This window comes from Staphylococcus auricularis (assembly GCF_001500315.1).
GTDB lineage: Bacteria > Bacillota > Bacilli > Staphylococcales > Staphylococcaceae > Staphylococcus > Staphylococcus auricularis.
Window position 1 is genome coordinate 1 of the sequence record NZ_LLER01000005.1, and the last position, 57671, is coordinate 57671.

General features: G+C 38.6%; 49 protein-coding genes. 34 read left to right on the top strand and 15 right to left on the bottom strand.

Annotated features, from left to right (window positions below):
* The coding region (locus tag APS80_RS03185; RefSeq protein ID WP_059106842.1) for a 5-oxoprolinase subunit C family protein at positions 1–819 on the top strand (819 nt) is incomplete at its 5' end.
* 915 nt (positions 820–1734) lie between these two features.
* The gene (ltaS, locus tag APS80_RS03190) at positions 1735–3675 is read left to right on the top strand and encodes a polyglycerol-phosphate lipoteichoic acid synthase LtaS (protein ID WP_059106843.1); all 1941 of its coding nucleotides are present in this window, start codon (positions 1735–1737) and stop codon (positions 3673–3675) included.
* A 60-nt stretch (positions 3676–3735) separates the two neighbouring features.
* Here ltaS and APS80_RS03195 read toward each other — a convergent pair whose 3' ends face one another.
* On the bottom strand, positions 3736–4554 hold the full coding sequence (locus tag APS80_RS03195; protein ID WP_059106844.1) for a ZIP family metal transporter: 819 nt from the start codon (positions 4552–4554) through the stop codon (positions 3736–3738).
* Between the two features lie 111 nt (positions 4555–4665).
* Between APS80_RS03195 and APS80_RS03200 the strand changes: the two genes are divergently transcribed.
* The 6 genes from APS80_RS03200 (at position 4666) to APS80_RS03225 (ending at position 12861) form a co-directional block, all read left to right on the top strand.
* Positions 4666–6549 (top strand): ABC-F family ATP-binding cassette domain-containing protein, encoded by a 1884-nt coding sequence (locus APS80_RS03200; RefSeq protein WP_059106845.1) that lies wholly within the window; start codon positions 4666–4668, stop codon positions 6547–6549.
* A 10-nt stretch (positions 6550–6559) separates the two neighbouring features.
* Positions 6560–8341, top strand: a complete 1782-nt coding sequence (gene recQ, locus APS80_RS03205) for a DNA helicase RecQ (protein ID WP_103170771.1) — start codon at positions 6560–6562, stop codon at positions 8339–8341.
* A gap of 219 nt (positions 8342–8560) precedes the next feature.
* A complete protein-coding gene (locus APS80_RS03210; protein WP_059106846.1) occupies positions 8561–9514 on the top strand; it encodes an ABC transporter ATP-binding protein in 954 nt (317 codons plus the stop codon).
* On the top strand, positions 9511–11025 hold the full coding sequence (locus tag APS80_RS03215) for an ABC transporter permease/substrate-binding protein (protein ID WP_059106847.1): 1515 nt from the start codon (positions 9511–9513) through the stop codon (positions 11023–11025). Before APS80_RS03210 ends, APS80_RS03215 begins: the two co-directional genes overlap by 4 nt.
* An 84-nt stretch (positions 11026–11109) precedes the next feature.
* On the top strand, positions 11110–12165 hold the full coding sequence (hisC, locus tag APS80_RS03220; RefSeq protein ID WP_059106848.1) for a histidinol-phosphate transaminase: 1056 nt from the start codon (positions 11110–11112) through the stop codon (positions 12163–12165).
* Between the two features lie 159 nt (positions 12166–12324).
* Complete coding sequence (locus APS80_RS03225) at positions 12325–12861, top strand: 5' nucleotidase, NT5C type (protein ID WP_059106849.1); 537 nt, start codon at positions 12325–12327, stop codon at positions 12859–12861.
* A gap of 78 nt (positions 12862–12939) precedes the next feature.
* On the opposite strand, the gene APS80_RS03230 is transcribed toward APS80_RS03225, so the two are convergent.
* The 5 genes from APS80_RS03230 to APS80_RS03250 all read right to left on the bottom strand — a co-directional run bounded on the left by APS80_RS03230 (position 12940) and on the right by APS80_RS03250 (position 18975).
* The gene (locus tag APS80_RS03230; RefSeq protein WP_059106850.1) at positions 12940–13869 is read right to left on the bottom strand and encodes a diacylglycerol/lipid kinase family protein; all 930 of its coding nucleotides are present in this window, start codon (positions 13867–13869) and stop codon (positions 12940–12942) included.
* A 113-nt stretch (positions 13870–13982) separates the two neighbouring features.
* A complete protein-coding gene (locus APS80_RS03235) occupies positions 13983–15485 on the bottom strand; it encodes a peptide MFS transporter (protein WP_059106851.1) in 1503 nt (500 codons plus the stop codon).
* 311 nt (positions 15486–15796) lie between these two features.
* On the bottom strand, positions 15797–17311 hold the full coding sequence (locus tag APS80_RS03240) for a peptide MFS transporter (protein ID WP_059106896.1): 1515 nt from the start codon (positions 17309–17311) through the stop codon (positions 15797–15799).
* Positions 17312–17577: 266 nt separating this feature from the next.
* Positions 17578–18078: a preQ(1) synthase gene (gene queF / locus APS80_RS03245; RefSeq protein ID WP_059106852.1), complete on the bottom strand. Its 501-nt coding sequence runs from the start codon at positions 18076–18078 to the stop codon at positions 17578–17580.
* A 27-nt stretch (positions 18079–18105) separates the two neighbouring features.
* Entirely contained in the window at positions 18106–18975 is an 870-nt protein-coding gene (locus tag APS80_RS03250; RefSeq protein WP_059106853.1) for a DMT family transporter, read from the bottom strand.
* A 773-nt stretch (positions 18976–19748) separates the two neighbouring features.
* Here APS80_RS03250 and nrdI point away from each other — a divergent pair.
* From nrdI to nrdF, 3 genes are all read left to right on the top strand, one after another.
* Positions 19749–20147 carry a class Ib ribonucleoside-diphosphate reductase assembly flavoprotein NrdI gene (nrdI, locus tag APS80_RS03255; protein ID WP_059106854.1) on the top strand — a complete coding sequence of 133 codons (399 nt, stop codon included), beginning with the start codon at positions 19749–19751 and terminating at the stop codon, positions 20145–20147.
* Complete coding sequence (nrdE, locus tag APS80_RS03260; protein ID WP_059106855.1) at positions 20110–22215, top strand: class 1b ribonucleoside-diphosphate reductase subunit alpha; 2106 nt, start codon at positions 20110–20112, stop codon at positions 22213–22215. Before nrdI ends, nrdE begins: the two co-directional genes overlap by 38 nt.
* Before the next feature lie 115 nt (positions 22216–22330).
* Positions 22331–23299 carry a class 1b ribonucleoside-diphosphate reductase subunit beta gene (gene nrdF, locus APS80_RS03265; RefSeq protein ID WP_059106856.1) on the top strand — a complete coding sequence of 323 codons (969 nt, stop codon included), beginning with the start codon at positions 22331–22333 and terminating at the stop codon, positions 23297–23299.
* Positions 23300–23428: 129 nt separating this feature from the next.
* Here the strand turns inward: nrdF and APS80_RS03270 are convergent, their stop codons facing one another.
* From APS80_RS03270 to APS80_RS03285, 4 genes are all read right to left on the bottom strand, one after another.
* A complete protein-coding gene (locus APS80_RS03270; RefSeq protein ID WP_059106857.1) occupies positions 23429–23677 on the bottom strand; it encodes a hypothetical protein in 249 nt (82 codons plus the stop codon).
* 74 nt (positions 23678–23751) lie between these two features.
* Positions 23752–24078 carry a CHY zinc finger protein gene (locus APS80_RS03275; protein WP_059106858.1) on the bottom strand — a complete coding sequence of 109 codons (327 nt, stop codon included), beginning with the start codon at positions 24076–24078 and terminating at the stop codon, positions 23752–23754.
* A gap of 12 nt (positions 24079–24090) precedes the next feature.
* Entirely contained in the window at positions 24091–25014 is a 924-nt protein-coding gene (gene murB, locus APS80_RS03280; protein WP_059106859.1) for a UDP-N-acetylmuramate dehydrogenase, read from the bottom strand.
* A gap of 123 nt (positions 25015–25137) precedes the next feature.
* Positions 25138–25671 carry a GrpB family protein gene (locus APS80_RS03285; RefSeq protein WP_059106860.1) on the bottom strand — a complete coding sequence of 178 codons (534 nt, stop codon included), beginning with the start codon at positions 25669–25671 and terminating at the stop codon, positions 25138–25140.
* A gap of 122 nt (positions 25672–25793) precedes the next feature.
* On the opposite strand from APS80_RS03285, the gene APS80_RS03290 reads away from it, so the two are divergent.
* The 3 genes from APS80_RS03290 (at position 25794) to APS80_RS03300 (ending at position 28577) form a co-directional block, all read left to right on the top strand.
* On the top strand, positions 25794–26687 hold the full coding sequence (locus tag APS80_RS03290) for an EMYY motif lipoprotein (protein WP_059106861.1): 894 nt from the start codon (positions 25794–25796) through the stop codon (positions 26685–26687).
* A gap of 150 nt (positions 26688–26837) precedes the next feature.
* Positions 26838–27158, top strand: a complete 321-nt coding sequence (ytxJ, locus tag APS80_RS03295; RefSeq protein ID WP_059106862.1) for a bacillithiol system redox-active protein YtxJ — start codon at positions 26838–26840, stop codon at positions 27156–27158.
* 300 nt (positions 27159–27458) lie between these two features.
* Positions 27459–28577: a glycerate kinase gene (locus APS80_RS03300; RefSeq protein WP_059106863.1), complete on the top strand. Its 1119-nt coding sequence runs from the start codon at positions 27459–27461 to the stop codon at positions 28575–28577.
* A gap of 74 nt (positions 28578–28651) precedes the next feature.
* Here the strand turns inward: APS80_RS03300 and pepT are convergent, their stop codons facing one another.
* The 4 genes from pepT to gdpS form a co-directional block, all read right to left on the bottom strand.
* Positions 28652–29881 (bottom strand): peptidase T, encoded by a 1230-nt coding sequence (gene pepT, locus APS80_RS03305; protein ID WP_059106864.1) that lies wholly within the window; start codon positions 29879–29881, stop codon positions 28652–28654.
* Positions 29882–29894: 13 nt separating this feature from the next.
* Complete coding sequence (locus APS80_RS03310) at positions 29895–30389, bottom strand: threonine/serine exporter family protein (RefSeq protein ID WP_225309990.1); 495 nt, start codon at positions 30387–30389, stop codon at positions 29895–29897.
* A 33-nt stretch (positions 30390–30422) separates the two neighbouring features.
* On the bottom strand, positions 30423–31184 hold the full coding sequence (locus tag APS80_RS03315; RefSeq protein WP_059106866.1) for a threonine/serine exporter family protein: 762 nt from the start codon (positions 31182–31184) through the stop codon (positions 30423–30425).
* A 330-nt stretch (positions 31185–31514) separates the two neighbouring features.
* Complete coding sequence (gene gdpS / locus APS80_RS03320; RefSeq protein WP_059106867.1) at positions 31515–32585, bottom strand: GGDEF domain-containing protein GdpS; 1071 nt, start codon at positions 32583–32585, stop codon at positions 31515–31517.
* A 311-nt stretch (positions 32586–32896) separates the two neighbouring features.
* Here gdpS and APS80_RS03325 point away from each other — a divergent pair, with 311 nt between their 5' ends.
* Positions 32897–33955, top strand: a complete 1059-nt coding sequence (locus APS80_RS03325) for a glycosyltransferase family 4 protein (RefSeq protein WP_059106868.1) — start codon at positions 32897–32899, stop codon at positions 33953–33955.
* Between the two features lie 142 nt (positions 33956–34097).
* Here APS80_RS03325 and APS80_RS03330 read toward each other — a convergent pair whose 3' ends face one another.
* Positions 34098–34736, bottom strand: coding sequence for a YigZ family protein (locus APS80_RS03330; protein ID WP_059106869.1), 639 nt, complete (start codon positions 34734–34736; stop codon positions 34098–34100).
* A gap of 137 nt (positions 34737–34873) precedes the next feature.
* On the opposite strand from APS80_RS03330, the gene fakB1 reads away from it, so the two are divergent.
* The 19 genes from fakB1 (at position 34874) to APS80_RS03425 (ending at position 57659) form a co-directional block, all read left to right on the top strand.
* Positions 34874–35740, top strand: a complete 867-nt coding sequence (gene fakB1 / locus APS80_RS03335; protein WP_059106870.1) for a fatty acid kinase binding subunit FakB1 — start codon at positions 34874–34876, stop codon at positions 35738–35740.
* A 182-nt stretch (positions 35741–35922) separates the two neighbouring features.
* Entirely contained in the window at positions 35923–37212 is a 1290-nt protein-coding gene (locus APS80_RS03340) for a DEAD/DEAH box helicase family protein (protein ID WP_346172384.1), read from the top strand.
* Positions 37205–37876, top strand: a complete 672-nt coding sequence (locus APS80_RS03345; RefSeq protein ID WP_059106872.1) for a ComF family protein — start codon at positions 37205–37207, stop codon at positions 37874–37876. Before APS80_RS03340 ends, APS80_RS03345 begins: the two co-directional genes overlap by 8 nt.
* A gap of 64 nt (positions 37877–37940) precedes the next feature.
* On the top strand, positions 37941–38531 hold the full coding sequence (gene hpf, locus APS80_RS03350; protein ID WP_059106873.1) for a ribosome hibernation-promoting factor, HPF/YfiA family: 591 nt from the start codon (positions 37941–37943) through the stop codon (positions 38529–38531).
* Positions 38532–38970: 439 nt separating this feature from the next.
* Positions 38971–41508 carry a preprotein translocase subunit SecA gene (gene secA, locus APS80_RS03355; protein WP_059106874.1) on the top strand — a complete coding sequence of 846 codons (2538 nt, stop codon included), beginning with the start codon at positions 38971–38973 and terminating at the stop codon, positions 41506–41508.
* A gap of 197 nt (positions 41509–41705) precedes the next feature.
* Positions 41706–42822, top strand: a protein-coding gene (prfB, locus tag APS80_RS03360; protein ID WP_103170772.1) for a peptide chain release factor 2 whose coding sequence is annotated in 2 segments (ribosomal slippage) — positions 41706–41777 and positions 41779–42822 — 1116 coding nt in all. Because the reading frame shifts where the segments join, the coding sequence is not laid out codon by codon here.
* A 198-nt stretch (positions 42823–43020) separates the two neighbouring features.
* Positions 43021–43662, top strand: coding sequence for a YfbR-like 5'-deoxynucleotidase (locus APS80_RS03365; protein ID WP_059106876.1), 642 nt, complete (start codon positions 43021–43023; stop codon positions 43660–43662).
* Positions 43663–43667: 5 nt separating this feature from the next.
* Positions 43668–43904, top strand: coding sequence for a CsbA family protein (locus tag APS80_RS03370; protein ID WP_059106877.1), 237 nt, complete (start codon positions 43668–43670; stop codon positions 43902–43904).
* A gap of 357 nt (positions 43905–44261) precedes the next feature.
* Positions 44262–46244: an excinuclease ABC subunit UvrB gene (gene uvrB, locus APS80_RS03375; protein WP_059106878.1), complete on the top strand. Its 1983-nt coding sequence runs from the start codon at positions 44262–44264 to the stop codon at positions 46242–46244.
* Between the two features lie 6 nt (positions 46245–46250).
* Positions 46251–49079 carry an excinuclease ABC subunit UvrA gene (gene uvrA / locus APS80_RS03380; RefSeq protein WP_059106879.1) on the top strand — a complete coding sequence of 943 codons (2829 nt, stop codon included), beginning with the start codon at positions 46251–46253 and terminating at the stop codon, positions 49077–49079.
* A 157-nt stretch (positions 49080–49236) separates the two neighbouring features.
* Positions 49237–50169 carry an HPr(Ser) kinase/phosphatase gene (hprK, locus tag APS80_RS03385; RefSeq protein ID WP_059106880.1) on the top strand — a complete coding sequence of 311 codons (933 nt, stop codon included), beginning with the start codon at positions 49237–49239 and terminating at the stop codon, positions 50167–50169.
* A gap of 5 nt (positions 50170–50174) precedes the next feature.
* Positions 50175–51017, top strand: coding sequence for a prolipoprotein diacylglyceryl transferase (lgt, locus tag APS80_RS03390; protein ID WP_059106881.1), 843 nt, complete (start codon positions 50175–50177; stop codon positions 51015–51017).
* 6 nt (positions 51018–51023) lie between these two features.
* Positions 51024–51503 (top strand): acyltransferase, encoded by a 480-nt coding sequence (locus tag APS80_RS03395; protein ID WP_059106882.1) that lies wholly within the window; start codon positions 51024–51026, stop codon positions 51501–51503.
* Between the two features lie 13 nt (positions 51504–51516).
* Positions 51517–52956, top strand: a complete 1440-nt coding sequence (locus APS80_RS03400; protein WP_059106883.1) for a tetratricopeptide repeat protein — start codon at positions 51517–51519, stop codon at positions 52954–52956.
* Between the two features lie 66 nt (positions 52957–53022).
* Positions 53023–53970 carry a thioredoxin-disulfide reductase gene (gene trxB, locus APS80_RS03405; protein ID WP_059106884.1) on the top strand — a complete coding sequence of 316 codons (948 nt, stop codon included), beginning with the start codon at positions 53023–53025 and terminating at the stop codon, positions 53968–53970.
* Between the two features lie 385 nt (positions 53971–54355).
* Complete coding sequence (gene rapZ / locus APS80_RS03410) at positions 54356–55276, top strand: RNase adapter RapZ (RefSeq protein WP_059106897.1); 921 nt, start codon at positions 54356–54358, stop codon at positions 55274–55276.
* Positions 55263–56267, top strand: coding sequence for a gluconeogenesis factor YvcK family protein (locus tag APS80_RS03415; RefSeq protein WP_059106885.1), 1005 nt, complete (start codon positions 55263–55265; stop codon positions 56265–56267). The genes rapZ and APS80_RS03415 overlap by 14 nt, the downstream gene beginning before the upstream one ends.
* A 30-nt stretch (positions 56268–56297) precedes the next feature.
* Positions 56298–57242: a DNA-binding protein WhiA gene (gene whiA / locus APS80_RS03420; RefSeq protein WP_059106886.1), complete on the top strand. Its 945-nt coding sequence runs from the start codon at positions 56298–56300 to the stop codon at positions 57240–57242.
* A gap of 171 nt (positions 57243–57413) precedes the next feature.
* Positions 57414–57659 (top strand): hypothetical protein, encoded by a 246-nt coding sequence (locus APS80_RS03425; protein WP_059106887.1) that lies wholly within the window; start codon positions 57414–57416, stop codon positions 57657–57659.
* Positions 57660–57671 lie beyond the last annotated feature (12 nt).

The window sequence follows — 57671 nt, forward strand, 5'->3', positions numbered from 1 at the left end:
ATTCGCTTTACAGAACCGACATTGATCGCGTTGAGTGGCGGTAGTTTTAAAGCCCGTACACAAACGATGACAATTCTACCAAACAAGCTTTATTTAATGGAAAAAGGGGATGTACTCCGCTTTACTGAAACAAGCCGTACGGGTCGCGTTTATCTCGCAGTGGCTGGTGGATTTGAATTAGAAGAATGGTTAGGTTCTAATTCAACGGATTTCAAAGCAAAAATTGGTGGATTTCACGGTCGCAAATTGCGTAAAGGCGACGAGGTAAATATGAAACGTGATTATAACGAACGTCATGAAAAACTGTTTGAGAATCTAGAAGAGACACATCAAACTGACTGGGGCATCGATGGTTATGCACTGTCATTTAATTACATGTCAGACGTCATTCATGTGATAAAAAGTAAAGGAACGGAAGACTTTGATAGTGAAGCGTTAGAACAGTTTACGCTCAATGAATATAAAGTGACGAGCAAGGCGAATCGTATCGGTATGCTTGTGGAAGGCACCCTTGTTAAAGCGTATTACGATGATATGCCAGCCCATCAATCTGTTAAATGGGGTACGATTCAAGTGAAGCGTGATGGGACGCCCATCATTTTACTCAACGATCATTACACGTTAGGTAGTTATCCGCAAATAGGCACAATCGCTAGCTATCACTTAACGAAACTGGGACAAAAAGCGCAAGGTTCTAAACTTAAATTCCAATTTATTGATATAGAACGTGCTGAAAATAACCTCGTAAAATACAGTAATTGGATGAACCAATTATTCCATGGTATTGAATATCGCATGCAGTTAGAAATGTTAAAATAAAGTAAAGGCAATTGATGTGGTAAAATAAGTTTTAAAGCTATAAAAGGCATAGTGTCATATTGAAGAACAAAAATAGAGAAATAGTGATAATTGCTGTGGCGACGCGATTCTTCAGTCGTGAAATGCATTCGAACACAGCACATACATATAAAAGTTGACGATAAAGAGACATAAAAAAAGAAAATGAATACGTAAGTCTCAAGGCTGATTAGCTTTAAGCTATCTTTCTATATAATTGATCATATTGGAAATAAAATTATCATGTTTATGATGATGTTTAGAAATCGCATAGCTAAGCGGTTTATAGTAGATAAATAAACAATATTAGAGTTATATATATTGAAAAAAGTGTCTTTTTACTTGATATTTAATTCGAATTGCTCTATATTTGTTTATTGAAATATGCGCATTTTGTTACATTTAGATTACAAATATAGTGTGATTGTAAAGAAAGTGTGACGAAATCATTCTATCATTCATTTAATTTTTACAAACAGAGAACATAAACAGAGTGAGAGTGAATGAACCGATAAAAGTAAATGGATAATAAATATTGACGATACGCTTGATGGACGAAAGCGTAAATGTCGTTATATAGCAGGAAAGTAAAGTAATAAGCGATAAGAAATTTCCCCAGTAGAAGATGTAGACAAAGGTGCATTTTAACCGTTTCATAGACTAAACGCTCGGCACATTTGTCTAGGGGAGATTAAAGGAAAGATAAAAACAAAGCGATAGCATACGCGAGACACGCAAAAGTATAGAAATCAATGATTGCAATAAACGAATGTTTCGTCTGTTGTAACGCGATAAATCTATTTTTGTAACGCATCGAATGACGCACAAAATGATGAATACTGACATACTATGCTGAGTGAGACTGCTCCATAGTAAATAAAAACGGAGGAAACAAACATGAGTATACACAAAAAGAAACTGTCTCTTTTTGCTTTTTTTATTTTAACAGTCCTGACTGTTACGCTGAAAACATACTTTTCGTACTATGTTGATTTTTCATTAGGCGTTAAGGGTTTAACTCAAAACTTAATACTCTTACTTAACCCATACAGCTTAATCGCCTTAGTACTAAGTGTGTTCTTATTCTTTAAAGGGAAAAAAGCATTTTGGTTCATCTTTACTGGCGGTTTCTTACTTACTGTTCTATTGTATGCGAACGTCGTATACTTTAGATTCTTCTCTGACTTCTTAACGTTCAGTACGTTAAATCAGGTAAGTAATGTTGATTCAATGGGTGGTGCTGTGGGCGCATCATTCAAATGGTATGACTTTATTTATTTTGCTGATACAGCTGTATACCTATTCATACTCATTTTTAAACAAAAATGGTTAAGTAAACGCGTATTTAGTAAAAAATTCGTACCTGTTGTGATGGCTGCTTCCGTGGCATTGTTCTTCTTGAACTTAGCATTTGCAGAAGCAGATCGACCAGAACTACTCACACGTACATTCGACCATAAATACTTAGTTAAGTACTTAGGACCATATAACTTCACGGTCTATGATGGTGTCAAAACCATTCAAAGTAATCAACAGAAAGCGTTAGCCAATGAAGATGACTTGACGAGAGTATTAAATTATACAAAACAAAAACATTCAGAACCGAATCCGGAATATTACGGCGCAGCTAAAAAGAAAAACATTATTAAAATACACTTAGAAAGTTTCCAAACGTTCTTAATCAATAAAAAAGTAAACGGTGAAGAAGTGACACCATTCTTAAACAAACTTTCTTCAGGTAACGAAGATTTCACTTACTTCCCTAACTTTTTCCATCAAACAGGACAAGGTAAAACATCTGACGCAGAGTTAACGATGGATAATAGTTTATATGGTTTACCTCAAGGATCTGCGTTCTCATTAAAAGGTGATAATTCATATCAATCACTCCCAGCGATCCTAGAACAAAAACGAGGTTATACAACGAACGTGATGCACGGGGACTACAAAACATTCTGGAACCGAGATCAAATTTATAAACACTTTGGTTTAGATAAATTCTATGATGCGACGTACTTCGATATGTCAGATGAAAATATCGAAAACTTAGGTCTGAAAGATAAAGAGTTCTTTAAAGAATCTGTGAATTACTTAGATAAAGAAAAAGAACCATTCTATTCACACTTAATTACGTTAACGAACCATTATCCATTCACATTATCTGAAGAAGATGCTTCAATTGATCAACCTGATACAGGGGACTCAACCGTAGATGGATATATTCAAACGGCACATTATTTAGACCAAGCTTTAGAACAATTTGTGAAAGACTTGAAAGATAAAGGTCTTTACGATGATTCAGTCATCTTACTTTATGGTGACCACTACGGTATTTCTGAAAACCATAACAAAGCAATGGAAAAATTATTAGATGAAGATATCACACCAGCGAAATTTACTGACTTAAACCGTACAGGCTTATGGATGAAAATACCTGGTAAAGACGGTGGCGTAAACGAAACTTACGGTGGTCAAGTCGACATCATGCCTACATTACTCCACTTAGAAGGTATCGACACGAAAAATTATGCGATGATGGGTACAGATCTCTTCTCTAAAGATCACGATGATACGATTGCTTTCAGAAATGGTGACTTTATCACAAAAGACTACAAATACGTGAATGGTCGTATCTATGATAATGAGGATAATCAACCAGTCACAGAAAAACCAAAAGACTTTGATAAACGTAAACAACAAACTGAAAAAGACTTGGAAACAAGTGATAAGATCTTGAATGGTGACTTATTCAGATTCTACGACAACCCTGATTTCGACAAAGTGAAACCATCAGATTATAATTATCCACCAGGTCCAAAAGGTTCAGAAAAACAATAACAGGAAAAACCCCTTACTCAACTGCGAGTAAGGGGTTTGTTTTGCAAAAAATGCCTTTTACTATCCAAGCGCAACGTCTAAAATCATCATAATTGTAAATCCAACCATTAAACTTAACGTCGCTAAATCCGTGTTGTTACCAGATTGTGACTCTGGAATGAGTTCTTCCACACAAACGAAAATCATCGCACCAGCTGCAAAAGCGAGTGCGTAAGGTAACATCGGTGTGACGATTAATACGGCTGCTGCACCGACTGTCGCGAAGATCGGTTCGACAATGGCCGATAATTGACCATAGTTGAACGCTTTCCACTGTGACGCACCTTCTGCACGAATCGGCATAGAAACAGCTGCACCTTCAGGTATGTTCTGAATACCGATCCCGATCGCGAGACCGAGTGCGCCGAGTAAGGTCGCTTGTCCGTTCCCTGAGACAACGCCTCCAAATGCGACACCGATGGATAAACCTTCAGGAATATTGTGCAATGTGATGGCTAAGACAAGTAAGGTGCTTTTATTTAAACTTTTCGTTTTGACACCTTCACGTTGTTGGTGCTCATCTGTCGCATTCCGATGAATATGTGGAATGACGAAATCTAAACCACGAATAAAGATTCCACCTAATAAGAAACCGATTGCTGCAGGTAACCAAGGAATAGCACCATCTTCATTGTATTCAATGGCAGGTTGTAATAAAGACCAAAAACTGGCTGCAATCATGATCCCAGCTGCGAAACCTTGCATCGTATTTAAGATTTTGTCGTTCGTCGTTTTAAACACAAAGACAGCCGCTGCACCAAGTGCTGTCAGTAACCAAGTGACGATACCAGCACTTAATGCTTGGATAGCAGGAGGTAGATTTTGAAATAATTCGGCCATACCCATGCCTCCTTTGTATCATTTGCGCTGAAAAAGATGTATAATATATAGAACTGAAATTTATTTTAACAGATTTATATTGAGATTACGATGTTAAAAGGGTGTTGGAGAATGGAATCATACAAGATTGAGCATTTAAATAAATCATATGCAGATAAAGTGATATTTGATGATTTACATTTATCAATATCTGAAGGAGAAAAAATAGGGCTCGTCGGAATCAATGGGACCGGCAAGAGTTCTTTATTGAAAGTGATTGCTGATCTAGACGAGGATTACGAGGGTGAGGTGACGCATCCAAATGGCTATCGGATACGTTATTCCTCTCAAAAACAAACCTTTGATGAAAATCAAACGGTATTTGATGGTGTGTTAGCTTCGGATTCGAAAGTCGCACAATTGATTAAAGATTATGAGCATGCGATGAACCGTTATCTTGAAACGCAAAGCGATGCGGATCTAGAACGCATGATGCAAGCACAGACGAAGATGGATGAAAATGATGCTTGGGATTACAGTGCTGAGGTAAAAACCATTTTATCTAAACTGGGTATTACGGAAACCGCGAAGCAAGTACACGAACTTTCTGGGGGACAACAAAAGCGTGTCGGCTTAGCGAAAACATTAATCGAACAACCGGATTTATTGTTGTTAGATGAACCGACAAACCATCTTGATTTTGAATCGATAAGCTGGTTAATCAACTATGTGAAACAATACCCACACACGGTTCTCTTCGTCACGCACGATCGGTATTTTCTTAACGAAGTTGCGACACGTATTGTGGAACTAGACAGAGGGAAGCTCACTTCTTATCCAGGTAATTATGAAGATTACATCGCCATGCGCGCAGAAAATGAACAGATTGAACAGAAACAACAAGAAAAACAAAAAGCATTATACAAACAAGAACTCGCCTGGATGCGTGCAGGTGCAAAAGCGAGATCTACAAAACAACAAGCGCGGATTAATCGCTTTAAAGATTTAGAACAAAATGTTAAAAATCAACACCAACAAGATAAAGGATCGCTAAACTTAGCTTATTCTAGGTTAGGTAAGCAAGTGTTCGAGCTCGAACATCTGACTAAACGAATGAACGACAAGACACTTTTTTCAGATATCACTCAAATCATTCAAAATGGTCAACAAATTGGTATTGTAGGACCGAATGGTGTAGGGAAAACGACACTACTTAATATTTTAAGTGGTGAAGATGAGGATTATGAAGGTGTCCTTAAAATCGGTCAAACTGTTAAAATTGCTTACTTTAGACAAACAGAAGAACGATTAGATCGTGATGTTCGCGTGATTGATTATCTACGTGAAGAAAGTGAGGTCGCTGAAGAACAAGATGGCACTTCAGTGTCTGTCACACAATTGCTTGAGCGCTTCCTTTTCCCAAGTGAAACGCATGGTAAGAAGTTATTTAAACTCTCGGGTGGCGAACAGAAAAGGTTATACCTACTCAAACTGTTAGTTCATCAACCGAATGTGTTGATGTTAGACGAGCCGACCAACGATTTAGATACTGAAACACTGACCATCTTAGAAGATTACATCAATACATTTGGCGGGTCAGTCATCACAGTCAGCCACGACCGTTACTTCTTAAATAAGGTCGCTCAAGAATATTGGTACATCCACGATGGGGTGATGGATCGTATCATAGGGGATTTTGATGATTATCTCGCTTTTCAAAAGGAACAGCAAAAAGAAGCTCAGCAAGTCGCTGCAGCCTCGACACCCAAACAAACCCAACCACCTAAGAAGCGCAAAAAAGGATTGTCCTACAAAGAAAAACGAGAGTACGAAACATTGTTAGAACGGATTGAACAAACTGAACAGAGATTAACTGAAATTGACGATGAAATGGTAGCAGCAAGTTCAGATTATGCGAAAGTTAAAGACTTAAGTGATGAGCAACAACAACTCAATGAACGCTATGAAGCGGATATGTTGAGATGGAGCGAATTAGAAGAATTAAAAGAACAATGAGGGAATACGAATGATGGAGCAAACTTTATCGCACTATTTTGGATATGAAACCTTTCGTCCAGGTCAGAAAGAAATAATAACTAAAATTATGGATCATCGTAACGTATTAGGGGTGCTACCGACTGGCGGAGGTAAATCCATATGCTATCAAGTGCCGGGGCTGATGCTTGGCGGCATTACGATCGTCATCAGTCCATTAATTTCTTTAATGAAAGACCAGGTTGATCAACTGACTGCAGCAGGCATTTCAGCGATTTATTTAAACAGCAGTTTATCTCAAGCAAAACAGCGTGAGATTGAACGTGGGTTAACTGAAGGCAAATACCAATTTCTTTATGTTGCACCAGAGCGCTTTGACAATCCTGACTTTATTGCATTATTACGTCAATTACCAATACGTTTAGTCGCTTTTGACGAAGCACATTGTATTTCAAAATGGGGGCATGATTTTAGACCAAGTTATCAAGCGGTGATTTCGAAAGTCCTTAGCTTACCACAGGATTTTGCGATTGTCGCATTAACAGCGACTGCAACGGCAGAGGTTCAAAAAGACATTATGTCACGCTTGCACATCGCGGATGAGGATGAAATTAAGACAAGCACGAAACGACCGAATTTAATATTTCAAGTGAATCCGACCTTCCAACGCCAAAACTTTGTCATTGACTATGTAAAAGATCATCCTAAACAGGCTGGCATTATTTATTGTGCGACACGTAAGCAAGTCGAAGAACTGGATGAGGCGTTACAAAATAATCACGTCAACAGTACGTATTATCATGCTGGGTTAACGAATAAAGAACGCGAACAGGCTCAAAATGATTTTATCTATGATCGTGTACGGGTCGTTGTAGCGACTAATGCATTTGGTATGGGGATAGATAAATCCAATGTACGCTTTGTCATTCATTACAATATGCCTGGCGATTTGGAATCTTATTATCAAGAGGCAGGTCGTGCGGGACGTGACGGTTTACCAAGTGACTGTATCTTGCTGTTTTCTGAACGTGATATCGGATTACATCAATATTTTATAACATCGTCTAAAGCAGACGATGATTATAAAGATAAAATGGGTGAAAAACTGACCAAAATGATTCAGTATACAAAAACGAAGAAATGCCTCGAAGCAACAGTAGTGCACTATTTTGAACCTAATGAGCGTTTAGAAGAATGCGGTCAGTGTAGCAACTGTAAACACACAGATAAAACGTATAACATGACAGAAGAAGCGAAGATGATTTTGAGCTGTGTGATTCGAATGCAACAACAAGAAAGTTATAGTGTGCTCATCCAAGTCTTGCGTGGAGAAGCATCTGACTATATTCAACATCGTCAATATAATCAGCTCTCTACCCATGGCATTATGAAAGAATATACGACGTCTGAATTAAGCCATCTCATCGATGAATTGCGGTTTAAAGGCTTCCTCAATGAGTACAATAGTATTTTGACGTGTGATAATTCGGTTAAATCCGTATTGAATGGTGATATTGAAATCTTTACGACGCCATTTAAACATAAGACGAAAGAAAAAGTGCATATCAATACGGTGGAAGGCGTGGATCGCGACTTATTCGATCAGCTTGTCGATGTGCGTCAACAACTCAGTCAGCAACTTGATATTGCACCGGTCAGTATTTTCTCAGATTACACGTTAGAAGAATTTGCGAAACGCAAGCCAGAATCTAAACAAGATATGATTGCGATAGAAGGGGTCGGCAGCTACAAATTGAAACATTACTGTCCGAAATTCCTTGAAACGATTCAAACGTATAAAGCAGGAGTTTAACAGTGCTTTTCAATGACTTAAGCATAGCATTATGCGTAGGTTGATTATAGAAAATATGGAGCTTATCTCACACTAGAGATTAGCTCCATTTTTTGTGCCTAAGATTAAATTCATAGCAATCATTTCCAGGCGTAAAATAACTGAGATAGATGTTTGATTTGCGTTTGAACCTCATGAGGTAGGGAAAAGACAGGACAAAAGGAGAATGAAGGTGACAACGTGATTGAATTTAAAAATGTAACGAAACGCTACGGGGATAAAGTGGCCGTAGATGATGTCAGTTTCCGAATCAAAGAAGGCGAATTTTTCGTGTTGATCGGGCCATCAGGATGCGGAAAAACCACTACACTAAAAATGATTAATCGGCTTGTATCGCTAACGACAGGCTATATTTATTTTAAGGATAAACCGATTAGTAATTATCCGGTATATGAAATGCGTTGGGACATTGGGTATGTCTTACAACAAATCGCATTATTTCCGCATATGACGGTGCGTGACAACATTGCGCAAGTACCCCAAATGAAAAAGTGGAAAGATAAAGACATCGACGCTCGAATCGATGAATTATTAAATATGGTAGGCATGGATCCCGAATATTATAAAAAGCGCAAACCTGACGAATTATCTGGTGGACAGTGTCAGAGAATCGGCGTGGCACGCGCGTTAGCGGCAGATCCTCCTGTCATTTTGATGGATGAGCCCTTTAGTGCACTAGATCCATTGAGTCGAGAAAAATTACAAAATGATTTATTAGAATTACAAGCACAAATTAAAAAGACGATTGTGTTTGTAACCCATGATATTCAAGAAGCAGTTAAATTAGGAGATCGCATCTGCTTATTAAATGAAGGTCATATTGAACAAATCGATACGGTAGAAAACTTTGCGAAGCATCCTAAAAATGACTTCGTCAAAACATTTATGGGAGAAGCAATCCATTCTGATCAAGATCAACGACAACTCGCAACAGTCCTCGACGACACACTTCGTGTAGAGAAGAATGACGAACAGTATCCAGAGGTTGAGAGTACAGACTCACTACAAAAGGCTTATCAATTATTAGCTGAACATGAAGCGGTTATTGTGCGTAAAAGTGATCAACTCTATCAAGTGTCACGCGCGGCGCTTCTCCGTTTTTTAGCAGACAATGAAGCAGGTGATGTGACATGAATGCATTTTTCCAAACGTTTGATTCAAAGAAAGATGAACTCGTCACAACGATTATCGAACATATTCAGTTGTCGTTTATTGCACTCATCATCGCCGTGTTAATCGGTGTACCTTTAAGGATACTATTAACCAAGACAAAAAAGTTATCTGAAATTGTGATGAATATTGCTGCGGTACTCCAAACGATACCATCACTTGCTTTACTTGGACTCATGATTCCATTGTTTGGTATTGGGAAAGTGCCAGCAGTGATTGCACTCGTCGTTTATGCCTTACTACCTATTTTGAGAAATACATATACAGGGATCTCTGAGGTGAATCCATCTTTAGTTGAAGCGGCTAGAGGTATTGGGATGAAACCAGGTAGACGACTCACAAAGGTTGAACTTCCAATCGCGATGCCAGTGATCATGGCAGGGATTCGTACAGCGATGGTACTGATCGTCGGCACAGCGACATTAGCTGCATTAATTGGAGCAGGCGGTTTAGGTGATTTGATCTTACTCGGTATCGATCGAAACGATACGTCACTCATCGTGCTTGGTGCGATACCTGCTGCATTACTCGCAATCATTTTCGACCTCGTGTTGCGCTTCATGCAACGCTTATCTTATAAAAAACTATTATTATCATTAGGTGCAATCCTTATCATTACTGTGATTGTCATTGTCGCACCGTTATTGAGTCAGAAAAATGATAACATCACATTAGCGGGTAAACTGGGTTCAGAACCATCAGTGATCACAAATATGTATAAAATACTCATTGAAGAAGAGACTGAACATACTGTGACGGTCAAAGATGGAATGGGCAAAACCTCATTCTTATTTAACGCGTTAAAATCAGACAATATCGATGGCTACCTAGAGTTTACAGGAACCGTGTTAGGGGAATTGACGAAAGAAGACTTAAAATCTAAAGAAGAGCAACAAGTTTATCAACAAGCGAAATCAAGTTTAGAACAAAAATTTGATATGACGATGTTGAAACCGATGAAATTTAATAACACATACACTCTCGCAGTGAAGAAAGATTTTGCTGAGGAACATCAACTTAAAACGATCAGTGATTTAAATAAAGTCTCAGATGAAATCAAACCTGGTTTCACGTTAGAATTTAATGATCGTAATGACGGTTACCCAGCAGTGAAAAAGGCATATGATTTGGACTTTAAAGACATTACAACGATGGAACCGAAATTGCGTTACCAAGCCGTTGAAAATGGTGACATTAACTTAGTAGATGCCTATTCTACGGATGCAGAGTTAAAACAATATGATATGGTGGCATTAGAAGATGATAAGCATGTCTTCCCACCTTATCAAGGCGCACCAGTCTTTAAGGAAAAATATTTGTCTTCACACCCTGAAATCAAAGCACCATTGAACAAGTTAGAAGGGCAGATTACAGATGATGAAATGCAGGAAATGAATTATCAAGTCACTGAAAAGGATGCAGATCCTTATGAGGTCGCACGTCAGCATCTTAAAAAACATCACTTAATTCAATAAACTGCATTGCTTTTTAAAACGCACAAAGGATATAATAGACAGTAAGTTTCGAAGTTTCTGTTAATTTAGGGGGGTATCTATAAAATGAAGAAACAACTAGAAAAATTATCAGCGTATCAACCGGGACTCTCACCGCAAGCATTAAGAGAAGAACATGGCATTAAAGGTGAATTATATAAATTATCATCTAATGAGAACTTATACGGCCCATCCCCAAATGTGAAAGAGATTATTAAAGAACATTTGGATGAGTTATACTATTATCCTGAAACATTTGCGCCATTATTAAGAGAAACCATTAGCGAAGCATTAGGTGTGGACCGTTCACGCATCTTATTCGGTGCTGGTCTAGACGAAGTCATCCTCATGATTTCACGTGCTGTGCTCAATTCAGGAGATAAGATTGTAACCAGTGCTGAAACATTTGGCCAATATTATCACAATGCCATCGTAGAATCCGCCGAAGTTGATTTAGTCCCATTAAGTGAAGGGAATTTCGATTTAGACGAAATTGCTGCCAAAGTGGATAAAGACACGAAACTTGTATGGTTGTGTAATCCAAACAACCCAACAGGTACTTATTTCACGCATGATGAATTAGATGATTTCTTATCAAAAATTCCAAGTGAAGTGCCTGTCGTGATTGATGAAGCTTATTTCGAATTCGTCACTGCTTCAGATTATCCAGATACATTGGCATTACAACAAAAATATGAAAATGCATTTGTATTACGTACATTTTCAAAAGCATACGGTTTAGCAGGTATGCGTATTGGTTATGTTATTGCAGCTGAAGACGCTGTAGAAAAATGGAACATCGTCCGTCCACCATTCAACATTGGTCGTTTGTCCGAATATGCTGCAGTAGCTGCTTACGAAGACCAAGATTATGTGAAACAAATACGTGAACGCAATGCGAAAGAACGTGCTAAATTCTTTGCGATTCCACAAAGTGAGCACTTCTACCCAAGTCAAACGAACTTTATCTTTGTGAATACGTCACGTCCACAAGCGTTATATGAAGCGCTCTTACGTGTAGGATGTATCACACGTCAATTCCCAACAGGAGTTCGTATTACAATTGGTTTCCCTGAACAAAATGATAAAATGATCGAAGTCTTGAAAAACTTTGATTATTAAAGCAGAAATTTGGATACACAATTGAGAGATTGAGACACCACACGTCTCAATCTCTATTTTTTTAATAAAATTAAAGATAGATTGTTTGCAGTAACTTTTGGTTAAAATGTATATTATTTGCTATACTTTAGTAAACTAGAGGAAAGGGTTGAAGCTGTTATGGGGAGAGAAACAATCGCAATTGATATGGACGAGGTATTAGCGGATACGCTCGGTGCCATCATTAGAGAAGTGAACGAACGCACAGATATGGGGCTCACTGTAGATCAACTCAACGGTCAGAAAATTAGACAAGCAATGCCTGAACATGATGGATTATTAACAGATATCTTGTACCAACCAGGTTTCTTTAAATCATTAGAAGTGATGCAAGATGCACAAGAAGTCGTTAAAAAATTAACGGCCCACTATGATATTTTTATTGCTACAGCAGCGATGGATGTCCCAACATCCTTCCACGATAAATACGAATGGTTAAGAACGAATTTTCCATTTTTAGATCCCCAACACTTTGTATTTTGTGGTACAAAATCAGTGATTAATACAGATTATTTAATCGATGATAACCCACGTCAATTAACTGCCTTTACGGGTAAACCAATCATGTATACGGCAGAACACAACCAATTAGATGATCGATTCACACGCGTGAACAATTGGCGTGAGGTGGAAGAATTATTATTGAAAAAGGACTAAGTACATACAATATAAGAGGATATGTTAAAGAAGGAGAGAAATCGGTGTCGATTCCTCTCCTTTTCACGTATATTGATGTTATTTTGATGTGTCTGCTGCAGGTAATGTGAGTAATTCAACGGCACGTGGAATAACTTCGATATCTAACGGTGTACTGAGCGCAATCTCACCATCGATATCGACATCCATCGATTGATTAGTAGATAGAGATATTTTTTGTGCTAAAGCGTGTTTAATCCCTTTCGTCATATGGTTCCAATTCATGCTATCACGCTGTTTGAAAATGTCATTTAAGATACTAAAGTCTTTCTTTTTAAAGACAAACATATCGAGGTAACCATCAGAAGGATTAAGATCCGTCATTGGTATACGACTGCCCCCAATAAATGGACCATTGGCGATGATAATCATAGCAGTAGACCCCGTCGACGTTTCGCCGTCTACTGTTAATTCATAATCAAATGAAGTGGGGTGGATGAGTGTTTTCATTGTCGAACCGATATAGCTGAGTTTACCGAAGAGATCTTTATTACCTGCTTGTACATTTTTAGCATTTTGTACGATAAGGCCTAGGCCGACGAAGTTGAGCGCATATGTATCATTGACTTTGATGACGTCATATGTTGTAGGGCGGGCCTGTAATAATTGTTGACTCGCTTCATCATGTTTCGGTGACAGATTAAGTGTTTTGGTAAAATCATTGAATGTACCACCCGGAATGATGCCAATCGGTAGTTTTAAGTCGTGTTGCATGACCCCATTGATAAGTTCATTTACGGTCCCGTCACCGCCGAGAATAAATAATACATCTACATCATCACTGTAGCGTTTTGTTTTAATAGATTCGCAATAATCGATGATGTCGCCTTCAGATTCACTTAATTGAATCGATACGTGCTTACATAATTGTGTGAGTGCTTTTGTGACATCACCGAGTCCTTGATGGATGTCGTTGATACCACTGTGGTTATGGTAGAAAAGCACACCGTGTTGATATTGTTGTGACATGGTTTCTCCTTCTCGTTCATTAGTTATGTATAGATAAAATAAATAAAACTAGACAATGTAGTTTAATAATAAAGATAACAAACATTGTCTAGTTTTGCTAATAAGTATGGAAATTATTTAATACCTTTCATACCTCTTACAATTTTAGGTACAAACATCAATGTGATGATTGCTACGACAGTTGCGATACCACCTAAGAATAGGAAGTAATTTTGGTAGCCGAGTGGTTCGATTAATTTTACCAAAGTACCATTTGCAGCTTGACCTGTCGCATTGGTTAATAACCATAAACTCATCATTTGTGCATTGAATGCTTTTGGTGCTAATTTTACAGCGGCACTGTTACCTGTAGGTGAGATACATAATTCACCGATAACACAGATGATGTACGCGATAATGATGTAGTTTACAGAGAATTGACCGCCAGATAAGTAACCTACGACACTCGCAAATATGTAAGAAATGCCTGCAAGTGCTGTCCCGATGACAAACTTAGATGGTAAGGTAGGTTGACGTGATCCGAGTTTATTCCAAAGTATTGTCAATACTGGTGCAAGCAATACGATGAATAATGGGTTAATAGATTGGAACCACGTTTTACCGAAATCAGCTGTCCAACCAAAGAGATTGATTGTCATGTCACTGTGTTTCAACGCGAAGATATTAAGTACGTTTGAACCTTGTTCTTGGATAGCCCAGAACAATGCGCCTAAAATATATAAAGGAATAAATGCAACGACGCGTGAACGTTCTACACTAGTGACCTCTTTGCTGCGAATCATGATTGTAAAGTAGCAGATTGGTAATAAGATACCTAAGATCAATACGATGGTACTAATAATATTGAATGAAAATGTACCTGTTGCTAATGTAATGATTAAAATAATTGCGATAATTGTGATAGCTGATCCGAAGATTAAACCATATTTTTTCTTTTCAGCTGTTGTTAAAGGATTGGTTGGTTTCATACCAACGTCACCTAAGTTTTTACGATTGAATAATAAGTAACAAACTAATGCTAATGCCATACCAAAAGCGGCGATTAAGAAGCCACCATGGAAATTATTTGTATCTGCAAAGTGATTTAAGATCAACGGTGCAATGAATGCTCCTAAGTTGACTGACATGTAAAATATAACAAACCCTGAATCCATACGTTTATCATTTTCTGGATAAAGGCGCCCAACCACATTAGAAATATTAGGTTTCATTAAACCAGAACCTACAATAATAAATAACATGGATAAGCATAGTCCTACGATCGCTAAAGGTAAACTTAAGAAGACATGTCCAATAATGATGAAGACTGCTCCAATTAATGTTGCTTTTCGAGTCCCAGTAATGCGGTCAGCGATCCAACCCCCAAGTACTGAAGTCATGAAAATGAGTGCCCCGTAAACTGACATGATTGATTGTGCTGTTGTCTCAGGAATGCCGAGACCACCTTTTTCTATTGAATAATACATGTAGAAAATAAGTAGTGCACGCATACCATAGTAACTAAATCGTTCCCAGAATTCTACGAAGAATAGCACGCCTAGTCCACTAGGGTGCCCAAAGAATCCGTGTTGTGGGACGTCAGGTGTTGCGGGTTGCCTGTGTGTTGTGTTGCTCATAGTCCTTCCCGTCCTTTCTCCCAATTTTGTTTATATAAGCTTGATTGTACGCTTTAAATATGCGACTTGCAATAATTTTCTAAAAATAATACATTATCATCTATAATTATTTAGTATTATTACATTAATATAATAAATATGCTTATTCTTTAAAAGGGAGATAACTAAGTTAGTGCAGTCAACGTTTTGTTTTTAAAATGAATAGGGAAAAGCACAAAAAACAGTTAAACGCGTTTGAACAGATGTTGTTTGATTAACACTAACTGTCTTCTTACGTTTAACTGTTTATTTCACTAGGTGAAAGTTTCTTATTAATAAACGCCTTTCATGGCACGTTTTACAATCGGTGAAATGGCGAATAAGATAATACCGATAACTACCGCTACGAGTCCGGAATAAACGAAGTAATGGAGTGAATCAATTTTTGTGTATACCATAACGAGTTGCGCGTTTAATCCTTGTGCAGTAGCACTACTTAACAACCATAAGCTCATCATACGAGCAGTGAAACTTAATGGTGCAAGTTTGGTTGTAGTGGATAAGCCTACTGGTGAAATGAGTAACTCACCAATAACCACTAATAAAAAGCTAAGGACGAGCCAAATTGGATGGATTAATGATGATCCTCCGGCAAGTGGAAAGAACATGATTAAATAAGATAAGCCACCAATAATAGCACCTAAAGCAAATTTATGTACGGTAGGTGGGTTGTATTTACCGAGTTTTACCCATAATGTTGCGAATACAGGTGCTAACACAACGATAAAGATTGGATTGAGTGATTGGAACCATGCTGCTGGAATCGTAAAGTCTATTGCGCCGCCTGTCAGCTCTGACATTTCAAGTTGAGTTTTTTTATCCGCAAATGAAGCTAAGATCGTAGAACCTTGTTCTTGAATCATCCAGAATGCGACAGAGGTAATGTATAAGGGTATGTAGCTGAAAACACGAGATTTTTCATCTGAAGTGACATCTTTACTGCTCAGCTTGTTATTGACAATGATAATAGGTAACACAATACCCAAAATGGTAATGAGCAGACTGAAATTGGCTAATGATAAAGCTTCATTCAAGTGCAAGATCACTAAATATACGCCAAACAGTGCAATGACTATGGCGGTAAAGAGACTGATTTTTTTAATCTCAGGCTTTGTGAGTGGATTCGGTACGTTAAGTCCTGCTAAGCCTAAATTTTTCTTACGTTTGATACCGTATAAAACTAAACCGAAGAACATACCTATCGCTGCGACTAAGAAGCCAGCATGGAACCCGACTCTTGTTTGAAGATAGCCTATAATGAGTGGTGAGAGTAATCCACCAAGGTTAATCCCCATATAGAATAGCGTAAATGCAGAGTCACGGCGTGCATCATTTGTGTCATAGAGTTCACCGACTGTTGTAGAGATATTAGGTTTGAGTAATCCTGTACCACAAATGATGAAGAGCAACGCAATCATAACGAGCGTTAAGTTGTTCGGTAACGAGAGTAAAATGTGACCGATCATAATCAAGAATCCACCGTAAAAGACGGCGTGTTGTGTCCCAGTGATACGGTCCGCAATCCAGCCACCGATAACGCCAGACATGTAGATGAGTGTACCGTAAATAGATACGATTTGTAGTGCGACACTCTCGTCTAAACCAAATCCACCTTTGGCCACACTGTAATAAAGATAATACACGAGTATAGCTTTCATACCGTAGTAACTGAATCGTTCCCAGAATTCAGTAAAGAAGAGTGTGCTTAACCCCTTAGGATGTCCAAAGAAACCGGTCCTTGGTGTACTTTTCATGACTTCTTCGTGAGTGTAAGATGTTTGTTTCATTAAATCATCCATCCCCCTTTAATTATTTTATTTATTTTATTATGATTTTATCGATTTAACAACTTTTTTTCAGAAAATACAGAAATAGATGTTGCTATTTTATATGAAGCGGTTTGAATAGGGGGGAGATAGGTGTAGGAGTACTAATTCAAATGCACAAAATAGATGTTGGAAAAATAAAAAAGAGGTACAACAGCGTCATCGATTTCATGACGTGTTGTACCTAATTTGATATCATCTGACAATTTTACTGAATCGCAAATAATTTAGCGATTATCGACGTGTTCTGGATATAAATCATGTTGCATCAAACGATATTCTGCCATTTTTTCGTATTTTGTATCTGGGCGACCATAATTTGTATAAGGATCAATAGAAATGCCGCCACGTGGAGTGAATTTTCCCCAGACTTCGATGTAATGAGGATCCATCAAATCGATTAAATCATTCATGATGATATTCATACAGTCTTCATGGAAGTCACCATGATTTCTGAAACTAAAGAGATATAGTTTGAGTGATTTCGATTCAACCATTTTGATGTTAGGGATATATGAGATATAAATGGTTGCGAAATCAGGTTGTCCTGTGATGGGACATAATGACGTGAATTCAGGACAATTAAATTTGACGAAGTAATCTCTACCTTGATGTTTATTTTCAAATGTTTCGAGCACATCAGGACGGTAGTCAAAATCGTACTGATTGTTTTGATTTCCTAATAAGGTAATATCTTCTAATTCTTCTTTTTTACGACCTTCAGCCATAATCATTTCACTCCTTTAATAAGTAGTCTATGAGTTCGCTTCTTCTGGCGGTTGACGACGTGCTTTTTCAAACATGTAGTAGCTAGCACCGATAATGATTAGGTAACCTACAACTGCATAGAAGTCTGGTGATTCTCCGAACAGAATAAAGCCAAAGAATGCTGTGAACAGAATAGATGCATACGTAAAGATTGAAATATCTTTCGCAGGGGCATAGCTATAAGCGATAGTTACACCAATTTGACCGACAGCTGCAGAGATACCTGCACCGATAAGATAAACGACTTGTAACCAAGACATCGGTTCAAATGTTGCTACGGTGAAAGGAATTAAGACTATAATAGAGAAGAATGAGAAATAAAATACGATTGTATAAGGGGCTTCTCTGGAACTTAATGCTCTCACACAAGTATAAGCACTCGCTGCAAAGATACCAGATAGTAATCCGATGATAGAAGGAATCATAGATGATGAAAATTCAGGTTTAACTACAAATAACATACCAAATATAGCGACAAACATAGCGATGATTTGATAGTTACGCACTTTCTCGTTTAAAAAGATTAAACTGAGTAATATCGTCCAAAATGGATTGAGTTTCATCAATGTGTCTGCATCACTTAACACCATGTGATCGATGGCATAAATATTGAACAACACACCAATTAATCCCAGCGTGGAACGTGAAATTAATAGCGGCTGACTGCTCAATTTACCGAAGAGTGGCTGTTTATATTTATAGATAAAATATAACGGTATAAACATGGCTACTAAATTTCTGGCAAGTGATTTTTGAAAAACAGGTAAGTCACCTGATAATCTAAAGAACACAGACATAAAGCTAAAACCTATTGCTGAAATGAGTATGGCAATAATACCTTTAACTTTTGCGTTCACTGCGATCGCTCCAATATAATATTTTTACCGTATATATGTTAGCACAAAAACATATAAATTGTAATTACGTGGGAACTTGAAATTTTAACAAGGATGGGTTATGATAGATAGCGAACATACGTTCTTGTTTGAGTCGTGCACGAAATAATTGGTTCATTAGTGAATTTTGAAATCGAATGAGCGAAATCATTATAAATAGAGCGATATGTTATCGAAGCAAATAACATCTGAGAAAGCAAATAAAATAGCTGTAATTTTCGACCTAAAAAATTTTTTCATAATCTGTAATTCGTTTTAACGGTGTGACTGCGCCTTTAACTCTGAACATTAAGATTTTGTGACAACCCAGTGGCTCAGAAATCTCTTTAAAATGATTCTAGAGTTATGTATAATGAAACACATAATATAGTATTAGGAATCCAGACCAGCCACAACATGTTGTGGTTAGTTGAAAATTCCAAATAACTATAAAATGTACGAAAATCGCATATAAGACCTATATGTGAAGCAAAAACAACCACAACATAAGCCAAATTTAAAACGATAAAACACAACATCTAGATTAAAGGAAATAAGGATCAGGCATTGAATATGATTGAAATCATGCATTAAAAGTCACATTTGACCCATGCATAATAACAACAATGAGATACATCCTCCTTCTTTATTTCAATTAAGAAAACGTAAGACGAATCAATAACAAATTTAGAGATAAATCATAACTCGTTTAGCACTATTGAATGAAGCACAAATCAGCTAAGGAAGGTGATCCAATGAAGGTTGTATATTTTTCATTTTCAGGTAACGTACGTCGATTTATTAAACGTGCAGAAATAGAAGATGCATTGGAAATCACGGAACAAAATTGTTACGATCAAATCACTGAACCCTATATCTTAGTTACAGGTACAATCGGATTCGGTGAGGTTCCGGCTCCAGTACAATCTTTCCTAGATGTGAATAGCGACAACTTACAAGCTGTTGCTGCAAGCGGTAACCGAAATTGGGGTCCCAATTTTGCAAAAGCCGGCAGAACCATCTCAGAAAAATATCAAGTTCCACTATTAATGAAATTTGAAGTTCAAGGCTCAAATAAAGATGTTATAGAATTTAAGGAAAAGGTAGGTCAAATGAATGAAAATTATGGACGAGAAACAATACAATCACATTGAATTGAATAATGAAGTTACAAAACGTAACGAAAATGGTTTCTTTCAATTAGAAAAAGACCAAGAAGCATTAGCTGTCTATTTACAGGAAATAAAAAATAAGACCATCTATTTCGATACAGAAATTGAACGTTTGCATTATCTCGTTGATAATAACTTCTATTTTGATGTGTTTGAAAAATACACAGAAGCAGAACTAGAAGAAGTCACTGACTATGCCAAAAACATTGACTTTCAGTTTGCGAGTTACATGTCTGCTAGTAAATTCTATAAAGACTACGCTTTAAAAACGAACGATAAATCTCAATTCCTCGAAGATTATAACCAACACGTAACGATCGTTGCGTTGTATTTAGCAAACGGTAACGTAGACACAGCTAAAACATTCATTTCAGCTATGATCGAACAACGCTATCAACCTGCAACGCCTACATTCTTAAACGCTGGACGTGCACGCCGCGGTGAACTTGTCTCTTGTTTCTTATTAGAAGCAGATGACAGTTTAAACTCTATCAACTTCATCGATTCAACAGCGAAACAATTAAGTAAAATCGGTGGCGGTGTTGCCATCAACTTATCTAAATTGAGAGCACGTGGTGAAGTAATTAAAGGCATCAAAGGCGTCGCAAAAGGGGTATTACCTGTAGCGAAATCATTAGAAGGTGGTTTCAGTTACGCGGACCAACTTGGACAACGTCCGGGTGCAGGTGCGGTTTACTTAAATATCTTCCATTATGATGTCGAAGAATTTTTAGATACGAAAAAAGTAAACGCCGATGAAGATTTAAGATTGTCTACGATTTCTACTGGTTTAATCGTACCTTCTAAATTCTTTGAACTCGCTAAAAACGGTGAATCATTCTATATGTTTGCACCACATACGGTATACAAAGAATACGGTGTTACTTTAGATGATTTAAACCTCGATGAATACTACGATGATTTAGTTGCAAATCCAAACATTGAGAAAAAATCTAAAGATGCACGTGAAATGTTAAATCTCATCGCACAAACACAATTACAATCAGGTTACCCATACTTAATGTTTAAAGATAATGCAAACCGTGTGCATCCAAATGCGAATATCGGTCAAATCAAAATGAGTAACTTATGTACAGAAATCTTCCAATTACAAGAAACATCAGTGATCAATGATTACGGTGTCGAAGATGATATCAAACGCGACATTTCTTGTAATTTAGGTTCATTAAACATAGTGAATGTGATGGAATCAGGTAAATTTAGAGATTCTGTACACACTGGTATCGATGCGTTAACTGTAGTGAGTGATGAAGCAAATATTCAAAACGCACCTGGTGTTAAAAAAGCCAACAACGAATTACACTCAGTTGGACTTGGTGCGATGAACTTACACGGTTATCTCGCTAAAAACAAAATCAGCTATGAATCTGAAGAAGCGAAAGACTTTGCGAACGTCTTCTTCATGATGATGAACTATTATTCACTTGAACGTTCTATGCAAACAGCAAAAGAACGCGGTGAAACATATAAAGACTTTGAGAAATCTGATTATGCGAACGGTAAATATTTCGAATATTACACATCAGAATCAATCGAGCCACAATACGATAAAGTACGTCAATTGTTCGATGGCATCGATATTCCAACTGCAGAAGATTGGAAAGCACTACAACAACAAGTAGAAAAATATGGTTTATTCCATGCTTATCGCTTAGCGATTGCACCTACACAAAGTATTTCTTACGTACAAAATGCAACAACTTCTGTCATGCCAATTGTTGACCAAATCGAACGTCGTACTTATGGCAATGCGGAAACATTCTATCCAATGCCATTCTTATCACCAGAAACAATGTGGTATTACAAATCAGCATTTAACACAGATCAAATGAAATTAATTGATCTCATTGCGACAATTCAAACTCACGTAGACCAAGGTATTTCAACTATTTTATACGTAAACTCTGAAGTTTCAACAAGAGAACTATCTCGACTCTATGTGTATGCACACCATAAAGGATTAAAATCACTTTATTATACACGTAACAAGTTATTAAGCGTTGAAGAATGTACAAGCTGTGCTATTTAAGGATGACATGTCATAAAACGGGTTAAATCATGGGGACAAATCTTTAGTAAGTTAGGGGAAAGTGCGCTCAACTTTTCCCTGACTGATCTACATAATTAGTTAGGAGAAAGTATAAATGAAAGCAGTAAATTGGAATACGCAAGAAGATATGACCAATATGTTTTGGCGACAAAATATTTCTCAAATGTGGGTTGAGACTGAATTTAAAGTTTCAAAAGATATTGCAAGTTGGAAGACATTAGAAGAAGAAGAACAAAATGCATTTAAATATGCGCTCGCTGGCTTAACAGGATTAGATACACACCAAGCTGACGATGGTATGCCACTCATCATGTTACACACCACTGATTTACGTAAAAAGGCAGTGTATGGATTCATGGCCATGATGGAACAAATTCATGCGAAAAGTTATTCACACATTTTCACAACATTACTTCCATCTAGTGAGACAAACTATTTATTAGATAACTGGGTGCTTGAAGAACTTCATTTAAAATATAAAGCTGACGTCATCGTTGGTAATTATCATAAGCTATGGGGTAAAGAAGCTTCTATCTTTGATCAATACATCGCACGTGTTTCCAGTGTATTCCTAGAAACATTCTTGTTCTATTCTGGTTTCTATTATCCACTTTATCTTGCAGGACAAGGTAAAATGACAACATCAGGAGAAATTATTCGTAAAATCTTATTAGACGAATCTATCCACGGTGTGTTCACTGGTTTAGATGCGCAAAGTCTACGCAATGAACTCTCTGAAAATGAAAAACAAAAAGCAGATCAACTCATGTATCATTTACTAGAAGATTTATATAAAAATGAAGTCTCATATACGCATAAACTTTATGATGACATCGGTTTAACTGATGATGTGTTGAACTACGTCCGTTATAACGGCAACAAAGCATTATCTAACCTTGGTTTCGAACCGTACTTTGAAGAACGTGAATTCAACCCAATCATTGAAAATGCGTTGGATACAACGACTAAAAACCACGACTTCTTCTCAGTTAAAGGGGACGGTTACACACTTGCCCTTAACGTCGAAGCATTACAAGATGAAGACTTTGAATTTGATGATTAGTTGATCCTTTTATCAAAAAATAACACCTCGTAAGTATACAAAAAATATACTTACGAGGTGCTTTTTCGTTGTATAAGATGAACCTGTCATTGGTTTGGATTCTAACCCGCTCAATGAGAAATCCCTATATTACTGATTATTTTCACGACGATTTTTAAGCTCTCTTGCTCTAGCAATACATAAAATCAAAATACCAATTGGTGTCGCAATAATTAAGTCTACAATATTAAACGTATCTGAGAAATAATACATGAGTAGCATACAAATGACCCAAACAGTGGGTACAATAAAGCCGACAATTTTCGCTTCATATTGCGCAAGAAGCGATTGCGTGGCAGATAATGCTACTACAAGAATAAATACGCCCAAAACAGCCATTCATCTCACACTCCTCGTTACTGACTATCTTTCTCTTTCAATTGAAACCCAAATCATCACTTACGTCGCACATTTTAAGCTTCGTCTGTCTCAAAATAATGATGATAATGCAGCTGACAACGTGCATTAAACTGCGCACCACATTGCGGACAATGGTCTGTGTTCATATACTCGCGAATAGTGAGTTCATGCTTGCACACGCCACACAAAATTGCTTTCGTATCCCATTCGTCTTGTGGCCAGCGTTGTACTGGATGGGACTCGTGTTCAGCATGACATTGAGAGCACGGATAATATTTATTGCAACATTTAAACTTGATTGCGATGATATCCACATCGGTGTGATAGTGGGTGCACCGCGTTTCATTGTCTACAAGTGAACCATACACTTTGGGTTTCATGATATAACCACCTTAAGCTTCCGTCGGTTGTTCACCAATAATACGGACTTCGGTATTTAAATCGACATTGAATTTTTCTTTCACGACTTGTTGCACGTGATGAATGAGGTTTTCATAATCAGTGGCTGTACCTCCATCGACGTTGACCATAAAGCCAGCATGTTTTGTAGAAACTTCTACGCCGCCAATACGGTGGCCTTGTAAGCCAGAGTCTTGAATCAATTTACCTGCAAAGTGGCCAGGTGGTCTTTGGAACACACTACCACATGAAGGGTATTCTAAAGGTTGTTTAGATTCACGTCTTTCTGTAAGATCATCCATTACTGCTTGAATTTCTTTTTGATCGCCAGGTGTAAGTGTGAAAGCTGCTTCAACCACGACTAAATGTTTTTGTTGAACGATACTGTTGCGGTAATCGAGTTCAAGTTCGTTCGTAGTGAGTTGGTGCAACGTACCTTTTTCATCGACACATAACGCGTAGTCGATACAATATTTTACTTCGCCACCGTACGCACCTGCGTTCATGAATACGGCCCCACCGATAGAACCTGGGATACCACACGCAAATTCTAAACCAGTAAGTGAATAATCACGTGCTTTACGAGATACATCGATGATTGCAGCGCCACTACCTGCGATGATTGACGTATCAGAGACTTCAATGTGATTGAGCTCTAACAAGCTGAGGACAATACCACGAATACCGCCTTCACGGATGATGATATTAGAACCATTACCTAAATAAGTGACGGGGATATCATGTTCATATGCGAAGCGCACGATCTTCTGAACATCTTCATTCGTTGTAGGGGAGACATAATAGTCTGCTTTACCTCCTGTCTCCGTATATGTATACCGTTTTAAAGGTTCGTCTACTTTGATAATTTCTTTGGGTACAAGCTGTTCTAAGGCTTGTAAGATATCCTCTCTATGCACTGCAGAACTTCCTTTCTACTTTAATTCAACTTACATTATAGCAATGATTACGCTATTTTGCGAAAATGAATGCTACACGCTGGCAATTTTTTATATTTTTGTAACTTCCTTCGAACGTTGAAATTAAGCATCTTTATCTTTTAAGTAACGCTTGTACAATTGATTAAAGATTCGTTCTTTCTGAGTTTCATATTGTCTTATCGTTTCGCTGTGTTGATAGGCTTGCATTTTTTTCTCTTGGAAAAGTTGAGCAAACGCTGTGTCATGCGCTAATGCTTGCTGCATGGTTAAATATTGATAAAATAAAGGTGTTTCTCGTTGAATGATGTGTAAACGTACAGTTTGTTTTAACATCGTTAACTGATTAAACTTCGCCATCATAACTTTCTTTTTATAAGGATGATGCAGGCGAAAGAAACCTTCGTAGTTTAATCTTTTTTCATCAAGAGACGTAATATCATGTAGATTATCTACACCGACAAGAATGTCGAGAATCGGTTCAGTAGGGTAATTAAAATGTGCAGTGCCACCGATATGATGTGTGGACTTTACAGGCGTGTCTAACAAGTTAAATAGCATCGCTTGTAATGTATCATATTGCGCTTTAAAATCATGACCATCGTCTGAATAGATGAATTCTTGAACACGTGCGTACATAGGTTGCTCCTTTCTCGTGTTATTTTTCATAAAAATAAATGATAAATTCTGCAACAATATATCATAAAATATTTTCAAGATAAACTGCTTTCGGTATAATATAGGTGAATAAGGAGTGTAAAATGAAAAAACTACTGAGTGTATTGTTGATATGTCTTTGTGTACTGGCAGTGACCACATGTAGTAAAGATGAGCCATCCGATTTGAGAAAATTTGAAAGTGCATTGATTGATGTACAAGAAGCTGAAGATCATATGAAAGAAACAATGAATCATATCAATCTAAATGAACTCGAAAGCTTGAGTAAAACGGATATGGCAGACGAAAATAAAAAAGCATTAAATCAGCTTCAAGATGATATCAATAATGAATTGATGCCGAAGTTTGATGACTATGAGGCAGCTGCCAAGCAATTACCTGCTGATTCTGACGAAGTGAAAGATTTAAAATCAAGTTATTTAGAAACGGTAGATGATAAACGCCAACAACTGAATCAACTCAATACTTTCGTGAAATTATGTAATCAGTCAGTCAAAGCAAACGAAGATATACTTTATTATACGAAACTGTTTGAGAAAAATAGATCACGTATCGAGGAAAATGTTAAAAAAGGACAAGAAGCGGGTAATACCGAAGAAGTAGCTCGTTTTGTACAGAAATTAGAAGACAATAATAAAAGATTAAAAAGTATAGCAGAAGCAACGATAGAAAATAAAGACCAACAAGCTGCACAAGACGGGATTAGTGAAGCTGTGATGCCATTGATTGGACAACAAATCAGAGACTTGAATAAGACCAACATCGAGAGTGTCCAAATCAACGACGCAAGAAAAAATGCGATTGAAATGTATTACAGCCTTCAGAACTATTATGAAACGCGTGAAGAAACGATGGATATCAGTGAAAAGCTCTCTAAAATCGATCACCATAAACTACCGAAGAAAGGTGAAGATTTAGAGAAGTATGATCAAGCATTTGAAGACGAATTAAATGAAGTGAAAGCGACTTATCAGTAGTCGTTTTTGACGATTCAATGACTGAATTTTGCGGAGACGGTTAACAACAAAAAGATATTTGTGTATAATGAATAACGTTGATGCTATCGTATCACAAACAATGCACAGGAAAACCGCTTCATCGCGGTAATAATGTTAGAGGTGAATAGAATGGCTACGAAGCTGAGTTCGATTGACCAGTTTGAACAAGTGCTAGAAGATAATAAATATGTATTTGTATTAAAACACAGTGAAACGTGTCCAATTTCAGCAAATGCATTCGATCAATTTAATAAGTTCTTATATGAAAGAGACATGGATGGTTATTATTTAGTCGTTCAAGAAGAACGTAAACTATCCGATTATATTGCAGAAAAAACAAATGTGAAACACGAATCTCCACAAGTATTCTATTTCGTAGATAAAGAAGCGGTATGGAATGCAGACCATGAAGATATTAATGTTTCATCATTAGCGAAAGCAGAAGAATAAAAATTAAATGATAACATAATTAAAAGGCTGGGACATTCACTTGTCTCAGCCTTTTAAACTAGCAACTACATTTATTCGATATGAAGAACCCTAAAATTTCATAAGTGCGAAACTACATATATTAGAAAATAACTCATTGAGAAGACCCACATTTAAAAAACAGAGGTTTCCACTCCCAACGACGATTTCTTTATGTGTGAAATATCAGGGTTTGCCATGTATAATAAAAACGGTATAACGTAAATCGACGAAAATAAATAAAAGTAATCATTGGAAGTACAGAAATAATGAGGTGACAAGATGAAAGTATTAGTAGCCATGGACGAATTCAATGGCATTATATCTAGCTATCAAGCGAATCGCTATGTCGAAGAAGCTGTGGCGAGTCAATTTGATGAAGCAGATATCGTGCAAGTCCCGTTATTTAACGGTCGTCACGAGTTAATGGATTCTGTATTTTTATGGCAATCAGGTACCAAATATAAAGTGCAAGTACACGACGCAGATATGAAACCCGTGGAAGCGACATATGGTACGACAGATAACCAAATGACCGTTATAGAAGGTAATTTATTCTTAAAAGGTGATCAGCCTGTAAATCAACGCACGAGCTACGGATTAGGTGAAGTCATCGCTGATGCGCTCAATAACGATGCTGAACACTTAGTTATTTCACTCGGTGGTATCGGTAGTTTCGATGGCGGCGCAGGTATGTTACAAGCGCTCGGTGCTAAATTCTATGATGACGAGGGCGAAGTCATCGATGTGACGAAAGGCAGTTACATCTTGAAATATATTCGACGTGTCGATTTCGATGATTTACATCCACGCCTAAACGAGGTGCGTATCCAAGTGATGTCCGATTTCAGTAGTCGCCTTTACGGTAAACAAAGTGAAATCATGCAAATTTATCCAGCTCTTGGACTGACACGTGAAGAAGCAGCGGACATTGATAATACGGTATGGTACTTTAGTGAAATATTGAAAAGCGAGAAACAACTTGCGCTAGGTTACGTGGAACGTGGCGGTGCAGGTGGTGGTATCGCTGCTTTACTCAATCAAATGTACGATGCTGAAATTAAGACGAGTCAAGCTTTAGTGGACCAAATTACGCATCTAGAATCGCTGATTTCTAAAGCAGATCTGATTATCTTTGGGGAAGGTGTCAATGAAGCGGATCAATTACTTGAGACAACGACGCTGCGTATTGCGGAACTCGCTTCTAAGCATCATAAACCGTCTATTGCGATTTGTGCGACACCGGACAAATTTGAACTGTTTGAAAATATGGACGTGACAGCGATGTTTAATACCTTTATGGAAATGCCGAAAACGTATACCGATTTTAAAATGGGTATTCAAATTCGTCATTATACCGTCCAAGCGATTAAATTACTTAAAACTACATTAGAAGGGTAGAACGCATAAAAAAGCCTTGGTATGGACTTGAATTTCAAGTCTACTTACCAAGGCTTTCATTTTTATGTTAAATTTTATTTCTTAGTTTTAGCGACTTCTTTGGCAATGCCGATAATGACTTCAACTGCTTTTTCCATCACATCGATAGATGCGTATTCAAATGGTCCGTGGAAGTTGTCACAACCGGTAAAGATGTTAGGTGTAGGGAGCCCTTTATAAGAAAGTTGGCTACCGTCTGTACCTCCACGAATAGGTGAAGTATTAGGTTCGATGCCGAGTTCAGCAAAGACGCGTTTTGGAATATCAATCACTTCTGGATGTTCTTTGATTTTATCACCCATGTTGTAATATTGGTCATTCACTTCAACTTCAATTGGGTCGTTACTAAATTTTTGGTTGATGTCATCGCGAATGTCTAACAGTTTTTGTTTACGTGCTTCAAACTGTGTCGCATCATGATCACGGATGATGTATTGTAACGTGGCTTTTTCTACATCACCATTGAATTTCATCAAGTGATAGAACCCTTCGTAATCATCTGTTTGTTCAGGTACTTCATTTTCAGGAAGGGCATTTTGGAAAGCTGTACCTAATGTGATTGCGTTGACCATCGCATCCTTCGCTGAACCTGGGTGTACGTTCACACCGTGGCACGTAACGATGGCTTCAGCTGCATTAAAGCTTTCGTATTGTAACTCGCCGTATTCACTACCATCTATCGTATACGCGAAATCTGCGTTAAAACGATCGACATCAAATTTATGTGGACCGCGACCGATTTCTTCATCGGGTGTGAAACCGACGCGAATGTCGCCGTGTTTAATTTCTGGATGTTCTGTTAAATATTTAACCGCTTCGACAATTTCAACGACGCCTGCTTTATCATCTGCCCCTAATAAAGAGGTACCGTCCGTAATCATTAACGTATGGCCTTCCACATTTTTCATTCCTGGGAAAACATCTTGGCTTAAGACGCGATCAGTGTCACCGAGTTGGATCGGTTTACCATCGTACTGCTCAACGATTTGTGGATTGACGTTCGTCGCATTAAAGTCAGGTGATGTATCAACGTGGGCTAAGAAGCCGACAGTCGGTACTGTTTCGTCGATGTTACTTGGTAAGGTCGCAAATAAATAACCGTATTGATCAAGATCAGTTTCTAAACCAAATGATTGTAATGTTTCTTCGAGTAAATTAAGTAAATCCCATTGTTTTAATGTGGATGGTGTATCGGTAGAATCCGGATTGGATTGCGTATCAATCATGGTATAAGTTTTAAGACGTTCAATAAGTTGTTCTTTCATTGTGTTCCACCCCTTATGCTCTATTGTTCATGTTATAAGATTTTGTAACCTTTTCTCCTCTCATTTTAGCATAATGTTGTGTAATGCGTATGTAGAGATGATATACAATTTCGGCGCATAAGACTCCAAAGGCTATGGCACCTGAAATTAGCGTCACCTCTAAAAAGGTATTGACCGCATGTGTATATTGATTGCTGACTAAAAAGCGTGTCGCTTCATATGCTAGACCTCCAGGTACGAGAGGAATGAGTCCCGGTACGATAAAGATGATGACTGGACGTTTGTAGTGACGGCTCATAATGTGACTCATCAATGCCAAGATGAAACTTCCGAGGAAGGCTGCCATCACTTTACCAAGGTCCATGTCTAAAGTGAATTTGTAGATGACCCAGGCAATCGCGCCAACGAAACCACAGGCTGCGAGCAATCTGCGCGGGGCATTAAATAGGATGGAGAAGAGTAACGTTGCGATAAAGCTGACGATAAAATGAAAACCGTACGTTGCGATAAAGTTAATCAATGCCATTCGAACCTTCCTTTCTTAAAATATGAGTAATACGATAGCGACACCTGCGCCAATCGCAAAGGATGTTAATGCTGCTTCGACACCACGGGAGATACCAGCGAGCAATTCGCCTGCCATCAAGTCACGAATCGCATTGGTAATGACAATACCAGGTACGAGGGGCATAACCCCGGAAATCGTGATGATATTTTGATTGGTGGCGATTCCTAAATTCGTCGCGATGGTGGCGATACTAATGACGACGGCGGCACTGACGAATTCAGAGAAGAATTTAATTTGAATATATTGTTGAATATAAGAAAACGTAAGATATGCAGCACCACCTGCGATGACCGCATAAATAAAGTCACTCGCTACGCCGCCAAACATGAAGACGAAGAAACCACATGCAATTGCAGCGCCGAAACATTTAAGTAAGAAGGAAAACTGTAGTGAGGCGCGATCTAACATGTTTAATTCCCGCTTCGCTTGATCCACGGTTAAGGATTTCGCTGCGATTTTTCTAGAAATATTATTTACGAGTGCAATTTTTTCTAAATCTGTCGTACGCTCACGTATCCGGATCAATTTGGTATTAGAATCATCATTGAGCGTAAAAATAATGGCGGTAGATGTGACGAAACTATATGTATCTGGATAACCAAAGTTCGCACCGATACGATTCATCGTATCTTCTATGCGATAGGTTTCTGCACCGCTCTCTAACAGAATTTTACCTGCAGTTAATACGACATCGGTCAACGTGTCATTATTTGCAGGTTTGACTGATTCAGACATGCATGCCACCTCCATATGAGTAGTTTTGATATGTGATAGAACAATTGAAAGTTTACAACCTCATAAACCAACTTGCAATAGGGAATGAACGACTGTCACGCTAAATTAATAATTACGCATGATACATCTAATAAGAAATGACTCAAATTTCATCATTTTGAGGTTGTAATCAAACAAAGAAAGCGGGGGTGTAAGGAAGCAATCTGTAGAACCTCTCATTGACCATACCCTTCATGAAAGGTGAGAAACCATAAAAAACTCTATCCAAATGAATGGATAGAGTTAGGATGTTGATTGATGTAGTTGTTCAGTAGAAGATTGCGTTCATTACTAAAGTTTCACGATAGGGTTAAACATCACTTGATTACGGCCTTCATTTTTTGCGATGTGTAACATATCGTCTGCGTCTTTGAACACTTTACGTTGTGATTTATATTCCTCTTGAGTGAGGTAACCGATACCGATTGATACAGAAAGTTTGATCACTTCTTTTTCAGGCAGGTGGAACGTTGATTTTTCTACACCTGTACGGATACTTTCACTGAGTTTGACACATTGATCGAGCGTATAATCTCTTAGGACGACCGAAAATTCTTCCCCGCCATTACGATAAATACTGAATTGTGCGGGCACGTAGTTAATAAGTAATTGTGCCATTTGACGTAACACAGCGTCACCCGCTTGATGGGTGTATTGATCATTGACGTCTTTAAAGCCATCGATATCGATGAGTAAGAGTCCTAAACTTTCTTGGTGACGTTCCGCTTCTTGAGACACTTTGTTTAGATGGCGGTCGAATTCCTTCACATTGCCGAGCCCAGTGAGGTAATCATACTTATCTTCATTTTCATAACGATCGACGAGGGAGAAGAAATGCCAAATATCGACAAACGTAACTGAAGCGGTAATCGTTAAGATGAATGAAATTGGAATCAGGAACAGCACACTCATGACATCGAAGTAAGGTGTCACTAAAGCGAGTGCGAGAAAGATGATTAAACTAATCACATTCAAGATTTGTACCGCAACAATATCGCTTTGTTTCATGAAAGGACCGACTGTACCGACGATGATGGCGATGACCATCCATATCACGCCATGCATGAGTGGAACGTCTAAGATCAGCGTATCTACTAGCGTAATAATGATCGCTGAAAGTAACGTATAAGGCATATTCGTATAGCGACCTAAAAAGAGCAATGGCACGTAACTAAGATAGAGTTCGTGATCGTTTAACAACGGAATAGGATAAGCTGATAATAATAGAGCGATCAGAGTCATTAAGATCGTGACATAACCCCGGGAAAAGACCATAATTCTATTTTCGGAATACTGTAGGCGATGAAATAAATATATACCTGCTACAGTGACGGCAATATTATATATAATAGCTTCAAACATATGATAACGCTCCTTTAAGTAAACACTATCATATTGTAAGTGAAAATATACTAATTGTCATCATAAAATGGATAGATTGGTAAGCGTGTTCGTGCGAAGAAAGTACTAAACAGGGGCCCACCTGTTATTTTCGACGCGAAAACAGTCGCTATTAAAATGAAATTTTGGTAAAACATAGGGACCTCATCCATGTGCCAATAGGTTAAAATTTACAAGAAATGGCTGAATTATGTTTTGAAAGGGGGTTCGTATCTGATATAATTAGTGAGATATTTTTTAATGCATGATTAAGACTAGATGAAGGTGCATCGATGTATACAATATTATTAGTTATTTTTTCAATGTTAGTTAGTTTAATTTTAACACCGATTGTTATTAAAATTTCATATAAATTAGGTATTGTCGACCAGCCCAACTATCGTAAAATTCATGTCAAACCTGTGTCTGTGTTAGGTGGTACAGTGATTTTAATTTCATTTTTACTCGGTATTTGGCTCGGCCATCCGATTGAAACAGAAGTGAAGCCGTTAATCATCGGGGCAGTGATCATGTATCTGACCGGATTGATTGATGATATTTACGATTTAAAACCCATCGTGAAGTTGCTTGCACAAATTGTCGCTGCGCTTGTCGTCACGTATTACGGCATTGCTATCGACTTTATTTCCATTCCGATTGGCCCGACCATTCACTTCGGTATTTTAAGCATCCCGATTACCGTGATTTGGATTGTAGCGATTACGAATGCGATTAATTTAATCGATGGATTAGATGGACTCGCATCAGGGGTTTCAGCGATTGGTCTCATCAGTATCGGATTCATCGCGCTGTTACAAGCAAATATTTTCATCTTGATGATTTGCAGTGTATTAGTCGGCGCATTGATCGGCTTTTTATTTTTTAATTTTCATCCAGCGAAAATATTCCTAGGTGATAGTGGTTCATTACTCATCGGTTTTATTATCGGGTTCTTATCGTTACTAGGGTTTAAAAATATTACCTTTATCTCACTCTTTTTCCCAATCGTCATCTTAGCCGTACCGTTTATCGATACACTATTTGCGATGGTGCGACGGGTGAAAAAAGGGCAGCACATCATGCAAGCGGATAAATCTCATTTGCATCACAAGCTGTTGCAGTTAGGCTATTCGCATCGCCAGACGGTGCTCCTCATCTATGCGATTGCCGTGTTGTTTAGTCTTTCTAGTATCGTATTATACTTATCACAACCATGGGGCGTACTCATGATGCTGATTTTAATTCTTGTGACGATTGAGCTTATAGTCGAATTTACAGGACTCATTGATGATGATTACAAACCATTGTTGAAGCTCGTTGCGAAAAAACATCGACGTGAGGATGAAAGATAATAAAGGTAGGCATTGATAAATAGTTAAATAACATTGAGCAGTATAGTAGTGGAAGATGATAAGAGGACTGAACTGACAGACGCATCAAATGTGCGAAGTCAGTTCAGTTTTTTATTGTCGCAATAAATAAGTAGTGAAGGGTTTAATCTGTAGGGATATCAAATGGTAAACGCATTGCGTCATGAGTTTCTAAGTCATATTGACTTGCGGTAATGCGATTTAAAAAGTCGATAAAGTCATCGTATTCATCTGCGACGACATCGATCTGGTAACTGACCTTGTCTGTGTAAACCGTATCTCGCAACATGTAAGTTGTTGAAGCGAGTTCGTATTCAAATTTACCAGTGAGGTCATAGCCGATTGTGACAGTGACTGGAATGGCTTCACGTAATGCCACGCGTCCAATATCATAAATGACGTCTCTCACTGCGCCGCTATAGGCACGGATGAGGCCGCCACCACCGAGTTTAATACCACCAAAGTAACGTGTTACGACGACACACGCGTTATGAATATCTAATTTTTTAAGCACTTCTAGCATCGGCACACCTGCTGTACCGCTAGGCTCTCCATTATCATTTGCTTTTTGAATGTTCATTTGATCGCCCACGGTATAGGCAGAACAGTTATGTGTCGCATCATGATGGATCTGTTTCACTTCGTTGATGAAATCTTTCGCTTCTTCTTCAGTTTCGACTGGTTTAATGTGTGCGATAAAGCGCGATTTATTTATCACATTTTCGATTGTATGTTCTTCTTTTATTGTAATAATTGATTCCATGTGTCCGTGTCACCCCGTCTTTTTAGTACATTCATTTATTATACACCGAAAAGGCACATGTTTTAAATGTAAAAATACATTTTCATTTCAAAGGAAATCATGTATCATATTGGGTAGTATAATTGAGGAGGATTTAGATGAAAATTGCTATCTTAACAGATTCAACAAGTTATCTATCCCAATCATTGATTGATAAATATCACATCGAAGTGGCACCGCTCAGTGTGACATTTGATAATGGTGATAATTTTATAGAAAACGATGCGTTATCTACAGATACATTTTATGAACGTATGGCAAAATCAGAAACAATTCCGACAACAAGTCAGCCGGCAATCGGCACGTTTATTGAAAAGTATGAGAAGTTTAGGGATGAAGGCTATACAGATGTTATTGCAGTATTTTTATCTTCTGGCATCAGTGGTTCTTACCAAACTGCAACCCAAGCAGGTGAGTTAGTCGAAGGCATAAACGTACACACGTTTGATTCGAAACTCGCATGTATGGTTGAAGGTGGGTACGTACTCTATGCCATCGAGTTAATTGAACAAGGGTTAACCCCAAGTGAAATTATCGATGAGCTCACAGATTTACGTGAACGTACAGGTGCATATTTAATGGTCGACGATTTGAAAAACTTACAAAAAAGTGGCCGAATCACAGGTGCTCAAGCTTGGGTAGGGACATTATTAAAAATGAAACCTGTACTGAAATTTAATGATGGAAAAATTTTACCAGAAGAAAAAGTACGTACGAAAAAACGTGCACTTCAAGATATCATCAACAAAGTTATCGCGTGCATTGAACCTTACGGGGATGAAGTGACGTTGTATGTGATCGAAGGGGATAAACCAGAAGATGCACAATGGGTTCACGAATATCTCGATGAACATTATCCGCAATATCAAATCCACCATTCTAAATTAGGACCTGTGATTGCAGCGCATTTAGGTTCAGGTGGCTTTGGTTTAGGTTATATGAACAAACGTATTCGAACAACTTAATGTAACACTAGACGAGATTTTATAGGCAGGGACTGAAACACGAATGTACAATCGCTACGTGATGTAGCCGCCTTATAAAATGTCGTCTTTTTTATTTTGCACCTCATAAAAAATGAAAGGAACAAACTCGCTAAGGCGACAGATAAAATATGAATCTCAGCCTGCGAGCAATGTACAGAAACGTGAAATACTATGGCAAAATGATTACCGATACTCAAGTACTAACAGATGAAAAGATTCAAACAACGATGAAAGGCGTGGTGCAACAAAACGGACGTCACTATTGTAATCAGTGTGGGACGACTCAATTCTTAGATTTTTATCATTATGCTCATATCCATACAGGAGAAACGATTTATTATTGTCGAAGATGTATTGCCTTAGGACGTATGGATACAATTCAGGACATCACGGTGACCGCATCACATCAAACACCCTCTGAAGCTATGTATCATTTAGACTTTGCATTGTCTGAGCAACAGGCAGAAGCTTCAAGCCATATTGTTGAAGCGGTCACAAACCATCATGATTTGTTGATCCATGCAGTGACTGGAGTAGGCAAGACTGAAATAATTTTTCAAGCGATACAATACGCACGACAACGGGGTGACAACGTCGCAGTCATTTCGCCTCGCATTGACGTTATCGTTGAGATAAGTATGCGAATTCAGGCGGCATTTACCGATGAACGGATCGATGTTTTATATCAAGGACAAACACAACAGTATGAAGGACATTTTGTGATTGCGACGGTGCACCAACTCTACCGTTTTAAAAATCATTTTGATACAGTGTTTGTCGATGAAGTCGATGCTTTTCCATTAGTTAACGATGAAGCATTACAAAGGGCAATAACTTTAGCGACCAAAGATCAGGCAAGCATCATTTATATGAGTGCCACACCTCCAAAGCAGATGATTCGCACACATGCGCCGGATCATTACGTCATTCTATCTGCGCGATTTCATCGACATGCTTTACCCCTTCTTTCTTTCCACTACCTCAAATTTAATTCTCAAAAGATTCAACGTAAATTACTTAATCTCTTATTAGACCAAATTAAAGAAAAGCGTTTTACGCTCTTCTTTTTCAACCATATCGAACTGATGCAACAAGCGTTTGAAACGTATCGACCTTATATTGAAGACCTCATATGTGTCTACAGTGAAGATGCGTTACGCTTAGAAAAGGTAGCAGCACTCAGGGCGGAAAAGCATCCCGTTGTGTTCACGACTACTATCTTAGAACGAGGTTTCACGATGGCTCATCTTGACGTTGTCGTCATCAACAGTCAGTTATTTGACTCAGCAGCACTTATACAAATCGCTGGTCGAGTGGGTCGTAAGATTATAGCACCTACTGGACGTGTTTGGTTCTTTCATCAAGGGATTTCTCTAGCTATGCTGCGAGCGAAACGTGACATCAAACACATGAACCAGTTGGCGAAAGCAAGGGGGTGGATTGATGACTAAATGTGTCCAATGTCAAAGTCATTTCCATACACCGATTACGATCACTAATTTTTATAAAAAAGAACCTCGATTATGTCCGAGTTGTGCTGCACAATGGAAAGCGTGCAAGTTAGATCATACAAATAGATGTCCTCGTTGCTTAAAGTTATTAGCAGAAGGTGAAGACGAATGTTTGGACTGCGCATTTTTAGCAGAACGCTTCACGCTCATGCATCAACTGTATTGTGATTACCAATATCAAGGGCACGTCAAAGCACTCATTCAACAATATAAGTTTATGGGAGATGTCGCTTTGAGCGAATGCTTCGCACAACAATTACAGTTACCAAGGGAAAAATATGATTACTTAGTGCCTATTCCCTCACCCTATGAACGTGACAGAGAGCGCACGTTTAATCCTGTGTGCCAACTTTTACAACAGAAAGAAATCTACTATCACGAATTATTAACGACAAAGTTACGACCTAAACAATCCGAACTTTCTAAAATAAAGCGTGCACATCTTGCGAATCCGTTTGAATTAAAGTCAGAAGAAAATCTGACAGACAAATCTATTTTACTCATCGATGATATTTATACGACGGGTATGACCGTTCATCACGCAGGTGAAATCTTATATGATAGAAATATCAGAAAATCCGATGTGTTAACGCTTGCACGATAATAGAAACGTGATAAAATGAGGTTAAGCAATACACAACTAAAGAGGTTTTAAAGGAGAGATAACTATGATTAGATTTGAAATTCATGGAGAGAACCTCAGTGTCACTGATGCCATTCGCAATTATATCGAAGAGAAAATTGGTAAGTTAGAACGTTACTTTAACAATGTCCCTAATGCGACAGCTCATGTTAAAGTAAAAACTTATCAAAACTCTGCTACGAAGATTGAAGTGACAATTCCATTAAAAGATGTCACATTAAGAGCAGAAGAACGTCACGATGACCTCTATGCAGGTATTGATTTAATTACGAACAAACTGGAAAGACAGGTTAGAAAATACAAAACACGTGTAAACCGCAAACATCGCGACCGTGGTGATCAAGATATCTTCACTTCAGAACCAATCGATACAGATGTTGCGTCACTCGCAGCTGAAGGACCTCAAGCGACAGAAGCTGAGGATACGGATAGCGATATCGAAATCATCCGTTCTAAACAATTCAGCTTAAAACCGATGGACTCTGAAGAAGCGGTTTTACAAATGAACTTACTCGGTCATGATTTCTTCATCTTTACAGATGCTGAAACAGAAGGTACAAGCATCGTCTACAAACGTAAAGATGGTAAATACGGTTTAATCGAAACAACAGAATAAAGCACTAGTAATGTAGTGTTAACCCACCATCCTACCGTGTGCTAACTTCCTATAGTAGTTAGGGAGTTGGTGCACGTTTTGTTTTCAGTTCCTCCATAATCTAATCCTTCGTACCTCAATCTCATTTTCAAAGCTACACGCTACTACTACACTTGCATACTTTTCGATGGTTTCATGTATAATAGAAGAGACGGTTCAATTTAACGACCAACAAAGCATGATACAATAAATGAACATGCTTGATTTTAAACATTCATTTTACACGAGCTAACACGTTGACGACATCCCAAAAACCGCATAAAATACACATCCATCATTGATGATGTAAGTAAACAGGCGTCGTATTCAAGACAATAGCTCTAAGTGTAAATTTAAGCCTATAAGTGATATGATACATTGTTGTAAGCGTAAGAGTTATATAGCTAAAGGAGCGAAAAAAATGGGTTTTTTATCAAAGATTGCTGATGGCAATAAGAAAGAAATAAAGCGCCTTGGTAAATTAGCTGACAAAGTGCTCGATTTAGAAGAGGACATGTCTATATTAACTGATGAAGAAATAAGAGAAAAAACGAAAGCACTACAAGAACAAGTGCAAGCTGAAGATGATATTAAAAAACAAGAAAAAATATTAAATGATATATTACCAGAAGCGTTTGCCTTAGTCAGAGAAGGCTCAAAACGTGTATTCAATATGATACCTTACAGAGTCCAAGTTATGGGCGGTATCGCAATCCATAAAGGTGACATTGCAGAGATGAGAACCGGGGAAGGTAAAACGTTAACTGCAACGATGCCTACGTATTTAAATGCACTTGCAGGGCGCGGCGTGCATGTCATCACAGTCAACGAATATTTATCTAGTGTACAAAGTGAAGAAATGGCTGAACTATATGAGTTCCTAGGACTTACTGTTGGCTTAAACTTAAATAGTAAATCCACTGTAGAAAAACGTAAAGCGTATAACCAAGATATTACGTACAGTACTAATAACGAACTTGGTTTCGATTACTTACGTGACAACATGGTGAATTACGCTGAAGAACGCGTAATGAGACCCCTTCACTTTGCAATCATTGATGAGGTCGACTCTATTTTAATCGACGAAGCACGTACCCCATTGATCATTTCTGGTGAAGCAGAAAAATCAACATCCATGTATACGCAAGCAAACGTATTCGCTAAGATGTTAAAAGCTGAAGAAGACTACAACTATGATGAAAAAACAAAATCTGTACAACTCACTGAACAAGGGATCGATAAAGCAGAACGCATGTTCAAAATCGATAACCTTTACGATGTTAAAAATGTCGACATCATCAGTCACATCAACACAGCATTACGTGCACACGTCACATTACAACGAGACGTCGACTACATGGTCAATAACGGTGAAGTATTAATCGTTGACCAATTTACAGGTCGTACAATGCCTGGCCGTCGTTTCTCAGAAGGATTGCACCAAGCCATCGAAGCTAAAGAAGGCGTGAAAATTCAAAACGAATCTAAAACAATGGCTTCGATCACTTTCCAAAACTACTTCCGTATGTACAACAAATTAGCAGGTATGACAGGTACAGCGAAAACGGAAGAAGAAGAGTTCAGAAACATCTATAATATGACCGTAACGCAAATTCCTACGAACAGACCGGTTCAACGTGAAGATAAACCTGATTTAATCTTCATTAGTAAAAAAGGTAAATTCGATGCGGTTGTGGAAGATGTCATCGAAAAATATAAACAAGGACAACCGGTACTATTAGGTACAGTTGCCGTTGAAACCAGTGAATATATCTCAAATCTACTTAAAAAACGCGGCGTACGTCACGATGTACTCAACGCGAAAAACCACGAACGTGAAGCAGAAATCATCGCTAACGCTGGACGTAAAGGGGCTGTGACAATCGCAACCAACATGGCCGGTCGTGGTACCGACATCAAACTCGGTGATGGCGTTGAAGAACTCGGTGGTTTAGCTGTTATCGGTACAGAACGTCACGAATCACGTCGTATCGATGACCAATTGCGTGGTCGTTCTGGTCGTCAAGGTGACAAAGGGGATAGCCGCTTCTATCTCTCACTTCAAGATGACTTAATGGTCCGCTTCGGTTCAGAACGTCTTCAAAAAATGATGGGTCGCCTCGGCATGGATGACTCTACACCAATCGAATCACGCATGGTTTCACGTGCTGTAGAATCAGCTCAAAAACGTGTTGAAGGGAATAACTTCGATGCCCGTAAACGTATTCTCGAATACGATGACGTGTTACGTAAACAACGTGAAATTATCTATAACGAACGTAATAACATTATTGATAGTGAATCCAGTGATGAACTTGCTGAAACGATGTTACGTTCAACACTCGATCGCAGTGTTCAATACTACATCAATGAAGATGACGACAATCTCGACTACGAACCATTTATCAACTATGTTGAAGATGTGTTCTTAAGTGAAGGAGACTTGTCAGAAGCAGAAATCAAAGGTAAAGATAGCGAAGATATTTTCAATATCGTGTGGGCTAAGATTGAAAGCGTCCTTGAAAGTCAACGCGAAAAAATCGGTGATCAATTCAACGAGTTTGAACGCATGATCTTACTTCGTTCTATCGATGGACGTTGGACTGACCATATCGATACAATGGATCAACTTAGAGAAGGAATCCACTTACGTTCATACGGTCAACAAAACCCACTTCGTGATTACCAAAATGAAGGACACGAACTCTTTGATATCATGATGCAAAACATTGAAGAAGACGTAAGTAAATTCTTACTTAAATCTGTCATCACGGTAGATGATGATGTCGAACGTGAGAAAAATACCGATTTAGGTAAAGGTGAACATATTAGTGCACAGGACGGTAAAGAAAAAGCAAAGCCTAAACCGTACGTCAAAGGTGAGGAGATTGGCCGTAACGACCCATGTCCATGCGGTAGCGGTAAGAAATATAAAAACTGCCACGGTGCTGCACAATAATAAACGAAGTCAAACTAGAGTGAGGGGAGGTAGATGCCTCGTTCACTCTAGTTTTTTATGCATTGCGTATGACAACGTGATGTCAGTCACTTCCCGCATGTCGCGATTGATGTCGTTTGCATCTGTGGGTGGTAGTTATGTAAAATAACTATATTAATATATTAGTAATTGAAGAAATTCATATAGGAGAGATTATAGTGGAATTATCAGAAATCAAACGTAATATAGATGATTATGCAACGAAATTAGAACAACTTAGGGGGTCTCTTTGACTTAGAAGAGAAAGAGACAAACATCCAGGAATACGAAGAAATGATGACCGACCCAAACTTCTGGGATGATCAACAAAAAGCACAAGAAATAATCGATAAAAACAACGCGCTTAAATCCGTCGTGAACGCATATCACGAACGTGAATCAGAACTCGAAGACCTCGATGCGACGCGTGAATTACTCGCAGAAGAGTACGACGAAGATTTAAAAGAAGGTCTAGAAAGTGATGTTGTTGAATATGGTCCGAAACTCGATGCCTTCGAACTCACATTACTTCTTAACGGACCTTATGATGCGAATAATGCGATTGTTGAACTTCACCCAGGTGCAGGCGGTACAGAGTCTCAAGACTGGACGAGCATGTTGCTTCGTATGTATCAACGCTACTGCGAACAAAAAGGATTCAAAGTTGAAACCGTGGATTATCAACCCGGTGATGAAGCAGGTGTGAAGAGTGTGACGCTACTCGTAAAAGGTCACAATGCATACGGCTACTTGAAAGCAGAAAAAGGCGTGCACCGTTTAGTCCGCAATTCTCCATTTGATTCATCCGGTCGTCGTCATACATCATTTGCCTCATGTGATGTCATTCCAGAATTTAACAACAATGAAATTGAAATCGAAATCAATCCAGATGACATTACAGTAGATACCTTCAGAGCAAGTGGTGCAGGGGGCCAACACATTAACAAAACGGAATCCGCCATCCGTATTACCCACCACCCAACAGGTATCGTCGTGAATAACCAAAACGAACGTTCTCAAATTAAAAACCGTGAAGCAGCGATGAAAATGTTGAAATCTAAATTGTACCAACGTGAATTAGAAAAACAAGAACAAGAAATGGCTGAAATTCGCGGAGACCAAAAAGAAATTGGTTGGGGTAGTCAAATTAGATCCTACGTTTTCCATCCATACTCTATGGTAAAAGATCACCGTACTAATGAAGAAACAGGTAAAATCGATGCCGTGATGGATGGAGAAATCGAAGACTTCATCGAATCATTCTTACGCACCCAAATGGATAACCAAGAAGCGTAAACGAGAGAGGTATGACGTATCAATATTAAATTACGTCTAGACCTCATGTTCATCGATAAGCCAATTTGGTTATGTTTTGAAAAATAACGCAAAACATTGCATAATTTAAGTGAATTCAATGGTGACCATCTTTGTAGTGGGTTGCACAACGCATTCAATAAAACAAAAGATTTAGCTTAAAAGAGAGGAGGGGTTACAATGGGAATACATCAATATTTCAAACGTTTATCTGACTTGGAAAAGCTCATTCGATTACCGGGTAAATTTAAATATTTCGAACACAATGTCGCTGCACATTCCTTTAAAGTGACGAAGATTGCACAATATTTAGGTACTGTAGAAGAAGCACACGGCAATACGATTAATTGGAAAAGTTTGTACGAAAAAGCACTTAACCATGACTTTGCTGAGGTCTTTACAGGTGACATTAAGACACCTGTGAAATATGCGAGTAGTGAACTGAAGAAATTGTTCTCCCAAGTTGAAGAAGAAATGGTCGATACCTTTATTACCGAGGAAATACCAGAACCGTATCAACAAATCTATCGCCGTAGATTACAAGAGGGCAAAGACGATTCGTTAGAGGGTCAGATTTTAGCAGTTGCAGATAAAATTGACTTGCTTTATGAAACGTTTGGTGAAATTCAAAAACGTAACCCTGAATCGTTATTTTTCGAAATTTACGAAGCCTCTTTAGAAACGATCATTCAATTTGATCATCTCGCATGCGTCCAGGATTTTATCGATCACATTATTCCTGAAATGTTGACGGAACGCTTTATTCCACGCACTGAATTGCGAGAAACCACGATGGCCATTCTCGATAAAAGAAATGGGTGATTGGCATGATTTGGTACATGGTCGCTGCATTTTTCCCTTGTGTATTAATCATATTATTTAGCGTGGTCACGCGCAGTAAATGGGTAGGAACCATCATCACCCTCATTTTAATCGGTGTATCGGTTCAAAAAGGATTTTTCCACAGTAATTGGATTATCTTTTTAGATGTCGTTTCGTTACTTGCAGGTTATGTTATCGTCGATCGTTTGAAATTTCATCAACGTAATGACGAGGATGATTGAACGGATTCGCAGTAAGACAACGTATTCAAATTACAATTTCATATGACCTTTGATAGAGGTTGGAACAGTTAACGTAGTACAAGGATGTGGAGCGCATCCTACACACTTCAGCGCTCAGTGAAAGTTGTGCAATCATCTGTAAATCGATGAGAAATGACGCACGATAGGAGTGAAACGTTATTGTTCCAGCTTTTTTGTGTTGTTCGGCATTTTGCGAACAGATGTTTGTATTAATTTTTCATTTTTTGATACAATGTAGATAAAATTATGGACAATAGCGCGCGTCACATGACTACAAGATTGTATAAAGAGCTCAGTTTGAAAGATGAATCATAATCGTAGGGGGCATCATATTATATGGAACATTATCCTTTTAAGTTAGAATCAGAGTTTGAACCTCAAGGGGATCAACCGCAAGCCATCGATAAAATTGCGGAAGGCGTCAAACAAGGTAAACGCCATCAAACGTTGCTCGGTGCCACTGGTACAGGGAAAACATTTACGATGAGTAACGTGATTAAAAAAGTAGGGAAGCCAACATTAATTATCGCACATAACAAGACGTTAGCAGGTCAGCTCTATAGTGAGTTTAAAGAATTCTTCCCTGAAAATAGAGTCGAATACTTCGTCAGCTACTATGATTACTACCAACCAGAAGCGTATGTACCTTCAACAGATACATTCATTGAAAAAGATGCGTCAATCAATGATGAAATCGACCAATTACGTCACTCAGCTACGAGTGCGTTATTCGAACGTGATGATGTCATTATCATTGCGAGTGTCAGCTGTATTTACGGTTTAGGTAACCCAGAAGAATATCGTGATTTAGTTGTGAGCTTGCGTGTCGGAATGGAAATGGATCGTAGTGAACTACTACGTAAACTGGTCGACGTCCAATATACACGTAACGACATTGAGTTCAGACGTGGTACCTTCCGTGTGCGTGGGGATGTCGTTGAAATTTTCCCAGCATCACGTGAAGAAATGTGTATCCGTGTTGAATTCTTCGGTGATGAAATTGACCGTATTCGCGAAGTGAACTACTTAACCGGTGAAGTATTGAGAGACCGTGAACACTTTGCGATCTTCCCGGCATCCCACTTCGTTACCCGTGATGAAAAAATGCAGTCAGCGATTCAACGTATTGAAAATGAATTGGAAGAACGTCTAGAAGAATTACGTGGAGAAAATAAATTACTCGAAGCGCAACGTCTGGAACAACGGACGAACTACGATTTAGAAATGATGCGTGAAATGGGCTTCTGTTCGGGTATAGAGAACTATTCCGTGCACTTAACTTTACGTCCGATGGGCTCCACACCATATACGTTACTCGACTACTTTGGTGACGATTGGCTCGTAATGATCGATGAATCCCATGTTACATTACCGCAAATTAGAGGTATGTATAATGGGGACAGAGCGCGTAAACAAGTGCTCGTAGATCATGGATTCCGTCTTCCAAGTGCATTAGATAACAGACCACTTAAATTTGAAGAATTCGAAGAGAAAACGAAACAACTCGTTTATGTATCTGCTACGCCAGGTCCTTACGAGTTAGAACATACAGATGAAATGGTTGAACAAATCATTCGTCCAACTGGTTTACTCGATCCAAAAGTTGAAGTACGACCTACGGAAAATCAAATCGATGACTTACTCGATGAAATCCAAGCACGTATTGAACGCAATGAACGTGTACTCGTGACGACATTAACGAAAAAAATGAGTGAGGACTTAACGACTTATATGAAAGAAGCGGGCATCAAAGTCAACTACCTTCACTCTGAAATCAAGACACTAGAACGGATTGAAGTCATTCGTGACCTAAGAATGGGTACGTATGACGTCATCGTAGGAATCAACTTACTCAGAGAAGGGATCGATATTCCTGAAGTGTCACTCGTCGTGATATTAGATGCTGATAAAGAAGGCTTCCTGCGTTCAGATCGTTCACTCGTTCAAACAATTGGTCGTGCCGCACGTAACAGTGAAGGTAAAGTAATCATGTACGGTGATAAAGTGACAGATTCCATGCAATATGCGATCGATGAAACCGAACGTCGTCGTAAAATACAAATGGCATACAACGAAGAGCACAACATTACGCCAACAACTATTAACAAGAAAATTCATGATGTCATTAGTGCGACCGTTGAAAGTGACGATACAAACGAAAAACAACAAACAGAAGTACCTAAGAAAATGACGAAAAAAGAACGTGAAAAAACGATTGATAATATAGAAAAAGAAATGAAACAAGCAGCGAAAGACTTAGATTTCGAAAAAGCAACGGAACTCAGAGATATGTTATTCGAATTAAAAGCAGAAGGGTGACCAAGTATGAAACAACCATCCATTGTAGTGAAAGGGGCACGTGCCCATAACTTAAAAGGTGTAGATATTGAAATACCTAAAAATAAATTAATAGTCATGACCGGTATTTCTGGTTCAGGTAAATCTTCATTAGCGTTTGATACGATTTATGCAGAAGGTCAACGCCGCTACGTCGAATCATTGAGTGCCTATGCACGTCAATTTTTAGGACAGATGGACAAACCAGATGTCGACACCATTGAAGGCCTTTCTCCTGCCATTTCTATCGACCAAAAAACAACAAGTAAAAACCCACGTTCAACAGTTGCGACTGTAACAGAGATTTACGATTACATTCGCTTACTCTATGCGCGTGTGGGTACACCGTATTGTCCGTACCATCATATCCCAATCGAATCTCAAACTGTACAACAAATGGTAGACCGCATTTTAGAGCTTGAAGAACGTACAAAAATTCAATTACTCGCACCCGTCGTGTCGCACCGTAAAGGCTCACATGAAAAGCTCATCGAAGATATCAGTAAGAAAGGTTATGTGCGTGTACGTGTAGATGGTGAGATCGTTGATATCAATGAGGTGCCTGAACTCGATAAAAACAAAAATCATACGATTGAAGTCGTTGTCGATCGACTTGTCGTAAAATCAGGTATTGAATCACGTCTTGCAGATTCAATTGAAACCGTACTCTCACTGTCAGAAGGCAATCTCGTCGTGGATGTTATCGATGGGGAAGACATGAAATTCTCTGAAAATCACGCATGTCCAATTTGTGGTTTTTCTATCGGTGAGTTAGAACCACGTATGTTTAGCTTTAACAGTCCTTTCGGTGCATGTCCGACATGTGATGGCCTCGGTCAAAAACTCAATGTCGATTTAGATCTCGTCGTACCTAATGACAAATTAACCCTTAATGAAGGTGCCATCGTCCCTTGGGAACCAACAAGTTCAGACTTTTACCCAACATTATTAAAACGTGTGTGTGAAGTCTACAAAATCAACATGGACAAACCATATAAAAAATTAACGGATCGTCAGAAAAATATCCTCATGTATGGTTCAGGAGATAAACAAATTGAGTTTACGTTTAAACAACGTAATGGCCAAACACGTAAACGTACGATGCCTTTCGAAGGGGTTGTCAATAACATCGACCGTCGTTACCATGAATCACCATCAGAATATACTCGTGAAATGATGAGTAAATACATGGTCGAACTCCCTTGTGAAACATGTCACGGTCAACGATTAAGTAAAGAAGCATTATCTGTCTATGTCGGAGAGAAAAATATCGGAGAAATCGTTGCTTATTCCATTAAAGATGCACTCGATTACTTTGAAAACCTAGAACTTTCCGACCAAGATATGCAAATCGCAACGCAAATCTTAAAAGAAATCATCTCACGCTTACAATTTTTAAATAATGTAGGCCTCGAATATCTTACACTTGAACGACCATCAGGTACATTGTCTGGTGGGGAAGCACAACGTATCCGTTTAGCAACACAAATCGGTTCACGTTTATCTGGTGTCCTATATGTACTCGATGAACCTTCCATCGGTTTACATCAACGTGACAATGATCGCTTGATACAAACATTAAAAGAAATGCGTGACTTAGGTAATACACTCATCGTTGTAGAACACGATGATGATACGATGCGTGAAGCGGATTACCTCGTGGATGTGGGCCCTGGTGCAGGCGATTACGGTGGTGAAATCGTCGCAAGCGGTACGCCAAAACAAGTGATGAAAAACAGTCACTCTTTAACAGGACAATACCTCAGCAATAAAAAACGCATTGAGGTACCTGAACATCGTCGTGAAGCTACTGACCGTACGATTGATATTAAAGGTGCGCGCAGCAATAACTTGAAAGACGTGGATGTATCTGTGCCACTTTCAACGATGACAGTCGTGACAGGGGTTTCTGGTTCAGGTAAAAGTTCACTCGTCAATGAAGTGCTTTATAAATCATTAGCGAAAAGCATCAACAATTCAAAAGTGAAACCAGGGGATTGTGATGCTGTAGAAGGTATCGACGAACTTGAACGTATTATCGATATCGACCAATCACCAATCGGACGTACGCCGCGTTCTAACCCTGCAACGTATACAGGTGTCTTTGACGATATTCGTGATATTTTCGCACAAACAAACGAAGCGAAAATTAGAGGTTATTCAAAAGGACGTTTCAGTTTCAACGTGAAAGGTGGCCGTTGTGAAGCTTGTAAAGGTGACGGTATTATCAAAATAGAAATGCACTTCTTGCCTGATGTGTACGTACCTTGTGAAGTTTGCGATGGTACACGCTATAATCGTGAAACATTAGAAGTGACTTACAAAGGTAAAAATATCGCTGATGTACTGGCGATGCGCGCAGAAGAAGCGATGCATTTCTTTGAAAATGTACCGAAAATCTATCGCAAATTGAAAACACTCGTAGATGTCGGCTTAGGTTACGTAAAACTTGGACAATCTGCGACGACCCTATCAGGTGGGGAAGCCCAACGTGTGAAATTAGCGTCAGAACTACACAAACGTTCTACTGGCCGCTCCATTTATATCTTGGACGAACCTACAACAGGACTTCATGTGGATGACATTAGTCGTTTATTAAAAGTATTAAATCGTTTAGTCGAAAATGGTGACACTGTAGTCATTATCGAACATAATCTAGATGTTATTAAAACGGCTGATTATATCATCGATTTAGGACCTGAAGGCGGTGAAGGTGGTGGTACCATTGTAGCAACAGGTACCCCTGAAGAAATCGCAGAAGTGCCTGAAAGCTACACTGGTCAATATTTAAAACCCGTGTTAGAACGAGATAACTAAAGAAAATAATATAGAAAAGTGAGCTTGAGCGTATGAAAGATAAAGGCTGAAGCTCACTTTTATTTTGTAGAAGATTGAGGTTATAGAATACCTATAGCATTAAAATTTGATATGATGTTATCATAATGAAAGTATGTCAATTTAATTGAGGTGTGCTATGTTAACAACAAAAAGTATCATAGATAGATTTGACTTGAAGCTGTTAGTCGGAGAAGGCGGTTTAACGAAACCAATCAAAAATGCAGATATATCTCGTCCAGGTTTAGAGATGGCGGGTTATTTCTCGCACTATGCATCAGACCGTATACAAATACTCGGGACGACAGAACTGTCCTTCTTTAACTTATTACCAGATGAAGAACGAAAAGGGCGTATGCGCAAACTATGCCAACCCGAAACGCCAGCCATTATCGTGACAAGAGGCCTTGAGCCGCCAGATGAATTATTAGCGGCAGCCAAAGAATTAGACACGCCACTCGTCAGCTCGGATGTGCCAACGACCCAATTAATGAGTCGGTTAACTACATTTTTAGAACATGAACTCGCACGCTCTACATCGTTACACGGAGTGCTCGTCGATATCTATGGGATTGGCGTGTTAATCACAGGTGATTCTGGCATTGGTAAGAGTGAAACCGCACTTGAATTAGTGAAACGCGGTCATAGACTCGTCGCTGATGACAATGTAGAGATTAGAGAAATCACGAAAGATGAACTCGTAGGTCGACCTCCTGAATTGATCAAACATTTATTAGAAATTCGAGGATTAGGTATCATCAATGTCATGACGCTGTTTGGTGCAGGTTCCGTCTTGACAGAAAAGAGAATTCGCCTCAATATTAACTTAGAAAATTGGGATAAAGATAAACTCTATGACAGAGTGGGCTTACATGAAGAAACCTTGCGCATTTTGGATACAGAAATCACGAAAAAAACCATTCCAGTTCGACCTGGACGTAATCTTGCAGTTATCATAGAAGTAGCAGCGATGAACTATCGCTTAAATATTATGGGTATTAATACAGCTGAAGATTTTAACGAACGGTTAAACGCAGAAATTAAGCGCAACAGTCAAAAAGATGAGGAGTAGAAGTCATGAATTTAACGCTTGGTTACATAGATCCGGTGGCGTTTCAGCTCGGACCGATTGAAGTACGATGGTACGGCATCATCATCGCATGCGGTATTTTACTCGGTTACTTCATCGCACAAGGAAGTATCAAACGCATTGGATATCATACCGACACATTAGTAGATATTATCTTTTGGGGAGCTATTTTTGGCTTTCTCGCAGCGAGAATATATTTTGTCATTTTCCAATTTCCATATTATGCCGAGCATCCAGGGGAGATTATTAAAATATGGAACGGCGGTATAGCGATACATGGTGGATTGATCGGTGGCTTTATCACGGGTCTCATCGTTTGTAAGATTAAAAACATTAATCCATTTCAAATCGGTGACGTGGTTGCGCCGAGTATGATTTTAGGGCAAGCGATCGGTCGTTGGGGTAATTTTATGAACCATGAAGCACACGGCGGCCCTGTATCACGTTCATTTTTAGAAGATCTGCATTTACCAGACTTTATTATTAATAACATGTATATTGAAGGGCAATATTATCACCCTACATTCCTTTATGAATCGATTTGGGATGTGCTAGGATTCGTCATTTTAATCACATGCCGTAAATATTTACGCGTCGGCGATACATTTTGTCTCTACTTAATCTGGTATTCTGTCGGCCGTTTCTTTGTCGAAGGATTACGTACAGATAGCTTGATGCTCACGGAAAATATTCGTGTTGCTCAAGTCGTTTCAATCATTTTAATGCTCGTCGGTATCGTAATTATGGTGGTCCGTCGCGTGCGTTATAACGCACCGCAATATCGATCAGTGGGTCCACTCCCATGGTCAAAAAATGCGCAAGAGAAGTGATGACAGATGAGAAATTTAAAAGAGACTAAAGCGAAAAAGCCTAATATATTATGGGATATGTACCATTACATCAGTCCGCTGAAGTTATTCAAACAAACTTGCGTGATTGAAGTGGCACGTTATATTCCAAACGTGAAGCTGAAACATTGGCTATTTCGAAACGTCTTGCATATGACTTTAGGTGAGCGTTCTGCTTTTGCCTTCAAAGTCGTGCCAGATTTATTGTACCCGGAATTGATTACCGTTGGCGAAAATAGTATTGTAGGGTATAATACAACGATATTAACACATGAATACTTAGTTGAATCTTTCCGCACAGGGCCTGTTCACATTGGTCATCATACGATGATTGGGGCGAATGTGACAATCTTACCTGGTGTCACGATTGGTGATCGGGTACGGATTGGCGCAGGCACAATCGTGTCGAAAGATGTGCCAGACGATACACTCGCATACGGAAATCCAATGCAATTTAAACAAAGATAAGGTGGTGACGATGATGGCACAACAACAACATCATAATGTAATTTCCATGACCCTAGACACAGATTTTTACCGCAAAATGGCTGAGCAGCGTTACTTGCAGCAAGACTATAAGAAAGCAGCCACTTATTTTAAAAAAGTGCTGGACTCGTCACCGCAAGATTTAGACGCTCAAGTCAAATATAGTACCTGCTTAGTTCATAACGGTGAAAGCAGTCAAGCTGAAAATATCTACTTCGAAAATATCGTCAACAAACGCTATGTCGAAGAAAGTTATTACCAACTCAGTCAGCTCAATATTGATCTCAATGATCCGAACAAAGCATTTCTCTTCGGCATGAATTATGTCATCGTATCAGGTGATGAAGACTATCAAGCAGAACTTGAGAGCATGTTTGAGGTGAGATATCACACACCGCAGAAAATAGAAACAGAAAGTCGCTTGTTTGCGGTTCAAATCATTTTCCAATATTTATTCGGGCAAGGTCGATTGCCTGAAGCGCGAAGATACTTGCTTGATCAAGAAGAAGAGATTAAGAACCATCGTATCATCCGCAATCTTTTAGCAATGTGCTACCTATACCTTAGTGAATATGATATGGCGAAAACCATCCTCGAGTCACTGCTAGCTGAAGATAGTACAGACGTCAACGCACTTTGCCATTACACGTTATTACTCCACAATATCAAAGACGAAAAAGCTCCGAAGTACTTAAACATTTTGAAAAAAGTCGCACCGATGAATGATGATGAATCTTTCAAAGTAGGGATTGTACTCAGTTACTTGAAAGAATACGAAGCATCACAACAACTATTACTTCCACTTTATAAAAAAGGTAAATTCCAATCCTTACAACTCTTTAATGCATTGAGTTTCAACAGCTACTACTTAGGTAACGTTGAAGAAAGTGAAATGTATTGGAGTAAACTGAGACGTCTCACACCGATACACATTGGCTTCCCACCCTGGATTATTGAACAAAGCAAGAGTTTCTTTAACTTACACATCATGCCATTCTTAATGTCTGATGACAGTCATTATCGTTTGTATGGCATCTTCTTGTTAAATCAATTAAAAGGTCGAGAAGTATTAATGACTGAAGAGATTTGGTCGATCTTAGAATCAATGGGTGACTATGAAAAATTATATCTTTCTTACTTAATTCAAGATTTGAAACTTACGAAGATTGATTTCATTCATCGTGGATTAGTCATGATTTATGAAAATGATTGGTTTTCAGATGAAGAAGATTTGTTAGTCGCATGGATTGATCAAGCAGAAGCAATTATCGATGACAAAGCGGATCTAGAACATGAGACACCGTATGTAGCAGCATTTATCTATCTATTTTATCAACAGGATGAGCGCAAAATGACTAAAAAACAATTGACTGAGGAATTTGATATTTCAATGTATCAATTGAATAAAGTGGTGGACTATTTGTTGAGCATATAAGTTTCAGTAAGGTGTGTAATGTTATATAATACGGCATAATGACTACGAACGAGGAGGCAATTTAACATGGCTGAACAAGTGGATTTTGATGTTGCGATTGTAGGCGCAGGGCCAGCAGGTATGACTGCAGCAGTATATGCATCTCGCGCAAACCTATCAACAGTAATGATTGAACGCGGTATGCCAGGCGGTCAAATGGAGAATACAGAAGAGGTAGAAAACTTCCCTGGTTTTGAAATGATTAGCGGTCCAGATCTTTCTACAAAAATGTTTGAACACGCTAAAAAATTCGGCGCAAAATATCAATACGGAGATATCAAATCTATTGAAGACAAAGGTGACTATAAAGTAATACATCTTGGTAACGACGATGTCACAGCACACGCAGTCATCATTGCGACAGGTGCTGAATACAAAAAAATCGGTGTGCCAGGTGAAGAAGAACTTGGTGGCCGTGGCGTAAGCTATTGTGCCGTATGTGATGGCGCATTCTTTAAAGGCAAAAAATTATTCGTCATCGGTGGCGGTGACTCAGCCGTTGAAGAAGGTACATTCTTAACTAAATTTGCGGATAGCGTGACAATCGTTCACCGTCGTGATGAATTACGTGCACAAAAAATCTTACAAGATCGTGCATTCAAAAACGAAAAAATTGATTTCATCTGGAGCCATACACTTGAATCAATCAATGAAAAAGATGGTAAAGTAGGCTCAGTGACACTTGTTTCAACAAAAGACGGATCTAAACAAACACTTGATGCAGATGGTGTGTTCGTCTATATTGGTATGAAACCATTAACTGAACCATTCCAAGACCTAGGAATTACTAACGAAGTCGGTTACATTTCAGCGAAAAGCGACATGAGCACAGACGTACCTGGTATCTTCGCAGCAGGAGATGTTTGTGATAAAGGTTTACGTCAAATCGTTACTGCAACAGGTGACGGTAGTATCGCTGCACAAAGTGCCATCGCTTATATTGAAGCGATTAAAGATAAAGCAGCGGCAGAATAAGTCACAGTTGAAATGAACACAAGATGAGTATAGGAATCGGTTGAAGCCCAACCGATTGGAAAATGAATTCCAGTGATCTCACATGATGCCATAGGGAACGTGGCCAATCATGGTAACCTGTATAACAGATGACACATAACTTGAGTATGGACGACTAAGGCAACAACAGCGTAGACCCAAACTACGCGTAAAGCCTTAGTCGTTTTTATTAAAAATCGTTTTAACTATTTTCTTGCAGTATTTTCATGTAGAATATGAGTGATAATAAGTTCATAATATGAGATGTATGAAACAAAGATCACATTGACAACACATCACGTAGCAGACAGTTTTTAACCAAGCATGATGTTTTAACGCGGATCAATATACAATGGACGGTGTGGATATGCAATCTGAGGAAAATGAAAAAGTGAAAAGTGAATTATTAGTTGTAACAGGTTTATCAGGTGCAGGTAAATCTGTCGTCATTCAAAGCCTAGAAGATAACGGCTATTTCTGTGTCGACAATTTACCGCCAATTCTATTACCTAAATTTGTAGAACTGATGGAACAAGGCAATCCTTCTCTACAAAAGGTCGCTATTGCAATCGACTTAAGAGGTAAAGCATTCTTCCAATCATTGCTCAAAGAATTAGACGAGATTAGAAATCATGATGACGTTGAGCTTGATGTCATGTTTATCGAAGCGACAACGGAACGGTTAATCTCTCGTTATAAAGAAACACGTCGCGCACATCCATTGAATCGCACAGGACGTAAATCACTCGTCAAGGCGATAGAAGAAGAGCTCACGTTACTCGATAAAGTGAAAAGCATCGCGAATTACACGATTGATACCACAGAGATGACAACGAAGGAATTACGTCAGTGTATTGGGGATTATTTTAATAAAGATCATCAAGAAGCATTTAGTATCCAAGTGACAAGCTTTGGATTTAAGCACGGGATTCAGATTGATGCCGATTTAGTATTTGATGTAAGATTTTTACCTAATCCATACTATGTTGAAGAACTTAGACCTTTAACCGGTGAAGATAAAGATGTTTATGATTACGTGATGAAGTGGAATGAAACACAAGTATTTTACGACAAGCTCATCGATTTACTCCAATTTATGATTCCAGGTTATAAAAAAGAAGGTAAATCTCAGCTCGTTATCGCAATGGGTTGTACAGGAGGCCAGCATCGTTCAGTCGCATTGGCTAAACGCATCGCTGAAGATTTGAGAGGTCGTTTTGACTATAATGTATACGTGCATCACCGTGATATGCACATGGAAAGTGGAGAGAAACATGAAACAAATTAAAATTGTACTTATCGGTGGCGGTACAGGGCTATCAGTGTTAGCGAGAGGGATGAAAAATTTTCCAATCGATATCACGACCATCGTGACCGTTTCTGATGATGGTGGCAGTACAGGTAAAATCCGCAGTGAAATGGATATACCAGCACCTGGAGATATCAGAAACGTCATTGCAGCACTCAGTGAAACAGAACCTACACTCGAAAAGCTCTTTCAATATCGCTTTAAAGAAAATCAAATCGGAGGCCATTCGCTTGGCAATTTAATTATTGCGGCACTCACAAACATCAGTGACGACTTTGGTCATGCGGTGAAGGAATTAAGTGAAATCTTAAATATCAAAGGCCAGGTCATCCCATCTACCAATTCAAGTGTGAGATTAAATGCGGTGATGACAGATGGTGAAGTCGTCTGCGGTGAATCTGAAATTCCTAAGAAAAACAAACGCATTGAACGCGTATTTTTAGAACCTGAGGATGTACAACCAATGGAAGAAGCGGTGGAGGCGTTAAAAGAGGCAGATCTCATTGTGCTTGGACCCGGTTCACTCTATACGAGTGTCATTTCTAACTTTTGCGTCAAAGGCATTGCGGATGCGGTCGTTCAAAGTGACGCACCTAAACTTTATGTAGCAAACATCATGACACAGTCCGGAGAAACGAATGATTATACTGCCTATGACCACGTCAATGCGTTACACCGGCATGTAAACCAATCATTTGTGGATTACGTCATTTGTAATACGCAAGATTTTGATGAGGTCGTACTCGAACGCTATAAACAACGGAATGGCATCCCGTCAGAACCCGACCAAGCGCGTTTAGAGGCTGCTGGTATAGAAGTGGTCTCGCATCCGGATTTGATTCAAATTACACCAGAGTACTATGTCAGACATAATACGGATGTGCTTGCGAAAATGATTTATGAAATTGCCTTGAAAGAAACAAGTACGATCGAATTCGAACGTAATAAAGGCAAAAATAAACGTCGTTAAACGATAGAAAGTAAGGAGGTTGATCGGACGATGAGCTTTGCATCAGATATGAAAAATGAATTGACGAGAATCGAAGTTGATGTGCCGAATGGCCGTGCAGAACTCAGTGCCATTATCCGAATGAATGGCGCGCTCAGTCTGTCCAATCAACAATTTATTATTAACGTACAAACCGAAAATGCGACAACCGCACGTCGTATCTATTCATTAATTAAAAAAGTGTTTGATGTAGATGTTGAAATCTTAGTACGTAAAAAAATGAAATTAAAGAAAAATAATATTTATATTTGCCGTATCAAAATGCGTGCCCGTGAAATCTTGGATGATCTAGGTATTTTGAAAGACGGTGTGTTCACGCATGATATTGATCCTGCGATGATACAAGATGATGAGATGAAGCGGAGTTATTTACGTGGTGCCTTTTTAGCAGGGGGATCTGTGAATAATCCAGAGACGTCTTCGTATCACCTTGAAATCTTCTCACTTTATGAAAATCATTCCGAAGGTTTAACAAAAGTGATGAACGAATACGAACTCAATGCGAAACATATTGAACGTAAAAAAGGTAGCATCACATATCTCAAAGAGGCTGAACGTATCTCTGATTTTCTAAGTTTAATCGGTGGCTACCAAGCACTGTTAAAATTTGAAGACGTTCGTATTGTGCGAGATATGCGTAACTCAGTCAACCGTCTAGTGAATTGTGAGACTGCAAACCTGAATAAGACAGTAAGTGCAGCGATGCGCCAAGTTGAAAGCATTCAGTTGATTGACGAGGAAATCGGCATCGATAACCTGCCAGACCGGTTGAGAGAAATTGCGAAATTGAGAGTTGAACACCAAGAAATTTCATTAAAAGAATTAGGTGAAATGATGTCGACAGGTAAAATTTCGAAATCCGGCGTGAATCACAGGTTGCGTAAATTGAATGAACTCGCTGATAAAATTCGAAACGGCGAACGCGTAGAGCTTTAATGGTAAATAAAAAGATAAATTTTAAGTTGAAACACAGATTTTGAAAAAAATAAAATCTGTGTTTTTTACTTTTTTGTTGGGCTCATGGTATGATTAATAGTAAATTTGTGGAGAGAGATAAATTCAAATGAAAGCTAAACTGATTATTTTTTGAATTAGGGAGGGTAACCATTGCGAAAACTGTTATTTGCCATTAAAGATGCGCTCATCGTATTAGTGGGTACGTTCATCATCGCTTTGATGTTAAGTTTTATTAACGCAGAGTTGTCTAACAACGTAGTCTACGACACATTAGGTAAATTAGATGTAATACAAATATTTGATGATACCACCGCCAATGGGGTCATTACGCTAGGCGTCATACTGTCACTCATCACATTTATTTACGTGCTCGTAATCAGACGGGATGATGATTGACTGTCGCAGCGG

Coding starts and splice junctions, on each gene's coding strand:
- APS80_RS03285 (WP_059106860.1), bottom strand. CDS start 25,671: ATGTACGCACGTGTTCAAGAATTCATCTATTCAGACGATGGTCATGAT.
- APS80_RS03395 (WP_059106882.1), top strand. CDS start 51,024: ATGAGAAATTTAAAAGAGACTAAAGCGAAAAAGCCTAATATATTATGG.
- APS80_RS03240 (WP_059106896.1), bottom strand. CDS start 17,311: ATGAAACAAACATCTTACACTCACGAAGAAGTCATGAAAAGTACACCA.
- APS80_RS03230 (WP_059106850.1), bottom strand. CDS start 13,869: ATGTCACAACAATATCAACACGGTGTGCTTTTCTACCATAACCACAGT.
- APS80_RS03275 (WP_059106858.1), bottom strand. CDS start 24,078: ATGAAACCCAAAGTGTATGGTTCACTTGTAGACAATGAAACGCGGTGC.
- APS80_RS03290 (WP_059106861.1), top strand. CDS start 25,794: ATGAAAAAACTACTGAGTGTATTGTTGATATGTCTTTGTGTACTGGCA.
- APS80_RS03225 (WP_059106849.1), top strand. CDS start 12,325: ATGGGGAGAGAAACAATCGCAATTGATATGGACGAGGTATTAGCGGAT.
- lgt (WP_059106881.1), top strand. CDS start 50,175: ATGAATTTAACGCTTGGTTACATAGATCCGGTGGCGTTTCAGCTCGGA.
- uvrA (WP_059106879.1), top strand. CDS start 46,251: ATGAAACAACCATCCATTGTAGTGAAAGGGGCACGTGCCCATAACTTA.
- uvrB (WP_059106878.1), top strand. CDS start 44,262: ATGGAACATTATCCTTTTAAGTTAGAATCAGAGTTTGAACCTCAAGGG.
- fakB1 (WP_059106870.1), top strand. CDS start 34,874: ATGAAAATTGCTATCTTAACAGATTCAACAAGTTATCTATCCCAATCA.
- nrdE (WP_059106855.1), top strand. CDS start 20,110: ATGAAAATTATGGACGAGAAACAATACAATCACATTGAATTGAATAAT.
- recQ (WP_103170771.1), top strand. CDS start 6,560: ATGATGGAGCAAACTTTATCGCACTATTTTGGATATGAAACCTTTCGT.
- nrdI (WP_059106854.1), top strand. CDS start 19,749: ATGAAGGTTGTATATTTTTCATTTTCAGGTAACGTACGTCGATTTATT.
- APS80_RS03330 (WP_059106869.1), bottom strand. CDS start 34,736: ATGGAATCAATTATTACAATAAAAGAAGAACATACAATCGAAAATGTG.
- APS80_RS03370 (WP_059106877.1), top strand. CDS start 43,668: ATGATTTGGTACATGGTCGCTGCATTTTTCCCTTGTGTATTAATCATA.
- gdpS (WP_059106867.1), bottom strand. CDS start 32,585: ATGTTTGAAGCTATTATATATAATATTGCCGTCACTGTAGCAGGTATA.
- APS80_RS03195 (WP_059106844.1), bottom strand. CDS start 4,554: ATGGCCGAATTATTTCAAAATCTACCTCCTGCTATCCAAGCATTAAGT.
- ytxJ (WP_059106862.1), top strand. CDS start 26,838: ATGGCTACGAAGCTGAGTTCGATTGACCAGTTTGAACAAGTGCTAGAA.
- secA (WP_059106874.1), top strand. CDS start 38,971: ATGGGTTTTTTATCAAAGATTGCTGATGGCAATAAGAAAGAAATAAAG.
- nrdF (WP_059106856.1), top strand. CDS start 22,331: ATGAAAGCAGTAAATTGGAATACGCAAGAAGATATGACCAATATGTTT.
- APS80_RS03200 (WP_059106845.1), top strand. CDS start 4,666: ATGGAATCATACAAGATTGAGCATTTAAATAAATCATATGCAGATAAA.
- rapZ (WP_059106897.1), top strand. CDS start 54,356: ATGCAATCTGAGGAAAATGAAAAAGTGAAAAGTGAATTATTAGTTGTA.
- APS80_RS03300 (WP_059106863.1), top strand. CDS start 27,459: ATGAAAGTATTAGTAGCCATGGACGAATTCAATGGCATTATATCTAGC.
- hisC (WP_059106848.1), top strand. CDS start 11,110: ATGAAGAAACAACTAGAAAAATTATCAGCGTATCAACCGGGACTCTCA.
- hprK (WP_059106880.1), top strand. CDS start 49,237: ATGTTAACAACAAAAAGTATCATAGATAGATTTGACTTGAAGCTGTTA.
- APS80_RS03325 (WP_059106868.1), top strand. CDS start 32,897: ATGTATACAATATTATTAGTTATTTTTTCAATGTTAGTTAGTTTAATT.
- APS80_RS03345 (WP_059106872.1), top strand. CDS start 37,205: ATGACTAAATGTGTCCAATGTCAAAGTCATTTCCATACACCGATTACG.
- APS80_RS03215 (WP_059106847.1), top strand. CDS start 9,511: ATGAATGCATTTTTCCAAACGTTTGATTCAAAGAAAGATGAACTCGTC.
- ltaS (WP_059106843.1), top strand. CDS start 1,735: ATGAGTATACACAAAAAGAAACTGTCTCTTTTTGCTTTTTTTATTTTA.
- whiA (WP_059106886.1), top strand. CDS start 56,298: ATGAGCTTTGCATCAGATATGAAAAATGAATTGACGAGAATCGAAGTT.
- APS80_RS03415 (WP_059106885.1), top strand. CDS start 55,263: ATGAAACAAATTAAAATTGTACTTATCGGTGGCGGTACAGGGCTATCA.
- APS80_RS03315 (WP_059106866.1), bottom strand. CDS start 31,184: ATGTCTGAATCAGTCAAACCTGCAAATAATGACACGTTGACCGATGTC.
- hpf (WP_059106873.1), top strand. CDS start 37,941: ATGATTAGATTTGAAATTCATGGAGAGAACCTCAGTGTCACTGATGCC.
- trxB (WP_059106884.1), top strand. CDS start 53,023: ATGGCTGAACAAGTGGATTTTGATGTTGCGATTGTAGGCGCAGGGCCA.
- APS80_RS03235 (WP_059106851.1), bottom strand. CDS start 15,485: ATGAGCAACACAACACACAGGCAACCCGCAACACCTGACGTCCCACAA.
- APS80_RS03365 (WP_059106876.1), top strand. CDS start 43,021: ATGGGAATACATCAATATTTCAAACGTTTATCTGACTTGGAAAAGCTC.
- APS80_RS03400 (WP_059106883.1), top strand. CDS start 51,517: ATGGCACAACAACAACATCATAATGTAATTTCCATGACCCTAGACACA.
- APS80_RS03270 (WP_059106857.1), bottom strand. CDS start 23,677: ATGGCTGTTTTGGGCGTATTTATTCTTGTAGTAGCATTATCTGCCACG.
- queF (WP_059106852.1), bottom strand. CDS start 18,078: ATGGCTGAAGGTCGTAAAAAAGAAGAATTAGAAGATATTACCTTATTA.
- pepT (WP_059106864.1), bottom strand. CDS start 29,881: ATGAAAGAACAACTTATTGAACGTCTTAAAACTTATACCATGATTGAT.